The organism is Nonomuraea sp. NPDC000554 (assembly GCF_040300065.1).
GTDB lineage: Bacteria > Actinomycetota > Actinomycetes > Streptosporangiales > Streptosporangiaceae > Nonomuraea.
Genome location: NZ_JBEPDC010000004.1, coordinates 1 through 56,949, shown reverse-complemented (window position 1 = coordinate 56,949; position 56,949 = coordinate 1). Strand labels below are relative to the sequence as shown.

The window sequence follows — 56,949 nt, the reverse complement described above, 5'->3', positions numbered from 1 at the left end:
TGCTGCGCGACGAGCTGGCCGGCGACGACCGGTTCGCGAAGGAGATCGCCGCCGCGCGCCGGGTGGAGCCGTTCTGCATCGCCCAGGTGCTGGACGCGTCCCTGACGGGCAGGCCGTACATCGTCACCGAGTACGTCGAGGGCCCCTCACTCCAGCAGGCGGGGCGGCACGCCAACGCGGACCTGCAACGGCTCGCCGTCGCCACCGCCACCGCGCTGGCCGCCATCCACCAGGCGGGCGTGGTGCACCGGGACTTCAAACCGGCGAACGTCCTGCTCGGGCGGGGCGGGCCGCGCGTGATCGACTTCGGCATCGCCCGCACGACCGACGCCGCTGTCACGGTCACCAGCTCCGTCGTCGGCACCCCCGCGTACATGGCGCCCGAGCAGATCGCCGGGCAGCCGGTCGGGCCGCCCGCCGACGTGTTCGCCTGGGCGTCGGTCATCGTGTACGCGGCGACGGGGCAGCCGCCCTTCGGCAACGACACGGTCCCCGCGATCATCAACCGCATCCTGAACAACGAGCCCCAGCTCGGCGACGTGCCGCACCCGCTGCGCTCGGTCCTGTACAGCTGCCTGGCCAAGGACCCGCGCGCGCGTCCGGCCATGCGGGACGTGGTCCTGCGGCTGCTCGGCGGTCAGGAACCGCTGGGGCCGCCCGGGGTTCCGGCCCACGCACCAGGCCCCGCCCACACACCAGGCCCGGCCCACGCACCAGGCCCGGCCCACGCGCAGGGGCCGGGTTCCGCGCACGGGGCGGGTTCCGCGCATGGGGCGGGGGTCGGTGCGCAGGGGCGTACGCGTCCCAGCTCCCGCCGCCGGGTCAATGTGCCGCTGGTCGCCGGTGCCACCTCCGTCGTGGCGGCGGTGGCCCTGCTCGCCGGCGTCGGGTGGGTCGCGTCCACCACGACGCCCCTGACCGCCCTGCGCGCGCTCGGACTGGGCCCCCAGCCGATCGCCGGGCCCTCCACGGGCCTCGCAGTCCCGCCCAAGAGCACCACGAAGCGGCCGGAAACGCCCCCCAAATCGACGAAGAAGGCGACCCAGAAGCCAACGCAGAAACCCACCCAGAAACCGACCCAGCAGCCGACCAGGAAAACGGATCAGCCCAAGCCGAAGACCACACCCACGACCGCACGGCCGACCCCCACCCGGACCCGCACCAAGGCCCCCGTCTCCGGCGCCGGGCTGCGGCTCCTGTCCGTATACGTGCAGGGATGGCCGGAACGGGAGGGCTGCTGGAAGGAGAACGTGGCCATGGCCGCCAAGGTGAAGTCGGACTCGAAGGTGACCTTCGCCTACACCTTCATCGTGGACGGGAAGGCCGGCGGAAGCCGCACGTCCATCTCCACAGGCGACGCGTACGCCTTCGTGCCCTCGGCGGGATACCTGCTGAAGCCCGGCAGGCACACGGTGACCTTCCGGGTGACCTCGCCGGTCGTCAGGACCAAGTCCACCTCTTTCACCATCTGTCCTCTGGACCCGTAGCGGCCCCGCACCCGGACGACCCACGGGATCCGCGTGCTCGCCCCCCGTCCCCGTCGAGCGACGCGTCACGGTGAACGTCTGCGACTTCGACAAGTACGGCTGAGACTCGGGAAAGTCCCGACGGCGCCGCACCATGCCGGACCCATCAACCTGCCACCCGGTGCCTAAACCCGCGTACGCATACCCCAGAGGTGATTGAGCGGGTGGGCCGGCCTGCCTAGATTCCCCTCTGCAAGGGATGATCCAAGTCTGGCGGTCCTAACTCGTGAAGCGCACCCGTACCAATCTCACCCATCAAGCCCACTACGCGATCCGGCGCCCGTGGAGGATTCCGTCGCATCTGCGGCGGTTGACCCGCGACTCCTGGCTCCGCCTGCGGCACGCCGATCACGTCTCGTACTACCGGGCTGTCATGAAGTCCGACATCATCCGGGGCGCGGAGGGCGCGGTGGGCTCGCACAGCCACAAGCGCTGGCTGGCGCTCGGGCGCCTGCAGTTCGACTACATGGTCGAGCACGGGCTCAAGCCCGAGTTCCGGATGCTGGAGATCGGCTGCGGCAACCTGCGCGCCGGCCACCTGTTCATCGACTACCTGAACAGGGGCAACTACTACGGCATCGACATCTCGCCCGACATCCTCATCTCCGCGCTGGACAAGGTCGCCGAGCACGACCTGCAGGACAAGGTGCCGCACCTGACGTCGGTGCGCGACCTCCGGTTCGCGTTCCTGCCCGACGAGTACTTCGACGTGGTGCACGCGCACAGCGTCTTCTCCCACTCGCCGCTGTACGTGATCGAGGAGTGCTTCGCCAACGTCGGCCGGATCCTGAGGCGCGACGGGTGGTTCGACTTCACCTTCGGCCGCACCGACGGCAAGGAGCACCAGGTGCTGCGCGAGGACTTCTACTACCGCACCGAGACCCTCGTGGCCCTCGCCGACCGGCACCACCTGAACGCCACCTTCATGGACGACTGGGCGAACCTGCACAAGCAGTCGAAGATCCGCATCACCAGGAGGAGCTGACCCGGCACCTCACCAGCGGCCGGACGGGCTCGTCGTAGACGCGGCGAACCCGTGCCGGCTCACGTCCTGGTGACGAGGATCCCGTCGTCGTCGCTGAAGAGTTCGGCGCCGGGGGAGAAGGTGACGCCGCCGAACGTCACCGGGACGTCTCGCTCGCCCGTCCCCTCCTTGGCGCTCTTGCGCGGGTTGGAACCGAGGGCCTTGACGCCCAGGTCGAGCGCGCCCAGGGCGGCGACGTCGCGTACCGCGCCGTTGATGACCACCCCCGACCAGCCGCTGCCGACCGCGAGGCCCGCGATCATGTCGCCCATGAGAGCAGCGTGCAGGGAGCCGCCGCCGTCGACGACCAGCACCCGCCCCTCGCCCGGCTCGGACAGCGCGGCTTTGAGCAGGACGTTGTCCTCGTGGCAGCGGACGGTCGCGATGACGCCGTGGAAGGCGCGGCGCCCGCCGTACTGACGGAACTGCAGGTCGCAGGAGCCGAGCTCGTCGCCGCGCTCGTCGTAGAGGTCCGCGGTCGCGATGGTCATAGGGGCCCTTCCCGGAACGCAGGTGCCGGCGGGCGGCACAGGATCTCCATGGGGGACGGTAGCGCATAGTTGCCCGGATTCCGGCCGGATGTGGGGAATGCCCGCCAAGATGGACGGTGTGCCGGTTCCGACGGCCGGCTCGTGCCTGACGACGCGACCGGTGCTGCCCAAGGAGGCGAGCCGATGCAGTGGTGGCCCACGGGAACGCTGATGGCGGTCCTGGACGAACGCGCCCGGGCTGAGTTCCTGGCTCTGGGGGAGCCGCAGCGCTTCGACACGGGCGAGGTGATCATCCGTCAGGGCGACCCCAGCCCGGATCGCGTCTATCTCCTGCGCTCGGCCCGGACGGGAACCTGCGCGTGCGCGAAGGTGACCGCCAACCTCGGCACCGGGGTCGAGACGCTGCTCGGCATCCGGGTCAGCGGTGACCTGGTTGGGGAGATGGGCGTCCTGCGCGGGGTCGAACGCTCAGCCACGGTGACAGCGTGCTCGCCGACCGTGGCCTTCCGCATCGCCGGGAAGGCCTTCCTGGACTTCCTCGACCGCAACCCGCACATCGGCACGGCGGTCGCCGCCATGATCGCGGATCGGCTGCAGTGGGCCAACCAGCGGCGCCTCGACTTCGCCGCCTTCGACGTCCCGGTGCGGCTCGCGCGGGTCATCGGCGAGCTCGCCGGGCGGCATGGGATCGAGCGGGCCGACGGCACCGACCTCGGCGTCAGCCTCTCGCAGCAGGAGCTGGGGCGGCTGATCGGCGCGCGGGACGCCGCGGTCGGCAAGGCGATGCGCGCGCTCAGGGAGGGCGGCGTGCTGAGGACGAGCTATCGGAGGCTCGTCATCACAGACCCGGACCGGCTCCGCATCCTCCAGTCGGCCGACTGACCTGGACCTGGGCCGGCCTCAGCGTACGACCGCGATGAGCACGGTCCAGGCGAGGGCGGAGACCAGGGTCAGCCCCACCCAGGGGACGGCCTGCGCCACGTGCCGGTGCTTGCGCTCGGCGATCTCGCCGAGCAGCCGGGCCATGGCCCACGCCTCCGCCAACCGCTCCGCGTCGTCGTCCGCCGACGGCGCGGGGGCCGCGACGCCGGTGATGCCGTACCGGCTGGGACGGTCGGGCGCCTTCAGGGACGGCCGGATCGTCTGGAGCAGGTGATAGCCCGACACGAGCGAGCCGAGCAGGAACAGGCCGAGCAGGCAGTACCCGAGGAACGCGGCGAGCCCGCCGACCCCGGCGGCGACGCCCGCGGCCGTCTGGGCGGCCACGCCCGCCGCCGCTCCCGCGTGCAGCACGAGCAGGGCGTTCACCTTCCCCTCCGCGTGCTGGACGTAGTTCTGGAAACCGGTCACGATCGCGGCGGCGTCCGAGGCGCCGCCCTCGCCGCGCGGTCTTCTGCCCATCCACGGCTTCATTTCTCACCCTCCAGTTGGACTAGTCCAACTGGACAGGCTGCGCGTCCTCCGGAGTAGTTATAAATACCGTTTCACAACCAGAATGCAAGCTCATGGGCCTACAACCCGTATTAGTAGTGAATTTGGTACTGTTCCAACCTTCATACTGGTAGTGCCGGAAGCAAGGGCCGTGCCAGAAGGAGGCGGGTTCTAAGCAATGGAAACACGTGATTTCGGGCGAGCCCTTGTTGTATCGAGCGATCTCAGGGGATACGGGCGCGGCAACGACAAGCGCCACGAGACCATGCAGGCCGAGTTCGTCGCCCTCCATCAGCAGGCCGCCGAGGAAGCCGGTCTCAACCGTGACGCGTGGGTGCGCCAGCCGGGGGGTGACGGGGAACTCGCGGTGCTGCCCGCCGGGGAGCCTGAAGCGCTGGTCGTCGACCAGTACGTCAGGGCGCTCGACGAGCGGCTGCGGGGCCGCAACGGAGACCTGCCCGCCGAGGAGCGGCTTCGGCTTCGAATGGCCGCCGCCTTCGGCTCCGCGTACCCGGCTGCCAACGGGTACGCGGGGCAGGCCGTGGTCGAGGCGAGCCGCCTGCTCGCATGGCAGCCGCTCAAGCGGATCCTGGACGAGAAACCGGACGTCAATCTCGTTCTGATCCTTTCCCAGCGGGTCTTCGACGACACGGTACGACAGGGGCACACCTCCCACTCGACGCGGACATTTCTGGAGGTAAAGGTCCAGGAGAAGGAGTACGAGGCGCCCGCGTGGATCTGGGTGCCGGGTATGAATCCCGAAGAACTGGACTTTCTTCATAAATCCACAGATACCGGGGCGACGGTAAGTCCGGTGAATGGTCTGGTCGGCACGATTTCCCAGGACGCGGAGGTCATCACCAACCTCTACGGCCCGGTCGACGCTCGCCAGTCGGTGTTCGGCGTGAGCAGGAAGTGATAATGCCCGAAACGCCACAACCCGAAGAGCAGCCCCCCGACGAGGCAGCAACTCCTCAGGACGACCCCCAACCCGAGGAGGCCGAGCAAGGGGACGAGCCGCCCGGCGAGGAGAAGGACTTCGACGAGAAGGCGCTCGGCCAGAGCGCCACCGTCATCAACAACTTCTTCGACCAGGTCGACGGGTCGCATTCGATCTTCGGGATCGGCGCGCCCCGCTCCACCCGCTCCATGACGGGCACGCTCGACCTCGCCGACATCGAGCGCGCCCTCGGCTGCTTCGTCGCGCCGCAGGGCTTCGGGGAGGCCGTGCGGGTGCTGCGCGAACGCCGGGTGCTCGTCCTCGTCGGCCGTGAGGAGACCGGCAAGTGGACGGGCGCCGTCGCACTGTTGGACCGCGTGAGACAGACCACCGGACAGATCAGGGTCATCTCTCCGGCCCGACGGCTCGACGAGCTGGCCGCGAAGACGCCCTTCAAAAAGGGCTGGGGCCACCTCGTCCACGGCTGGATCGCCGACGACGGCGCGCAGGACCTGCAACGCTTCGAGTTCGACACGCTCAGCCGCAAGCTGGAGCAGGCCGAGGCCCACCTGGTGATCACGCTCAACGGCGACAGGGCGCGAGCCGGCCTGGAAGGCGTCCATATCTCCTGGCAGACGCCGGACCCGCTGGAACTGTTCGACGCCCACCTCGGTGACACGGCCATCACCGACGAGATCGCCGAGGTCCGCAGGCGCGCGGGCGAGCTGCGGTCACCCCGCCGGATCGCGGCGCTGGCCAGGCAGATCGCCGGAGGCGAGCGGTCGCCGTCCGAGGTGCTCGCCGACCTGTCGGGCAGCGAGGTGGTCACGTGGTTCGACGGCAAGCCCAAGCGCTCCGAGGTGCTCGTGGTCGCCGCCCTGGCCTTCGCGTACGGCGTGCCGGAGCGCGTGTTCGAGCGCCTGCTCGTCGAGCTCGAACAGGTGGCGGACGAGGTCAAGCTGCGCGGGAGGGAACCGGAGAAGCGCGCCGACGACGACGACCTTCCCCAGCACAGGGCGCTGTGGGGTGGCGACCACCCGCTGATCACCGTCGAACGGTCCACCGGCCAGACGGTCGGCGAGCGCCGGATCGTCTTCCGCGGCTCCCAGCAACGGGAGCAGGTCATCAACGAGCTGATGGACCGCTACGGCTACGACCTCTGGGAGCCGCTCCGCCTGTGGATCCGTGACCTCGCTGACGACCTGCCCGCGGTCCAGACGCAGGTGGCGGCGGGACTCTCCCTGCTGGCCGCCGCGAACCCGCAGGAGGTCAGGGAGTCGTTCCTCGAACCGTGGGCGGCGGGCGGGTGGGCCGAGCGGCTCACCGCGTCCATGCTGCTGTCGATGATGTGCGCGGACGACGCGCTCGCGCCGCTCGCCCTCAGCACCGCGCTGTGCTGGGTCGTCGACGCCGGGCAGGCGCCCGCCATGACCGCCGCGCTGGCGTTCGCCGGCGGCCTGTCGATTCGCTACCCGGCTGACAGCGTCGACTGGCTGTGGTTCCTGTCGCAGCGCGCCACCCGCATCCGGGACGTCGCGCGACGCGCCCTCGTCCTGCTCTTCCAGGGCGCCGCCGAGCGGGACGAAGGCGTCCTGCCGGTGCTGCGGCTGCTCGCCCGGCACGTCGACCTGGACCTGCGCGGCGACTTCGAACCCGGTCGCGCGCGCACGGCCCTCGAAGCGGTGCTGGCCGTCCTCGCCTGCGGCCGACTCGAAGCCGGCGACGAGCCGCTGGCCGCGTGGCTGCTGCTCTCCGAGCCGGACAGCGCCCGGCCGCTCGGCGTCCTGTGGGCCTGGACCCTGCACAGCGCCCACCACCGGGGGGCCGCGATCCGGGCCCTCTACTCCACCCTGCGAGCTCTGGAAGGCCGGGAAGGCGCGGTGCCGGCCGCCGGCGCGCTGGGCGAGGCCGTGTGGTCGGCCCTGCCTGCCGACGCCGCGAGGCTGGTCAAACGGGCGATCGAGGGAGCCGGAGCCGCACACGAGAACCGCCAGGGTTCCCGGCGAACCCGGGAACTCGTCCTGGCCATGCTCAGGGCCGGCGCGGGCGGTCCTCGTTCCGACATCAGACGCCAAGGAGGCAGCAGCGCCGATGGCCAGTACGTATCCGATCATTGACGAGCAACCCCTGAAGCCGGCGCATCGGCGCCTCGGGCTCTTCGCCCGCAGGGACCCTCGCGAGCTGCCCGGGACGCCTGCGGGGGCCGTCCTGGTGTTCGAGGTGCACGGCGGCTACCACGCGTTCACCGAGCGCCGGCACCTGAAGGGCTCCGAGGACGCGGTCGTCGAGGCGGTATCGGTGGCCGTCGTCGACGTCCGGAGCCGCACGGTGCCCGTCGAGGTCCTCATCCCCTCTGGCGACCTCGGCTACCGGTTCGTCGTCAGGTCGAACTTCAAGTGCCGGGTGACCAACCCGGAGGCGGTCGTGGCCGCGCACGTCCGGGACGTCGCCGAGAACCTGGCCAACCACCTGCGCACGGACGCGCAGCTCATGCGGCTCGGCCTGACGAGGCCGATCGAGCAGACGAACGTCCTCGCGCCCGAGGTCGCCGCCAGGGTGCAGGCGTACCTCGAGTTCCAGCCGCCGGAGATCGACGGCGTGGACGTGGTGCTGACGAACGTCGAGCTGCTCATGCCCGACGACGTCGTCGTCCACGGCCAGGGGTTGAAGAAGCTCCAGTGGGCGCGAGAGAGCAAGGAACTGCTGTGGGCCATCGAGAACCGTGACGTGGCGCGGATCGAGGAGATCTTCCAGCGCGGGGTGGAGGCGGTCACGGCCCTGGGTGTCAGCCGGGACCAGGTGCTGATGAACGACGCCGTCGGCGTCGTCCATCAGGCCCAGGAACAGCGGATGAAGCACCTGTCCGGCCTGATGAGCCAACTCCCGGAGGGCTCACTGGACTTCCTCCCCATCGACTCCCACAAGCTCATCAACCGGATCATGCAGTCGGTGGCCGGCGTCGAGCCGTACGTCGAAGTGCCCGCGCCGGACGAGCTGCCGGTGCTCACCGAGGGAAAGCACGCGCGTGCGGAGGACGGCCCGCGGTCCATCGGGCTGGAGGATTTGGATGACTGAGCCGTCACAGCCGGGCGCGTCGCCGCGCTGGGCGTCGCTGCTCAGACGGCTGTTGCGGCGCGCCGACCCGGGGCGCCGGCTGAGGGTGCTGGCCGGCGTCGACGAGCGCGTCCTGGCGCAGGTGCCGCTGGAGCGCACCCGCTACACCGGCCTGGGCGGCGTGGTGCTGGGGACGGCCGCGATGGCGGGCATGTCCATGTGGTTCGCGCTCAGCCAGGTGCTCGGCGGCGCCCACCCGGCCATGCTCGTGCCGGTGCTGATCTGGGCCCTGATCGTGCTCAATCTCGACCGGTGGCTGGTCTCCACGGTCACGGGCATGTGGCAGCGCCGGCTCCTCATGCTGATCCCCCGGCTGCTCGTCGCCGTCGTGCTCGGCGCCATCATCGCCGAGCCCATCGTGCTGCGGGTGTTCGAGACGGCGGTCGTCCAGCACGTCAAGGACCAGCGTTCGGACGCGCGCGACAAGCTCAAGGCCCGGCTGGTGGAGTGCAACCCGCGGCCGCCCGCCACCCCGAAGCGGCAGGACTGCGGCGACAGCCGCCTGCTCGCCGCCACGACCGAGGCGAACGCGGCCGAGCTCGCCAACCTGCAGAAGGACGCCGCGGCGCTGCAGAAGCAGATCGACGCGGCGAACCGGCGCCACAACAAGCTCGTCGACCAGACGAGCGGCGAATGCGCGGGAGACAAGGGGCGCGGGCTGAGCGGCAGGGAAGGAGAGGGACCGCGCTGCCGCCGGCTGCAGGAGGAGGCGCGGCGGGTCTTCGCCAGCAGCCGCATCGCCGGGAACACGGCACGGCTGGAGGCGCTGACGGAGCGGATCTCGCAGCTCCGCGGGCCGCTCGCCGTCAAGGAGGCGGCCTACCAGAAGGAGCTCGATGCCAGGATCCAGGAGCGGGTCGCGCAGCTGCCCGCGCCGAACGACCCGGTCGGGCTGCTCGAACGGATGAAGGCCCTGCACGAGCTGACAACGGACAACACCTACCTGGCGACGGCGAGCTGGTTGTTCCGGCTGTTCCTGATCATGGTCGACTGCCTTCCCGTGCTCGTCAAGCTCATGGGCGGAACGACCGTGTACGACCGGATGGTCGGCGAGGAGAACCGCCGCCGGGAGGCGATCCACACCAGCCGGGTCCGCTTCGAGGCGGACGAGGAGATCGGCGAGCTCGAACTGAACGCCTACGCGCGGACGGAGGGGCGTCGCAAGCGCCGCCAGGACATCGACGTGGACCGCAAGGCGACGGACGTCGCCGCACGCAAGCGGATCGAGGAGATGATCGACACGCGGACCCGGGAGCTGCGGCGGGGGACGCCAGGGGAGCAGCGCAACGGAGTTCATCCGCGGCTCGATCCGTTCAGGGGCGGTTGACGCCTGGCTGTCGGTGAGGTGAACTCGACATACCGCAGTACCGCCGCGAAGCGCGGGTGCTGCGGTATTCGAGTTTCTCGGCCCGGAATTCAGATCGGCGAATTCCCGGCTGCCGGATTCTGCGGGAAAGCCCCTTTATCGGCCATGGCAAAGCCTGCTGTCAAGAGCGGGCGGCGCCGGTCCGCGGACGTGACAGAACCCTTTGCACAGTCGTGCGGATCATGTTAGATGGAGGTGCTAGCTGTCCCATGGCCGTCGCGACCACGTGTCCGAGCGCTCGCGCTGAGCGTTGACGACACGGTATTCGATCATGCTCCGGCAGAGAGGACCGGGCTCGGTGACGCTGATACTTGATGGCATCTGCGTTCGGTGGCGCGGAGAGATCTGGCTCGACGACATCAGCCTCGAATTATCGAGCGGAATGACGACGCTCATCGGGCCGATGGCGGCAGGAAAGACGACGCTAATGCGCGTCGCCGCCGGGCTGCTACCGCCCGCCGGCGGACGCGTCGTGGTCAACGGAAAAGACGTCACGGCCATTTCGGTACGAAAGCGGTCCGTCGCCTTCGTCTATCAGCAATTCATCAACTATCCGTCCCTCACGGTCTACGAGAACATCGCGTCCCCGCTGCGCCTGGCGTCCTCCTTCCCGAAGGACGGGATCGACCGGCGGGTGCGCGAGGTCGCCGAGCTCATGCGCATCGGCGAACTGCTCGACCGCAGGCCCGCCGAGCTGTCCGGAGGCCAGCAACAACGCACCGCCATCGCCAGGGCGCTGGCCCGGCCGGTGGACGTGCTGCTGCTCGACGAGCCGCTCGCGAACCTCGACTACAAGCTCAGGGAGCAGTTGCGGGCCGACCTGAAGAGCATGTTCCGCGACTCGCCCGGCGTCGTCCTCTACTCCACCGCCGACCCGGCCGAGGCGCTGACCTTCGCGGCGCCGACGGTGGTGCTGAGCGAGGGCCGGGTCGAGCAGGTCGGCGACGTCGCGGAGATGTACCACCAGCCGCCGACGCTCACGGTCGCCGCGACCCTCAGCGACCCGCCGCTGAACCTGCTGCCGGGCGTGGTCCGCGACGGCCGGATCGAGTGCCTCGGCGTCTCGTTCCCGGCCCCGGGCGCGCACGCCTCCGGCGAGGGGCGGCCGGTCGTCCTGGCGGTGCGCCCGCACCAGGTGTCCATCGAACGCCGGCCGGGCGCGCTGGAGTTCCCGGCGGAGATCCGGCTCGCGGAGGTGACGGGGAGCGCCACCTTCGTCCATCTCCTGGTGGCGGGCCAGCGGCACCTCGTCGCGGAGCTGTCGGGAACGCAGCTCTTCGATCCGGGGGAGCCGGCGGTGGCCTCCGTCGACCCGGCCGACATCTTCGTGTTCGACGAGATCGGCGGGCGGCTGCTCGCCACGTCGGCGGCGGAGGTCGATCTGCATGGCTGACGTCCGTCTGGAGGGCGTCGGGCACAGCTACGACGGCGGCCGCACCTGGGCGCTCAAGCCGATGACCTGGACGTGGCGCAGCGGCCGGGCCTACGCCCTGCTCGGCCCGAGCGGCTGCGGCAAGACCACGCTGCTGAACATCATCTCGGGCCTGCTCACCCCCACCGAAGGGCGGATCTGGCTCGACGACCGCGAGGTCACCGCGGTCCCGACCGCGGCGCGCAACATCGCGCAGGTCTTCCAGTTCCCGGTGCTCTACGAGGAGATGTCGGTGTACGACAACCTCGCCTTCCCGCTGCGCAACCGCAGGTATCCCAAGGCGGAGATCGACCAGCGGGTGCGCAGGGTGTCGCGGTTGCTGGGCCTGGACGACCACCTCGGCCGCAGGTCACGGCGGCTTGACCCGGGACGGCAGCAGATCGTCAGCCTGGGCCGCGGGCTCGTCCGTTCCGACGTCGCGGCCGTCCTGCTCGATGAGCCGCTCACCGTCGTGGACCCGGCCCTGAAGTGGACGTTGCGCAGCAAGCTGAAGGAGATCCACCGCGACACCGGGCACACCCTCATCTACGTCACCCACGACCAGACGGAGGCGCTGACCTTCGCCGACGAGGTGGTCGTCCTCAAGGACGGGGCGATCGTGCAGGCGGGCGAGCCGGCCGAGCTGTTCCTGTCGCCCGCGCACGAGTTCGTCGGCCACTTCATCGGCTCGCCCGGCATGAACGTGTTACCCGCCGAGATCGCCGCCGACGGGGTGGTGCGGGTCGGGCAGGCGGCCGTCGGGCGCGCCGTGGGCGACCTGCCGCCGGGGCCCGTGCGCGTCGGCGTCCGTCCCGAGTTCGTGACGGTCGGCGGCGGGCGGGCGACGCCGGGCCTGAGCACCGAGGTGACCGGGATGGACCGGATGGGGGCCTACAACCTCGTGCACGCCCGACCGGACGGTCACGCCCTCGTCGCCAAGGTCGACGCCGCCTCGTCGTACGCGCCGGGCGCCGTGGAGTTCTTCCGGTTCGCCACCGATCGAGCGTTCCTGTTCCGCGACGCGGTCAGGTGCGGGTCGCTCGCTCCCCTGGAAGGAGGTGGCGCAGCGTGACCGTCACCAGGATCGAGGAGCCCGTCGCGGACGCCGCCGCGCCCCCCGAGACGTCCGACAAGCAGCCGGACGTCAAGCCGAAGAACAACCGGGCCTGGCTGCTCGTCCTGCCGGTTGTCGTGTCCGTCGCGTTCACGGCGGTGATCCCGCTGATGACGGTCGTCAACTTCTCCGTTCAGGACATCTTCAGCCCGAGCGACCGGATCTTCGTCGGGCTGGAGTGGTTCCGTTCCGTCTCCCGCGACCCCGAGGTCAGGTCCGCCTTCCTGCGGACCCTGATGTTCTCCGCCCAGGTGCTGCTGGTGGAGATCCCGCTCGGGGTGGCGATCGCGGTGTCGATGCCGCGCCGCGGGGTGTGGGTGTCGGCGGCGCTGGTCGTCGTCGCGCTGCCGCTGCTCATCCCGTGGAACGTGGTCGGCACCATCTGGCAGATCTTCGCCCGCGCCGACATCGGGCTGGGCGGCTGGACGGTCAACAACGTGCTGGGCGTGGACTTCAACTACACCCTGGACTCCACCGACGCCTGGATCACGGTCCTGGTCATGGACGTCTGGCACTGGACCCCGCTGGTGGCGCTGCTGGCCTACGCGGGCCTGCGGTCGATCCCCGACCCCTACTTCCAGGCCGCGCAGATCGACGGCGCGTCGGGCTGGGCGACCTTCCGCCACATCCAGCTGCCGCGGCTGCGCGGGGTGCTGACCATCGCGATCCTCCTCCGGTTCATGGACAGCTTCATGATCTACACCGAGCCGTTCGTGGTGACCGGAGGCGGGCCGGGAAACGCCACCTCGTTCCTCAGCATCCTGCTGTCGAAGATCGCCGTCGGCCAGTTCGACCTGGGGCCGGCGGGCGCGTTCTCGCTGCTCTACTTCCTCATCGTGCAGATCGTCTCGTACGTCTTCTTCACCGTGCTGACGAGGAGCGGGAGGTGAATCCGGTGGCTGGCAGACGGCGCGGAGCTCGGCTTCCGTGGGCGCGCACGGTGTTCTGGCTGTACGCGGCCACGCTCATGCTTCCGCTGCTGTGGATGCTGGGCATGTCCATCAGGCCCAACGAGGACATCCTCGGCAGTTTCTCGCTGCTCCCGCAGCGGGTGACGTTCGACAACTACCGGACGTTCTTCACGGACTCCGCGTGGTACTCGAGCTATCTCAACTCCATCGTGTACACGTCCATCAACGCGGTGCTGTCGCTGGTGGTGGCGCTGCCCGCCGCGTACGCCTTCTCCCGGTTCCGGTTCGCCGGCGACAGGCACCTGTTCTTCTGGCTGCTCACAAACCGCATGGCGCCGCCCGCGGTCTTCCTGCTGCCGTTCTTCCAGATCTACCAGAGCGTGGGGCTGTTCGACACCCACCTCGGCGTCGCCATCGCGCACATGCTGTTCAACGTCCCGCTGGCCGTGTGGATCCTGGAAGGGTTCATGTCGGGCATACCCCGCGAGATCGACGAGACGGCGGCGATCGACGGGTACTCGCTGCCGCGGTTCTTCGTCCGGATCTTCCTGCCGATGATCCGCTCCGCGATCGGGGTGACCGCCTTCTTCTGCTTCATGTTCAGCTGGGTCGAGCTGCTCATCGCCCGGACCATCACCTCGGTCAACGCCAAACCGATCGCTGCCACCATGACCAGGACCGTGAGCGCGGCGGGCGTCGACTGGGGGCTGCTCGCGACGGCCGGCGTGCTGACGATCATTCCCGGAGCGATCGTCATCTGGTTCGTCCGCAACTACATCGCCAAAGGCTTCGCGCTCGGGAGGGTCTGACCATGCTCGAGTGGATGGTGTGGACTCCGCCCACGGCCTTCGTGTTCATCGGCCTGGGACTCCTGCTCTGCGGGATGGCGGTGTGGGCCAGGCTCTCGCCGCCGGTCGCGCGGCGCGGCTTCCTGCGCATCGAGACCGACCGGGGAGACCGGTTGTACATCGGCCTGATCAGCGCCGCCGTCGTGCTGGCCGGCTGGATCGCCGTCACCGACCTGTCGATGTGGCTCGCGCTGGCGTGCGCGCTGCTCGTGGCGTCGGTGATCGGGAAATGGGGATGACAGAGGAGGAGTCAGGCCATGCTCGACTATCGAAGATGCAGGCCCGCGGCGGTTGGTCTGGCGGTGCTCGTCCTGCTGGTGGCGGGCTGCACGGGAAACGGCGACGACAGCCGCAAGAGCGACTTCAAGGAGGCCGACGGGAAGGCGGCGGCCCAGCGATGGGTGGCCTCCGAGTTCACGCCGAGCACCCTGTCGAAGGAGCAGCAACTCGCGGAGCTCGACTGGTTCATCAAGGCGGCCGCGCCGTACCGGGGCATGGACATCAACGTCGTCTCCGAGACGATCACCACGCACCAGTACGAGTCGCAGAAGCTCGCCAAGGCGTTCACCGAGATCACCGGGATCAAGGTCAAGCACGACCTGATCCAGGAAGGTGACGTCATCGAGAAGCTCCAGACCCAGATCCAGGGCAACCAGAACATCTACGACGCCTACGTCAACGACTCCGACCTCATCGGCACCCACTCCCGCGGCGACTACGTCTTCCCGCTCTCCGACTACATGGCCGGAGAGGGCAAGGCGGTCACGTCCCCCACCCTCGACCTCAACGACTTCATCGGCACCAGCTTCACGACCGGCCCGGACAAGAAGCTGTACCAGCTCCCCGACCAGCAGTTCGCGAACCTCTACTGGTTCCGCTACGACTGGTTCACCGACCCGGCCATCAAGAAGCAGTTCAAGAGCGCGTACGGCTACGACCTGGGCGTCCCGGTCAACTGGGCCGCGTACGAGGACATCGCCGACTTCTTCACCAACAAGGTGAACGGCAACGGCACCATCGACGGCAAGAAGGTCTACGGCCACATGGACTACGGCCGCAAGGACCCGTCCCTGGGCTGGCGCTTCACCGACGCGTGGCTGTCCATGGCCGGCAACGGCGACCCCGGCATCCCCAACGGCCTGCCGGTGGACGACTGGGGCATCAGGGTGGAGAACTGCCGCCCCGTCGGGTCGTCGGTGACCCGTGGCGGCGACACCAACGGCCCCGCCGCGGTGTACGCCCTGAACAAGTACGTCGAGTGGCTGAAGAAGTACGCGCCCAAGGAAGCGGCCGGGATGAACTTCAGCGAGTCCGGCCCGGTGCCCGCGCAGGGCCACATTGCGCAGCAGGTCTTCTGGTACACCGGGTTCACCGCCGACATGACCAAGGAAGGGCTGCCGGTCGTCAACGCCGACGGCACGCCGAAGTGGCGGATGGCGCCGAGCCCCCACGGCGTCTACTGGAAGAACGGCAACAAGCTCGGCTACCAGGACGCCGGTTCCTGGACCCTGCTGAAGAACACCCCCAAGGACCGCAGGGCCGCCGCCTGGTTGTACGCGCAGTTCGTCACGTCCAAGACGGTTTCGCTGAAGAAGTCGATCACTGGGTTGACCTTCATCCGCGACTCCGACATCAGGAGCGACTACTTCGCCAAGAACGCCCGCAAGTACGGCGGCCTGATCGAGTTCTACCGGTCGCCCGCCCGCAAGCAGTGGACCCCGACCGGGACGAACGTCCCCGACTACCCCAAGCTCGCCCAGCTGTGGTGGCAGAACGTCGCCACCGCCGTCACGGGAGAGACGACGGCCCAGCAGTCGATGGACAACCTCGCCAAGCAGCAGGACGACATCCTCGCCCGGCTGGAACGCCGCGGCTACGGCGGGAACTGCGCGCCGAAGCTGAACCCCGAACGCGACGCCCAGTACTGGCTGGACCAGCCCGGCGCCCCGGTGCCGAAGCTCGCGGACGAGCGAGGCAAGCCCGAGACCCTCGACTACGACAAGCTCCTCGCCCAGTGGGGCTGACCCGCTGAACACCTGCGGCCCAGCCCGATCCAGGCTGGGCCGTCTCGTGTGTTCGGCGGGCCGCCGGGCGTGCGCGGGCCTAGCCTGTGCACGTCCAGTTCCGGCAGAGAGGTCGTCATGAAGCACATCGAGGTGGAGCAGAAGTACGCACTCGCCGACCGGAGCCGCCTGAAGTCCGCGCTGGAGGCGCTCGGCGCGCAGCCCCGTCCGGCCGTCCGCCAGGTCGACACGTACTACAACGGCGCCGAGCGGGACTTCCTCGCCTCCGAGGTCGTCTCGGAGTGGCTTCGCCTCCGCCAGTCGGGCCAGGGAGACTCGATCAACTTCAAGCGGTGGCACCCGCTCGACGCCGTCCGCAAGTCCCACGCCGACGAGTACGAGAGCGGCGTCGCGGACATCGAGGCGATGCGCCTGATGCTGGACGCGCTCGGTCACACCGTCATGGTCGTCGTGGCCAAGACGCGGGAGGAGTGGACCGTCCCCGGCACGGTCGAGGTCGCCTTCGACACCGTCGAAGGAGCCGGGCAGTTCGTCGAGTTCGAGTTCAAGGGCGACGCCGTCGACGCCGACGACGCCAACGCCCAGCTCGACGCCTTCGTCACCGCGCTCGGCGTCGAACTCGGGGAGCGCGTCCACCGCGGATACCCGCACATGCTGCTCGGCCGCGACCACTGACCTTCGTCAGGGGTTCTGGAAGGCGACCCCCGGGTTGGCCGGTGCCGGTCCGTCGAGCAACGGCTGCTTCTCGCCCTTCAGGTGCAGGTCGAAGAAGGCGCCGACGTAGGCGCGGGTGAGCTCCAGCGCGCGTTGCGCGGAGAGCTCGCCGGGGCTGGACACGCCCAGCTGCTTCCGCAGGAGGGACAGGTCGGTGAAGCTGTCATGGACGGCCCCGGCCAAGGTCAGCCAGCGCTTCCAGCCGTCCAGGCGCGCCCAGTCGCGATCCCAGGTGTGATCCTTGCCGGGGCTGTGGTCGGACTGGCTGCCGAGCAGCAGGAAGGGGCGCTTGCCGAGGCCGGTGGCGGGAACCGGCGCGTGGAAGGTGCCGTCCAGGTTCGCCCCGGCTCGTACCCGCTTGTCGGCGGCCATCGTCGCGGCGCCGGCCTCGCCGCCGATGGAGTGCCCGGCCATGCCGATCCGCTTGGGGGCGATCATGCGGGCGTGCCGCCACGCCGGATGGCGACCGGTCAGCTGATCGATCACGAAGGAGACGTCCTTGGTCCGGCTCCTGGTGATGGCCCCCAGCCCGCCTTCGGGCGGCTTGGGCTGGTCGCAGATGGGAGCGCAGGTGAGCATGCGCCCGTCGGGGAAGGACGTCCCGGAGGACTCGTAGGTGTGGTCGACCAGCGCGACGACGTAGTCGCGGCTGGCCAGGTCCTCGGCGAGGCCGGTCAGGCTGGCCCGCGGCAGCCCGAGGCCGGGCGAGAGCACCACCAGCGGGAAGCGTCCGCCTATCGGGCGGGCGTTGGTGTGCGCGTAGGTGCGGGTGCCGCTGACCGTCTCGGCCGGGACGTCGGCGCCCTGAGCCTTCCTCTGCAGCAGCGACCGGGCCTCCTCGACGGTCATGTAGGGGGCGGGGCCGCCGGTCCCGGATCGGGCGGGGTAGTACATCGACACCATCAGCTGCCGCGCGCCCGCCTCTGGCACCCACGGGTCCTTGCGGTGCTTGTCCACGAGGTGCAGGATGTCGCGACCGACCGCGTGCGGCCCCGTCGGGCGGGGCAGCCGCAACTGGACGCCGGACACGGTCGAGGCGGCAGCGGGGGAGGCCGCCCGCGTGGCGCCTGCCGTCACGGTTACGGTGAGGCCCGCCAGCAGCGGAGCGGCCAGCAGCCGCGCCAGGCGGGCCCGGCCGCGCCTGCCTGTCAGCGCCTGGCGGGCAGAGGTTTCTCGTCTCATCGGCTTCCTTTCTCTGGGGGACGTCGGCGGGAGTGCCGCGTCCCGCGTTCACACGTCGCGGCGGTACAGGACGATCAGGGTGAGCAGGGCCCCGGCGAGTGGCCAGAGCGCGAACACGATCCACGAGCCGGTGACCGTGGGCAGGGCGGGATCGACGCGGGGGTGCGTCAGCGACAGGCAGTTACGCCACACGTAGAACGGGAACAGGGCGTACAGCTCGTTCGCCCACTGGTGGACGGTCGGCTTGAAGGCGGTCGGCAGGACGACCAGCACGGCGATGACCGTGACGATGGTGGCCGCGGTGTGCCGCAGCAGCGCGCCGATGCCCATGCCGACGAGCGCCGACACGGGTGCGAGCAGCGCGTTCGCGGTGAGGGCGCGCAGGACGCCCGGGTCGCCGATCGAGACGCCGGCGTCGCGGCCTGACAGGATGGCCTGGCTCACGCCGAACGTGGCCACCGCGATGACCGCGCCGGTGGCGAGCATGACGCCCGCCACGACGCACACCTTGGCGACCACGACGCGGTGCCGGGCCGGGACGGCGGCGAACGTCGTGCGGATCAGGCCGCTCGCGTACTCGCCGGCGATCGCCAGGGCGCCCACGCTGCCCGCGCCCATCACGAGGAAGGCGGCCGTCAGACCGCTGAGGGCGTCGGTCATCGGGTTGTACATGGCCTTCTCCCTCGGGGGGAAGGTCGGCCAGCTGTTGTAGGTGTCGATGCTCTTCTGCGCGGCGAGCCCGATCATGACCAGCGTGCCGACCCCGAGCAGCCAGGCGGTCGAGCGCAACGACCACAACTTGATCCACTCGGCGGCGAGGAGGTCGCGGAACCGGGCGTGCGGCGTGGCGGTGAGGGCGGTCATCGGCGAGCCTCCGCGAGGTGGTCGGCCTGATCGTCGGCCCGGTAGTCGGCGCTGTCGGCGGTGAGTTCCATGAACGCCTCCTCCAGCGACGCGGTGCGCGGGGCGAGCTCGTGCAGCATGATCCGCCGCTCGTGGGCGAGCGCGCCGATGCGGGCCGCGCTCAGCCCGGTCACCGTGAGCGCGTCACTGCCGTCCGGACGTACGGACGCGCCCGCCAGGGTCAGCACGGACGCCAGCTCGGCGGTGTCGGGAGTGCGGACCGTGACGCGGGCGCGGGCGCCGCGGGCCGCGAACTCGGCGACGCTCTCGTCCGCGATGAGCTCGCCGCGGCCGATGACGACGAGGCGATCGGCGGTGTTCTCCATCTCGCTCATCAGATGGCTGGAGACCAGCACCGTCCTGCCCTCGGCGGCCAGCCGCTGGAACAGGCCGCGCACCCAGCGCACGCCTTCGGGGTCCAGGCCGTTGACCGGCTCGTCGAACAGCAGCACGGGCGGGTCGCCCAGCAGGGCGGTCGCGATGCCGAGCCGCTGGCGCATGCCGAGTGAGAACCCGCCGACGCGGCGCCGTGCCACGCCGGCCAGCCCGACCTCCCGCAGGACCTCGTCCACCCGGCGGCGGGGCAGGCCGTTGCTCCGCGCCAACGCGGTCAGATGCGCCGCGGCGCTGCGGCCGCCGTGCACGTCGTCGGCGTCGAGCAGCGCGCCGACGTGGCGCAGCCCGGCACTGCGGCGCCTGAACGGCTGCCCGTCGACGGTGGCGCACCCGCTGGTGGGCTCGTTCAGGCCGAGGATCATGCGCAGCGTGGTGCTCTTGCCGGCGCCGTTCGGGCCGAGGAACCCCGTGACGTGCCCGGGTCGCACCGTGAACGTCAGGTCGTTCACGGCCAGGACGTCGCCGTAGCGCTTGGTCAGTCCGTTGACTTCGATCACCCGGCCAACGATTTCGCAGGCCAGGCCCGTCCGGCATCTGGCTGTCGGCCGGATTCCGAGGCCCGGGGGTGGCCTGCGGGCGTACGCCTGTGGGCCGATGCCCGGCGGGGAAACGGCTGGCTACCATCGACCCGTGCACGAGAACACGCCCCGGCCTCCCCTGCTGCAACGGCTGCCGCCGGGCGCGTGGACGGTGCTCACGTGGTGCGCCGTGGCCGGGTTCGCGCTGGTGCTGTACGCCACGATGGCGCACGGTCCGGCGCCGGTCCGGCCGCATGCGCGCCCTCCCCTGGAGGGCATGGCGCGCGCGGTGGTGGCCGTCGCGATGGCGGCGCCTCTCGGGTGGGCGCGGCTGTGGCCGTCGCCGGTTCTGGCGGTGCTGCTGGCCGAAGTGGCCGCGGTCATCGTGCTGCGAGGGAGCGCCGAGCAGATCTGGCCGGTCTACCTGGCGGCGGACGTCCTGGTCTGCTTCGTCACGGCCACGCGGTCCCGCCGCGCCGGCATCGTCGCGGCGGCCGTCACGCTGGCCGTCCAGGAGACGGCCGGGCAGGTGGGCCTCTACCTCAGCGGGGGCAACGCGCTGGCTCCGGGGTTCATCGCCCTGGCGGTCCTGCTCGGCCTGACCGTCCTGGTCGCCTGGATGGCCGGGACGTCGATCCGCCAGCGGCGCGAGTACGACGAGGCCCTGCGCGCGCAGGCGGCCGTCCAGGCGGTCACGGCCGAGCGGCTGCGCATCGCCCGCGAACTGCACGACATGGTCGCCCACAGCATCGGCATCATCGCGATCCAGGCTGGCGCGGGCCGCCGGGTGATCGACGCCCAACCGGCGCAGGCGCGCGACGCGCTCAGCGCCATCGAGTCCACCAGCCGGGAGACGCTCAAGGGGCTGCGGCAGGTGCTCGGGGTGCTCCGCCAGACCGAATCCGGGCCGGTGGAGCCGGGGCTGGCCGGCCTCGACCGGCTGGCCGCGACGACGACGGCCGCCGGTGTCCGCGTTGACGTGCGCCGACGGGGAGAACGGTGCTCGCTGCCCGCCGCCATCGACCAGTCCGCCTTCCGCATCATCCAGGAGTCGGTGACCAACGTGGTGCGCCACGCGGGCACCCGCCACTGCCAGGTGTCGCTCGACTACCGAGCCGACGAACTACGCATCGAGGTCCTCGACGACGGGCGAGGTGGTACCGCAGAGGGGGCAGGGCGCGGCGGAACCGCAGAAGGGGTCGGGCGCGGCGGTGGCGGTGGTGCGGATGGGGGCGGGTACGGCATTTCCGGCATGCGGGAACGGGTCGCCCTGCTGGACGGCGACTTCACCGCTGGGCCGCGGCCCGAAGGCGGCTTCCGCGTCGCCGCGCGGCTGCCGGTGCCGGCGGAGGCACGATGACCGTCCGCGTCGTCCTCGCCGACGACCAGCCGCTGGTACGCGCCGGGCTGCGCATGGTCATCGCCGGCAGCCCGGACGTCGACGTCGTCGGCGAGGCCGGAACCGGCACCCAGGCGATCCAGCTGGCCAGAGAGCTCCGCCCCGACGTGGTGCTGATGGACATCCGCATGCCCGGCATGGACGGCATCGAGGCCACCCAGGTGATCACAGCCGGCTCCCCGGCGGCCCGCGTCGTCATCCTCACCACCTTCGACGACGACGACAACGTCTACGCCGCACTGCGCGCCGGCGCGAGCGGGTTCCTCGTCAAGGACATGGCGCTCGACGACATCCTCGCGGCCGTCCACGTGGTCGCCGCCGGTGACGCCCTGATCGCGCCGAGCGTCACCCGCCGCCTCATCGAGGAGTTCGCCGGCCGTCCCGAGCCCGTCCCGCAGCGGCGGGAGCTCGCCGGCGTCACCGGACGGGAACGCGAGGTGCTGACCCTCGTCGGGCGCGGCCTGTCCAACGGCGAGATCGCGGCCCAGCTGCACATCAGCGCGGGCACCGCCAAGGCGCACGTGGGGAGCCTGCTCACCAAGCTCGGCGCCCGCGACCGGGTCCAGCTCGTCATCGTCGCCTACGAGTCGGGCCTGGTGTCCCCGTCCCGCTGACGGATCGTCGGGTGCACACCTCACGCCCCCGCGCGCGCGGTGCGGCCACTGCTTGGGAACTTGCCGATGACCAGCTTCTGGGGGAGCACGTTATGGGTCTCGAACGCCCGGAAACAGGCGATCAGCCTGGTCGCGGCGGGGGCGGGCCGGGAGACTCCGGATGGCCCACGTCGGGTGCGGGCTCGGAAGGCTGCTCGGGGTTGGCGGGGAGGCGCTGGGCGGCGGCGAGGCCGATCAGGGCGAAGGCGGCCAGGGCGATCATCGCGAGGGCGTAGGACCGGTTTCCCGTGGCCAGATTGGAGACGAGAATCGTCCCGGCGATCGCCGTGCCGAACGACGAGCCGAGATTGGAGATGCTGCGCGACAGCCCGGATATCTCGCCCTGCAGTTTCTCGGGGAAGCTCGACTGCACGATGTTGACCGAGGGGGTCAGCATCACTCCCAGGCCCAGGCCGATCAGCAACAGCCCGGGGGTGAAGGCGACGACCCTCGACGACGCCTTGACCAGGGCGAGCAGCACTCCGATCCCGGCCAGGGTCACGATGAAGCCCCCCAGGATCAGGGTTTTCTGGGAACGCCTCTTGGCGAGTCGTCCCGCGGCCAGCGACGACACCAGGACGCCGACGGTCGCCGCGGTGAAGATGAGCCCCGTCTCGATCGCGTTGTATCCGCGAGCGGTCTGGAGGAAGACGGCGACGACGAACGACGTCCCCATGAGCAGCAGCCACTGGATGTTCTGAGTGACCAGGCCCAGGTTGGACGTGCGGTTCCTGAACAGTCCGGTCGACAGCAGCGGCTCCTTCCCCGCGCGCTCCCGGGCGCGGATGTACAGGAGGAACCAGACCAGGAAAATGGCTCCGATCGCGAGGAACGCCGCCATCAGGACGGCGTGGTGACCGGCCTGCAGGATCCCGAAGACCACGCAGAACATGCCGACCGCCGACAGGATCGCCCCGACCGTGTCGAAGGGCCGCGTCGGATCCGGTGGCACGGGATCGACGAGCCGACGGCTGAGAAAGATGATCGTCGCGACGATCACGGCCTGGAAGACGAACGCGGCCCGCCAGCTGATCGCCGTCGTGATCAGGCCCCCGAGCAGCGGGCCCGCCGCGGCGCCGACGCCTCCCATCCCGCTGATCATGCCGAAGGCGCGGGCGCGCGACGGGAGATCGCTGAACGCCATCGTCGTGAGGATGTAGACGGGCGGAATCAGCAGCGCCGTGCCCACGCCCTCCAGCACCGAGTTGCCGAGGATCAGCACTCCTAGACCGGGTGAAACCGTGCTGACCAGGGCGCCGATTCCGTACAGCGTGAGGCCTGCCAGAAAGCACCGCTTGCGACCCCATCGGTCGGTCAGCTTGCTGCCGGGAATCATGAGGATCGCCATGATCAGCAAGAACAGGGTGATCGTGATCTGCACGCCCTTCACGGTCGTGTCCAGGTCTCTGCTGATGTCGTTGATCATCACGTTCATGTTCGAGCCCGCGAAGCTGCAGATGAACTGGGCAAGGGCGAGCGGCGCCAGGAGTCTCCGTGACGCGGCGGCCGAGCCTGTGGTTGTCGGAGTGCTGGTCATCTGCCCGGCCTACCTTCCGGCGCGGTCGAGCTCCTCGTCGAGGGCGAGGGCCGCGCCGATGAGCGCCAGGTGGGTGAAAGCCTGCGGGAAGTTGCCGAGCTGCTCACCCGACGGGCCGATCTCCTCGGCGAACAGGCCGACGTGGTTGGCGTAGGTGAGCATCTTGTCGAAGGCGTACCGGGCCTGGTGCAGCCGTCCGGCGCGGGCCAGGGCCTCGACGTAGAAGAAGCTGCACAGGTTGAAGGTGCCCTCGGAGCCGCGGAGCCCGTCCGGAGAGGCGGTGGGGTTGTAGCGGTAGACGAGGCTGTCGCTGACCAGCTCCCGGTCCATGGCGTCGAGGGTGCTCAGCCAGGCGGGGTCCCGCGGGGCGACGAACCCGACGCGGGGCATGAGCAGGAGCGAGGCGTCCAGGACGTCGGTGTCGTAGTGCTGGACGAACGCCTCCTGCTTCGGGTTCCAGCCGCGCTCGATGATCTGGTTGAAGACGGCGTCGCGGGCTCCCATCCAGCGGGCGTGGTCGGCGGGGCGCGAGTACGCGGTGGCCATGCGGATGCCGCGGTCGAAGGCGACCCAGGTCATCAGGCGGCTGTAGGTGAAGTCCTGGCGTCCGCCGCGGGTCTCCCAGACGCCCTCGTCGGGACGGTCCCAGCTGCCCGCCAGCCAGTCGAGGACGCCGGCGAAGGACTGCCAGCCACGGACGCCCCCGATGTCCTGGGCCTGGGCCAGGGCGTCGGCGGCCTCGCCGTAGATGTCGAGCTGGATCTGGTCGGCGGCGGCGTTGCCGACCCGGACCGGCGCGGACTTCTGGTATCCCTCCAGGTGGTCGAGGACCTCCTCGGTCAGGTGGGGGTCTCCGTCGACCCGGTACATGATCTGCAGCGGCTCGCCCGACTCGCTGCTGCCGGCGTCGAGGCGATCGCGCAGCCAGAGCCGGAAGGCCTGGGCCTCCTCGACGAAGCCGAGGTCGATCAGGACCCTCACGGACAGGGAGGCGTCGCGGATCCACGTGTATCGGTAGTCCCAGTTGCGCTCGCCGCCGATCTGCTCGGGCAGGCCCATGGTGGCGGCGGCGATCGGCGCGCCGGTGGGCGCGTACGTGAGCAGTTTGAGGGTGATCGCGGAGCGGTGCACCATCTCGTACCAGCGGCCGCGGTAGCTGGACGTTCGCACCCAGTTGTGCCAGAAGGAGCGGCAGGCTTCGATGCTGTCGCGCACCTCGTCGCGGGTCAGCGGGCGGGTGCTGTGGTGGTCGCTGATGTCGCTGGTCAGCGTGACGGCGGCTACCTCGCCGGCCTGGAGGGTGAAGCGGGCGGTGACGTCGCCACCGTCCGGATGCAGGGTGAGCGGGGCGCTGGCCTGCACATGGAGGTCCGTGCCGGGGCCGTGGAAGAGGGCTGATCCGTCGTCGAGGAGGGTGAGGGTGTGCGGCGCCCGTCCGTAGTCGAAACGGGGACGGCAGACGAGGGTGAAGGGCAGGCTGCCGCGGACCACGCGGGCGACCCGCACCAGGCGATGCCGGCTGGAGGGCGTGGCGGAGGGGGCCGGCTCCATGAAGTCGGCGACCTCACCCACCCCGCCCGGAGCCATGAACCGGGTGACGAGGACGGCGGTGTCAGCCAGGTAGAGCTGCCGGATGGTCGCTCCGGCGGTGCCGTCCAGGTCGGCGGCCAACCGGCAGTATCCGCCGCGCTCGCTGTCGAGGATGGAGGCGAAGAGGCTCGGAGAGTCGAACCGGGGCGTGCACCACCAGTCGATCGTGCCCGTGTCGGAGACGAGTGCGGCCGTCTGAAGGTCCCCGACCATGCCGTGGTCCGCGATCTGCGGGTAGTCGTACATGGCTTCCTCCGTCGTCTGTCGGACACACCGAACGTCAGTCGCCGGGAGGCTATGTACCACGCTAACCCTTGGTGTGCCGCTAAATCACCTATGTGGTATTTCGCGCGCTTCGCTGGATCTGGCCCGGACATGAGCGCCACCGGCCCCAGGCCACGCCACCGGCCGGGGTTCGCGGCCCGCTCTTGGGCCGTGCTTTGGGGGGCGTATGCGAACTATGGCCCAAAAGATGACGCACGTTCACCAGGGGATTCGGGACCCGTCCCGAGAACCCGACGCGACACTGCTCCTGACTTCGCTGAGAGGACCTCGCTGAGAGGACCCTGTTGAGAGGACACGGAGAAGACGTGCCAGGTGAACCAGGCAAGAGGGTGTCTCTGGTGGGCGCGGTGGCCCTGTGCGCGCTGCTCACCGGCTGCGGTTCCGGGACTGAGGGGACGGCCGCCCCGAAGACGGCTCCAGCCGCGGTCTCTCCAGAGGCGACGCCCTCACCGTCGGAGACTTCCTCTCCGCGGGCGACGCCCTCACCGTCGGTGACCGCTTCTCCGCAGGCGACGCACCTGCCGCGAGCGAAGGACGGCGGGAGGCTCCGGGCGTGCCGCGACGCGACCTGCGAGGTCCTCGTCTCCGACGGGCAGAGCATCACGCTGGACGGCACGTGGGGCCTGGCGCCGGTCGAGGTCACCGTCGAGGACGGATCGGTCACCTTCAACAGCGTCACCGGCAGCGGTATGCGGCTGACCCTGTCAGAGCAGACACCGGACCAAGGAGGGCCCAGCTCCATCGACGACATCACCTTCGAAGTGGTGGCAGTCCAGGGGAGGAAGGCCGTCATCAAGATCGGCCACTAGGCACACGTGATCCATCACAGCGATTCCAGGCCGCGCATCGCGATGTCCACGGCCCGCCGGGTCGAGGCCAGATAGTCCTGCTCCGACTCGCCGTACGTCTCCAGGCTGGCCATCCCGGCCGCCTGCACCGCGCCCATGAACGCGCCGGTCGCCGACGCGGCGCTGATGGGGTCCAGCCTGTCGGGGAAGGCCTCCAGCAACGCGCCGGTGATCCGGCGCTGCGCGTCGAACGTTATGAGCAAGGCCTTGGCCTGCACCGCGGGAACGGTCGCGAGCAACCTCTGGTAGACCTCCGCCAGCTCCGGGTCCTCGGCCCCCGGCCCTTGGCGGAAGTAGTCGGCGATGACCCGGTCGTAGGTCCTGCGCAGCACCTGCGGCACCGTGTCGTCCGGCGCGCGGTCGGCGATCACCTCCAGCGCCAGCCCGTAGTACTGCTCGACCTCGGCGAACAGCACGTCCTCCTTGCTCGGGAAGTAGTTGAAGAACGTCTTGGTGGACACGTCCGCCGCGGCGGCGATCTGCGCGCCGGTGGTCTCCTCGTAGCCCTGCTCGGCGAACAGCCGGACGGCCGCGCGGATGAGCAGTTGCCTGGTCTGCCGCTTCTTGCGTTCGCGCCGTGTCTCCTCCATAGGGTGTGACCTTACACCAGAATATTTTTACACGGTTGTAAGTTTGCACCGAGTGGTGATATCCAAGAGCCATGACCCAAGGAGCCTTACTTCCTCGCCTGGCACCCGCCATCTGGCTGCTCTTCCTGGCACCGCTGACGGGCGAATACCTGATGGGCAACATGCCGATCACCGACCTCGGCAACCTGCTCGCCCTGATCCCCCTGTACGGCTGCGGCGCCCTCCTCATCCGCGAGTTCGCCCGCCGCACCGGACGCGGCTGGCCCACCATGATGATCTTCGCGCTGGCCTACGGCATGATCGAGGAGGCCTTCGTCACCCAGACACTCTGGAACCCGAACTGGTCCGGCTTCCGTATCCTCGACTACGGCTTCATCCCCGCGCTCGGCCTGGCCGGGCCGTGGACGATGTTCATGGTGGGCGTACACACGGTGTTCAGCATCAGCGTCCCGATCGCGGTCGCGGAGACCCTCGCCGGCTCGCGGCGCACCGCACCGTGGCTGGGCAAGATCGGCTTCACGGTCACAAGCGTGCTGTACGGGGTCATGGTCCTGGGCGGCGCCATCTCCGCCATCGTCCTCACCGACTTCGCCTCCGCGCCCCAGCTCATCGGCGCCGGAGTCGCCATCGCCGCGATCATCGTCGTCGGCCTCCGCCTCCCCAGGCGCAGCACCGACGCCACTCCCCTGCCCGGCCGCGCCCCCGGCCCGTGGGTCGCCGGCACCTTCGCCCTGATCGCCGGCACCGTCTTCGTCCTGCTGTACGCGGTCGACCCCACTGGCCTGTCGCCCTGGCTGGGGGAGGCGATCCCCCTCCCGGCGTGGCTCAGCGTGCTCCTCTATCTGGCGCTGTTCGTCACCGCCGCCACCGTGCTGGTCCGCTGGTCACGCCGCGCCGGCTGGTCGCAGGCCCACCGGCTGGCGCTCGCCGGCGGCGCCATGCTGACCTTCGCCTGGCACTCCTTCCCGTGGAGAGCCATCCCGCTCCCTGGAAACCCGCCGCCCAGCCTTCCGGTAGACCTGGCCAGCAACGCCATCTTCACCGTAGGCGCGGTGGTCCTGCTGGTGGTCGCGGCCCTGCGGCTCCGTCGAGCATCGGTCAGCGGTACGGCGGGCGTTCAGCGGCCATGAGAGCCACGCCGGCCGCAGTGACTAGCTGGGGAGTTCGACGGCGGGCGGCGCGAGCGCTCCGGGCGGGACCGTCCCGCTGACGGTGGTCCCCGCGCCGGGCACGCCGTTGACCGTGAGGGCCCCGCCGATTCCGGCGAAGTACTCCTTCATCGCGCTCAGTCCCCGACCGGTCGTTCCTGAGGGGAAGCCGCGTCCGTCATCGCTGACCGTCAGCCGCAGGCCGCTCTCTCCCACCGTGACGGCGATCGCGACCGTACGGGCACGGCTGTGCCGCTCGATGTTGGCCAGTGCCTCGGACACCGTCGCGTCCAGGCTGCGGGCGACGAGGTCGGGAAGCTCGCCCCTGGGTAGGGCCCACACCTCCACGACAATCCCCGCACGCGCTGACCACTGCGCCAATCGGCGCTCCAGTCTCTGCTGCAGAGTCTCGGCCTCCAGCAGACGAAGATCGTCGTGCAACTGCTGTCCTCCCCGGTCCCCCCGCCAGCGTCTCGCCGCCCGCGGACGAGAGGTGAGCATGTCAGGACGAACCGTCAATATGCTTACAAGTCACTGTCCTATCCCTCCGATTCGATGCGCGTGAACCAGCAAAGGTTGCAACATCCCGTCCAGACCGGCCGATCCGCCGGCACAGCGTTTCTCAGCGGACGGCACGCCGATCAGCTCTCAGACACTGCGCGCGCGAGCGGGTCAGCCCTTGAGGCCGCTGGAGAAGCCCTTGATCACGTAGCGCTGGAGCAGCAGGAAGGCGAGGACGATCGGCAGCGACCCGAGCACCAGCCCGGCGAAGACGAGGCCGTGGTCGGAGACGTACTGGCCGACGAAGGCGAAGACGCTGACCGGGATCGTCTCGTACCCGGACCCGCCCAGGTAGAGCAGGGGCGTGAAGAAGTCGTTCCAGATGAACACGGCGTTGAGGATCAGGACCGTGCCGGTGATCGGCCGCAGCAGCGGGAAGACGACCTTGGTGAAGGCGACGAGGTGGGAGGCGCCGTCGATCTGCGCGGCGCTGGCGTACTCGCGGGGCAGCGCGCGGATGAACCCGGTGTAGAGGAAGACGGTGAACGGCAGCTGGATCCCCGTGTAGAAGATGATCATTCCGGCGTGGGAGCCGATCAGGCCGAGGTCGGTCACCAGCTGGTAGAGCGGGATCATGCCGAGCTGGAAGGGCAGCACGATGCCGAGCAGGAACAGCACGTAGAGCCCGTAGCCGAGCCGGCTCTTGGCCCTGGCCAGGTAGTAGGCCGCGAAGGAGCCGAGGGCGATCAGCGCGACGAGGCTGACCACGGTGATCACCGTGCTGTTCACCAGCGACGGCCCGAGCGACGCGGCAGTCCACGCCTTGGCGTAGTTGTCGAGCGAGGGCGGCGCCGGCAGCGCGAGCGGGGTCTGCGAGATCTGCGCCGGGTCCTTCAGCGAGAGCGTGATCAGCGCGTATACCGGGAAGAGGAACGCCACGGCGACCGCGATCATGACGATCTCCAGCAGGAACGTCCGTTTCACTGGGCGACCTCCCGCCTGCGGAGATAGTAGACCTGCACGAGCGACACCGCCGCCACGAACAGGGCGAGCACCAGCGCGATGGCCGTGCTGTAACCGAACTTGCCGAACACGAACGCCTGCTTGTACAGCACGGTCGAGAGGGTCTCGGTGGCGTAGCCGGGGCCGCCGTTGGTCGCCGCGAAGACCTGGTCGAACAGCTTGAGCCCGCCGATCGTGGAGAGCATCAGGTTGATCGTCAGGGCCGGGGCGAGCAGCGGCCAGGTGACGTACCTGAAGCGCTGCAACGTTCCCGCGCCGTCGATCATCGCGGCCTCGTGCAGTTCGCGCGGCACGCCCTCCAGGCCCGCCAGGAAGATGACCATGGAGTAGCCGGCGTACTGCCAGACCACCATGCCCGCGATCGACCACAGGGCGACCGAGGGGTTGCCGAGCCAGTCGACGTTCAGCCCGAGCAGCCCGTTGAGCCCCGCGGACGGGTCGGGGGTGTAGACGTACTTCCACAGGAAGGCGACCATGACGGGGCTGACGACGACGGGCGCGAAGAAGACGGCCCGCAGCACCGCCCTGCTCTTCAGCCTGGCGTGCACGCCGAGCGCGAGCAGCAGCCCCACGCCGTTCTGCACGACGACGATCGCCACGGTCAGCAGCAGCGTGTTGCCGATCGAGCCCATCGCCTGCTCGTCGTCGAGGAGCGCGGCCAGGTTCGACAGGCCGACGAAGGACCTGTCCTCGCCGATGCCGCTCCAGTCGGTGAACGCGTACAGCATGCCGGCGACGCTCGGGTAGAGCACGACCGCCGCGTAGACCAGCAGGGCGGGAAGCGCGAAGAGCCATGAGGGCGACAGCGAGCTGAATCGCCTCAAGGTGGTGGATGCGGTCACTTGGCGTAGGCCTCGTCCATCTTCTTCAGGGCCTCGTCCACCTTGATCTTGCCGGCGAGCAGCTCCTGGACGACGGCGAAGTGGACCGGCTGCACCTCGGCGTTCGGCCAGCGCTGGTCCATGAACGGCACCGCCCGGTCCTTGGTGAACGGCAGGAACGACTGCACCGCGGGGTCGATGGTGGAGGCGCTGTCCTGGGTGAGCGGGATGGCCGAGATCGCCTTGGCCCAGCGGTTGATGTTCTCCTGCTTGCCCAGGAAGTCGATGAACGCCTTGGCCTCGCCCACGTTCCTGCCCTTGGCGCCGGCCCCGAGGCCGACCACCACCCCGGCGGGGATCCAGACCTGGTCGGCGCTGTCGGCGCCGGGCACGGGGAACATCGACAGGTCGTCGGGGCTGGACGCCGCCTTGCGGAAGTCCGGCAGGACCGCCGACACCTGGATCGCCATGGCCGCCTTCCCGGTGGCCACCATGGAGGTCTGCTGCTCGAACGTGGTGCCGTTCGGGTTGTCGTTGAAGAAGCCGCGCTTCTGCAGTTCCAGGTACATCTCCATGGCCTGCCGCCAGCCCGACTGGGCGAAGCTCGCCTGCCCGGCGAGCTGCTTGTCGTCGAAGGACGGGTCCTTGGCGTAGACGGTGGAGGGCACGAGCGCGTACGTGATGAGCTGGGTGACCCACGGGGTCTGCGCGCCCAGCGCGATCGGTGTGACACCGGCCTTCTTCAGCTTGTCGCAGAGCGCCAGGAACTCGGTCCAGGTGGTCGGCGGCGCGTCGACGCCCGCCTTCTCGAACGCCTTCTTGTTGTAGACGGCGCCGATGACCGACGAGCCCGCCGAGTAGATGTAGGTCTTGCCCTCGGACTGGAAGGCCGGCTTGAAACCGGTCGGGATCGTCTTCGTCCACGCCTGGTCGGAGAGGTCGGCGAGCAGCCCGGCCTTGGCGATCTGGTTCATCGACATGGCGCTGCCGTTGCCCGGGTAGACCACGTGCAGGTCGGGCGCGTTGCCCGCGCCGAGCTGGGTGCGCACGGAGGTCTGCACCTGGTCGGTCGGCGCGAAGCTGGTGTTGACCGTGACGCCCGGCTTGACCTGCTTGTAGGCGGCCACGATCTCGTCCATCGGCGTCTTCTGGTCGGCCACGCCCACGAACCTCAGCTCGGTCGCGGACGCCTGCCCCTGCGCGGTGGTGGACGACGGCTTGGTGGAACACGCGGTGGCCGCGGCGGCCGCGGCGAGTCCGCCCATCATGCGGAAGAACTGGACACGGCTCATCTTGGCGTCGCGCAGGTCAGACATGGGCTGTCTCCTTGGTGAGGCTCCAACGGGCGGCGGGGAATGCGAACGTTTTAATCAGGGACGGGCGGAAGCCGGTCGGACAGTCGTCAGGGAGAGCGGCGCGGCGAGAGTCGGGGGATGTCAGCACAGCGGTGCCTCTTGGGGGTACGTTAAATCTAACGTTGAAACGTGTGAAGTTGTGAATGTTGCGTGGAGACTATGAGCCGCTCCCTGGGGTGTCAAGGGTGTGAGAGATTATGAGCGTTCACAGACGGTGCGCCGTCATCGATGCATGGGAGTGCCGCAGGTGAAGTCGCGTCCGCGCGCGGCCAGTGGAGCCACCAGGCGCCAGGCGATGGCCGAGCACGTCCTGCGGCAGGGCTCCGTCTCGATGGCCGAGCTCGCCGAGACGTTCGGTGTGAGCGTGATGACCGTCCACCGCGACCTGGACCAGCTGGAGAGCCAGGGCATGGTGCGCAAGTACCGCGGCGGGGCCAGCGCGCAGGCGTCCAGCATCTTCGAGAGCAACATCGCCTACCGCAAGACCGCCCAGACCGCGGAGAAGGAGGCGATCGCCCGGCACGTGGTGAGCCTGATCGAGCCGGGCAGCTCGGTCATCCTCGACGACTCCACGACCGCGCTCGCCGTCGCGCATCACCTCGGCGAGGTGGCGCCGCTGACCGTGGTGACCAACTTCCTGGAGGCGATCAAGCTGCTCGCCCCGATGCCGGGCATCCGGCTGATGGCGCTCGGCGGCGAGTACTACCCCACGCACGACTCGTTCCTCGGGGTCGCCTGCGTCGACGCGGTCGAGGCGATGAACACCGACACGGTGGTGGTCTCCACCTCGGCGATCTCCGACCGGCACGCCTTCCACCAGGAGCAGGAGATCGTGCTGGTGAAGCGGGCCATGCTGGCCGCGGGCACGCGCTGCATCCTCGCGGTCGACCACACCAAGCTCGACCGGGTCGCCCTGCACAGGGTCGCACCGCTCGACGCCTTCGACGTCATCGTGGTCGACTCGCACGCCTCGTCCGAGGCGATCCAGCGGCTGCGCGACCGGCACCACCACGTCGACGTCGCCGAGGTGGGCGAAGCCTAGACCGGCCGGCGCCGGGAGTCGGCTCCGGCTGTCTCCTGCGGGGCCGGCGCGGTGAAGCGGTAGTCGCCCGAGGCCAGCTCCACGGCCAGGACGCCCTGCCCGTCGCCGATGACCCGCACGCCGTCGGCCGCCGTCACCGGACCGTCGCCCTCGCGTACGGCGGCGCCGTCGGCGGCCGGGAGGTGCAGGACGGCCGTCGCGCCCGGAGGCACGGACACGTCCACCCGGACGTCGCCCTCCCCGAGCCGCCACCCGGAGGCGACCCGGCCGTAGGGCGTCTCCTGGTACGCCCGCGCCCAGCTCAGCCGCCCGCCGACGGCCGGGCGCAGCAGCAGGCGGCGGTAGGCGACCGAGCCGGGTTCCTGGTCGATGCCGGCGACCCGCCCGTAGAGCCAGTCGCCGACCGAGCCGAGGGCGTAGTGGTTGAAGGAGTTCATGGCGGCGGACTGGAACCCGCGCTCCTCGGTCCAGCCGTCCCAGCGCTCCCAGATGGTGGTGGCGCCGTGCCGGATCGAGTAGCACCACGACGGGAACCCGTCCTGGTGCAGCAGCGCGTAGGCGAGGTCCGCGCGGCCGTGCTCGGTGAGCACCGGGCACAGCAGCGAGACGCCGACGAAGCCGGTCGTCAGGTGCCGCCCGCGGGCCTCCACGTCCGCCGCCAGGTGCTCGACGGCGGCGGGGACGAGCTGCTCCGGCAGCAGGTCGAAGGCCAGGGCCAGCAGGTAGGCGGTCTGCGTGCCACCGGCGACGCGGCCGTCCGGTTCGACGAACGCCGCGACGAACGCCTCCCGGATCGAGCGGTGCAGCTCCTCGTACGCGGTCGCGTCGTCCTTGCGGCCGAGCACGCCCGCGGCCAGGCCGGTCAGCTGGGCGCTGCGGGCGAAGTAGGCGGTGGCGAGCAGGTCCCTGGGCGTCTCCACGCCCACCTGCAGCCAGTCGCCGTAGTGCTTGCCGACCCTCGCCCGCCAGACCAGGTCCGGATTGTGCCGCCTGATGTGCTCCACCCAGGCGGCCATCGCCTCGTAGGACCGTTCGAGCACGCGGACGTCCCCGTACAGCCGGTACAGCTGCCAGGGGATGATGACCCCCGCGTCGCCCCAGGCCGGCGCGCCCTGGTTCGTCACGCACACCTGCGGAGCCACGTCCGGGAAGGCCCCTTCGGCGTCCTGGCCGCTCACGACGTCGCGCATCCAGCGGGCGAAGAACGCCGACACGTCGGCGTTGCGCGCGGCGGTCGGCAGGAAGACCTGGGCGTCGGCGAGCCAGCCGAGCCGCTCGTCCCGTTGAGGGCAGTCGGTGGGCACCGAGACGAAGTTGCCCCGTTGGCCCCACTGGATGTTCGACTGCAGGCGGGTCACCATCTCGTCGGAGCAGTGGAACTCGCCCGCGGGCGGGGTGGCGCTCTGCAGCACCCGGCCGGTCACGTCCTCGGGCAGGAGCGGCCCTGGATGGCCCGACACCTCCACGTACCGGAACCCGTGGACGGAGAAGCGCGGCTCGAACACCTCGACCGGCCCGCCGGCCGACACGTACTGGTCGGTGGCCTCGGCGGTGCGCAGGTTGGCGAGGTACAGCTCCCCGCCGTCCAGCATCTCCGCGTGCCGCAGCCGGAGGCGGGCGCCCCGCTCGGCCCCGCGGACGGTCAGCCTGACCCGTCCCACCATGTTCTGGCCGAGGTCCACGATGTGGCGGCCGTCGCCGCGCGGCTCGACCGACACGGCGGGCAGCTCCGCCACCACGCGCACGGGCTGGTCCGCGGTGGCCGTAAGCGACGTGACGTCGCCGTCTAGGACGGCGGCAGGCGCCCAGCCCCGGTCGTCGAAGCCGGGCGCGTTCCAGCCGGGAACGTCCTCGCGGGCGTCGACCAGCTCGCCCATGAGCAGGTCGCTGTAGACGATCGGTCCCCGTCCCGTCCGCCACGTTCCGTCGGTGGTCACCAGGCGCCGGGAGCCGTCGGCGAAGTCGACGGCCAGCTGCGCGATGAACTGCGGGGCGGGCCCGTAGTGCAGCGCCTGGTGCCGGACGTCGAAGCCCACGTAGCCGCTCCACCAGCCGTCGGCCAGGACGGCGCCGATGACGTTCTCGCCCTCGCGGAGCAGGCCGGTGACGTCGTGGACCTGGTACTGGACGCGCTCGCGGTAGTCGGTCCAGCCGGGGGCCAGCTCGTCGTCGCCGACCCGGTGGCCGTTGACCGACAGCTCGTACAGGCCGCGCGCGCTCACGTAGACCCGGGCGCGCACGGGGCGGCCGTCGAGCCGGAAGGCGCGGCGCAGGTGCGGGCAGGGACGCAGCGGGCGGGTCCGGTCGGTGCGGTCGTCGTCGCGCGGCGGATCGGCGACCGGCTCGCACGCGGGATCGAGGCCGATCCAGGCGGCCAGCCAGTCGTCGGTGTGCAGCAGGCCCGTCTCGAACCAGGACGTCGCCTCGCCCGCCTGGGAGCCGTCCGCGTCCCACACCGAGACCCGCCAGTGGTAGCGGGTGCCCGACTGCAGGGGCGGGCCGTCGTAGCGCACGTGCGGGAGCTCGGGCTGCCGCACGCCGCTGTCCCACAGCAGCCGGGCGGGGTCGTCCAGGTCTTCGGGACGTGCCGCCACCCGCAGCCGGTAGGCCGTCGGCGCGTCGCCCCGGCGGGACGAGGAGAGCTTCCAGGACAGACGCGGTCGGCGCTCGTCGATCCCGAGGGGCTGTTCCAGGAGTTCGCAGGTGAGACCGTACGGAGTCAGGCTGGACACGATCATCCTTTCGGGCCGCCCGTGTGCGGGGCTACGGAGGGAATCATCCGAGCCCACTCGGCCCAACAGATAGCACTAAATACGCTTAAGTCGGACAAAATTGACCTCATGTGGACCACTAGGGCTGCGGCGTGACGGGGACTCCGCTGGGGTCGTCCCGCGGGCTGCTCTACTTCGCCGACGGCTCGCCCGCCTACGCCCGGCGTTACCCGCACGAAGGCGAGGAGCCCGTGCACACGCACAGCTTCGTCGAGATCGCCGTCGTCGTCGCCGGCTCCGCCGTGCATCACTCCCTGTCGGGACGGCGGAGACTACAGGTAGGGGACGTCGTCCTGCTGCGTCCGGGAGTGTGGCACGGGTACGAGGAGTGCGCGGGGCTCGTCCTCTACAACTGCTGCGTCGGCACCGACCTGCTCCGCAACGAACTCTCCTGGACGCGCGAGGACCCGCAGCTCGGCTACCTCCTCTGGACCGGGCCTCACTCGTTGCAGCGCCGCGGCCTGCTGACCACTCACTTGGACGATGGTGAGCTGGCCAGGTGCGTCGGCTACCTGGAGGCGCTCGACCGGTTGCGCGCCCGCCACCTCGACAAGCACCGTGCCGACGTCATCGGCTGGCTCTCCCTCTTCCTCGGCCAGCTCTCCCGCACCGCCACCGCCGGGCAGGACGAGGTGGCGAACGGCACGGTGACCCACCCGACGGTCATGCGGGTGATGGCCATGCTGGAAGGCGACCCCGCCCACGACTGGACGCTCGCCGAACTCGCCAGAGTTGTCGCGCTCAGCCCTGCCTACCTGGTGCGGCTGTTCAAGTCGGCGACCGGGCTGCCCCCGATGGCCTACCTCGCCCGGTTGCGCGTCGAAACCGCGTCCGACCTGCTGCTGCGCACCGACGATCCCGTCACGGCGATCGCCCGCGCGGTGGGCTGGCCCGACCAGAGCTACTTCGCCCGCCGCTTCAAGAGCTACTTCGGCCTCAGCGCCACCGTCTACCGCAACCGCTTCCGCACCTAGCGCCGCGCAGCGTCGACCCGGGCATGCCGCGCCCGCATGCCGCGCCCGCATGCCGCGCCCGCAGGTCTCGCCTAGAAGCGGCCGACACAAACGTAAAAAGGACTCGCCGCCTTTCTCGGGCGAAATGGCTTTCGGCCTCCGCGTCTCTGACGAAAAGATTGCGAGCTGAACTATTCGGCATGACTATGATCAAGAAACATGTCAAGATTTCGAATGAGTCGGCAGGTCGTCGCCGGGCTTGTCGCGGGGGTGGCGCTGCTGGGATTCGCCGTCGAGCCGGCGCGGGCCGAGCCGTCCGGCAGCGCCGGCGAGGTCGCCCACTTCTTACAGCGCACCATGGACGGGCTTACCTTCGAGAACGTCCTCGACCTGGCGCCGCCGGGGTCGTCGCAGGCGCGCTCGCTCGCCGCTTCGGTCGACAAGGAAGCGAAGACGGCGAACGACTACGCGCGGCTACTCGCGGGGGTGGACCCCAAACCGATCGTCCAGCAACCGCAGCTTGATGTGACGGTGCTGGAACTGGATCGGTACGGGCGGCCCATCTCCTCAGGCACAGTGCTGATGAGCCCGCAGTATCCGCATGGGGTCGTCGTGCCGGTGGATCGCGACTTCCACACCACCCAGGTGCGGTGGCGGCAGTGGGACGACGCCGGCTGGTACGCCAACCAGGGCAAGGGCACCATCGACGTGGTTCCCGGCCGGGAGAACGCGCCCATCGACTTCATGTCGCCGTATCCGGCGTCCGTCCTGAAGCTGATGGTCAATTTCGGGGTGCTGCGGCTGGTGGACAAGGGCCAGATCAAGCTGGACGACACCTACGACTACCAGCCCACGGCGGTCAGCTCGTTGTGCGGCGGCGCGTCCAGCAACACCATCCGGGCCTACATGGAAGCCTCGATCACCTCGTCGTCCAACAGCGCGTCCTGCGCCCTGGTCAAGCTGCTGCACGATCGCGGCGCCATCGACGAACTCAACCAGACGTTCCAGGACCTGGGGCTTGAGACGTTGCAAGTGAAGGGCACCAATCCCGCCAACGGCGGACGCTGGTCCAATCCGGTCACGATGAGTTCGCTGGACACGGCCAAGCTGCTCGCACTGGTCAACGGGATGCCGGGAAGGGCGTGGTCCGCTCCCGATGGCACGCCGGTGACCAAGGCGGTGCTGAGCCCCGCCTCCCGTCAGGTGTTCAAGAGCCTGCTCGGCGAGCAGGGGTTCAACGACATGCTCTCCACCACCAACCGGTGCGGCAGCGACTACCCGGCGGCAGGCATTCCGCAGCGCGTCGCGTCCCGCTGGATCGGGGACGACGGCGCGGTGACCGTCGCCGGTAACAAGTTCGGCCAGGACGTGCGCCCGTGCAACGAAAGTGCCCAGGTCACCTTCGCGCACAAGACCGGATGGGTCGGCAATTCCGGCGCGGACGCGGGCATCGTCAGGTCGCTGCCCGGCAAGGCGGGCCGCCACTACATCGTCGTCGCGTTCACCAACCTCGGCACCCAGTACGTCGACGCGAACCGGCCGGCCACGAAGCCCGGTGTCTACCCGGTCGCCTACACCGAGAAGCTGGCGAAGCTGGGACACGCGATCGACCAGTACGAGGCGGGCAGGACCACCAGGTGACCGCCGGTCAGTAGTGCTTCTTGAGCGGGGCCCAGGCGCGGGCCCCGCCTGTGAGCTGGGTCAGCGTTCGCCGGGTCGCTCGGCGGGCTCCTCGGCGGGCTCCTCGGTGGGCAGGGTGCGCCGTTCGGCGCGGCGGTTGGCGTACAGGCTGGTGAGCGTGACGGTGATCAGCACCGCGATGATCACTCCGAGCGAGACGAGGGTGGGGATCTGCGGGACCCACGCCCAGACGCCGTGCGCCCAGTGCAGGATGAGCTTGACGCCGATGAAGGCCAGGATGACGGCGAGCCCGTGGTTGAGATGTCCCAGCTTGGTCAGTGCGCCCTGCAGCACGAAGTACAGCGCGCGCAGGCCCAGCAGGGCGAAGGCGTTGGTGGCGAAGACGAGGAACGGATCTTCGGTCACTCCGTAGACCGCGGGGACCGAGTCGACGGCGAAGACGATGTCGGTGGCGAAGACGGCCACCACGGCCAGGGCCAGCGGGGTGACGGCCAGAGCGCCCTGCTCGCGCACGATCAGGCGCGCGCCACGGTAGCCGTCGGTAACCGGGATCAGCCGCCGCAGCAGCCGGACCGAGCGCATGGTGGAGATGTCGACCTCCTGGTCGTGGCCGCCCAGCGCGTCCTTCAGCACCTTGCCGGCGGTGACGATCAGGACCGCGCCGAACAGCAGGAACGCCCAGGTGCCGCTGCTCAGCGCGGCGGCGCCGAGCGCGATGAAGATCGCGCGCAGGACGAGGGCGCCGATGATGCCGTACAGCAGAACCTGCCGGGCCAGCGCGGCCGGAACCGCGAACGCCGACAGCAGCAGCATGAACACGAACAGGTTGTCGACCGACAGCGACTTCTCCACCACGAAACCGGTGAAGAACTCCGTCGCCACGGTGGACCCGAACGCGCTCCACAGCCAGGCGCCGAACCCCACAGGCAGCAGCAGGTAGAAGACCGACCAGCTCACTGCCTCGCGCATGCGCACCTCGTGCGGTCGCCGCGTCAGCAGCAGGTCCAGCGCCAGCAGCGCCACCAGTACGGCCACGGTGGCCGCCCATAGTGTCGGCGAGGCGATGGACGTGGTTGCGGAAAGCTGTGTCGCCGCAGGCATGGAACCTCCTCGAACGCGCTCAACTCGTTCGAGGTCTCCTTCACCCGCTGGACGCGGGCGGCCGTCCGAGGACACATCGAGATGTCCGTATTGACCGGAGCGACGCTTTGGGAAGTACTCCCCTCTGCGGTTCAGGCTAGGTCACCACGGGGGTGCCGTTCAAATCCACACCAGCCCGTGGACCTTACGCCGTGGTCCCGAAGAGGAGCCTTGCCGGGCCGTGACGTTCCCAGGCCGGGTATGCGTACCGACCGTCCAAATACACTTGTCCGCCGCTCCGGTCCGGCATTACCGTGCCGCAGTGGATCTCTTCTCACGCTCTTGGACGGCGTTGCGCACGGCGGTCGCCGAACTCCCGGACGAGGACTTCGAGCGGCCCTCCGGCTGTACCGGCTGGCTCGTGCGAGACCTGGTGTGCCACCTGGTCATCGACGCCCAGGACGTCCTGATCACCCTGGTCACGCCCGCCGAAACCGAACCGACCCGCGACGCGGTCACCTACTGGGAGGTCGCCGAAACGCCGCCGACCGGCGACGACCCGCTCGACGCGCTGATCCCCAGGCTGGCCGCCGCCTACGGCGAGCCGCGGTGGCTCAAGTTCCACCTCGACGACGTCGGTTCCGCCGCGGGCCGCGCCGCCGAACTCGCCGATCCCGCCGTCCGCGTCAGCACCCGCGACGAGGTGCTGACCGTCGGTGACTACCTGTCCGTGTACGTGCTCGAATGGACCTTGCACCACCTCGACCTGATCGCGCATCTGCCGTCGGCCGCCGAGCCGCCCGCCGAGACCCTCGCGGCGGCACGCGCGTCGCTGGAGAAGATCGCCGGGGCCCCGTTTCCCACCTCGTTCTCCGACAAGGACGCGCTGCTGATCGGCACCGGACGTCGCACGCCGACCGACGCGGAGAAGGCCGCACTGGGCGACCTGGCGGCAAAGCTCCCGCTCATCCTCGGCTGAGCAGCCCATCGTGGATGATCCCGACGAGGTGAGGCAGGGGTTAAGCCTCCCTCACTTCCATAAGGACCTAAGCCGAAGTGCGGCGGGGGATGCGGAGACGCGGGGACAGCCCGTGATGACGTGCGGAAACGGCGCTACACCACGTCGAACTCGTTCCCCTCGGGATCCACCATCGCCACCGCATAGTGATCAACCCCGGGCTGCGACAGCACCCGTACAACGGACGCCCCCGCCTGGACTAGCCGCTCCACCTCGGCATCCACCCGCGCTTTCCGGGTCTCCAGCGGTACGTCCTCCCGCTTGCCGCCCACCTTCACATCCAGGTGGAACCGGTTCTTGACCGCCTTGCCCTCAGGCACCTGCTGAAACCAGATCCTCGGCCCGTACCCCTCGGGATCGACGATGCTGTCGCTGCCGTCCCCCTCGCCCAGCTCGTCCTCCGGCACTCCGAGACTGCGCCAGTAATCCCGCCACGTGTCGAATCCACCCGGCGGCGGCTCCACCGTGTACCGCAGCGCGCCCGCCCAGAACCGGGCCATCCGCTCGGGTGCCGCACAGTCAATGACCAGCTGATAGGAAACCATGGCAGCCATCCTGTCGAACCCATCCGACAATTGTTGGCTCACGGCCCGGACGGCTCACGGCCCGGACGGCTCACGGCCCGGACGGCTCACGGCCCGGACGGGTCACGGCTCGGACGGCTCCTGGGCCAGTCAGTCGGTTGGCCACCAACCCGGCGATCTTCAAACAACCTCACGCGCGGAAAACGGGGCTAGCCGAGGAGGAGCCTCGCCGGGCCTGACAGGCCGGTGACGCGCTGGCCAGGGAAGACGAAGTGGGTGGGGCTGGTCGCGTCCAGGTAGGGCGCGAGGGTGCCGTACACCTCGACCTCGACGACGTTCTCGCCGGGCCGCAGCGCCGCGCCGACGTCGAACCGGTACGGCGAGCACACCCTGACGCCGCAGGGCACGCCGTTGACCCGCACCCCCGCCGTACCACGCACCCGTCCGAGGTCCAGCAGACCGCTTCCTGGGCGTTCGCCGGGGTCCGGGAGGCTGCTTCCTGGGCGTTCGCCGGGGTCCGGGAGGCTGCTTTCCGGACGTTCGCTGAGGTGCACGATCCTGCGATAGCGGACGCCGCCGCTGTACTCCGGCAGCCCCGACCGCTCCCAGTCACCCAGCTCGATCGGGCCCGGACCGGTCTCGAACTCGATCGGCCCGGTGAGGATGGCACCGCCGCTGTGCCCCGCCTCGGTCTCCACCCGAAGCACCGCCTCCCAGGGGCCGGCCCGCCCGTCGAGGGGGACGCGCAGGAGCCCGGAGCCCTCCGCCAGAGCCGTCCCGTCTGCCAGCAACCTGGCCGTCCCGCGCAGGGGCACCCGAAGGGCGGTCGCGCCGGGCGGAACCTCGAACCGCAGCCACTCGACCCGCCCTGCCGTCCCCTCCTCAGCCAGCACGATAGGCAGCACCACGGAGCCGGTCGGTCCGCCTTCTCGCAGGGTGCCGGGTGAGGTGGTGCTGGTCGGTTCGTCTCCTGGTGGGGCGGTGGCGGTCGGTGTGGATTCCGGCAGCGTGGTCGGTGACAGCCAAGAGGTGTCGGGCAGGGGGTGCGGGCGGCGCGGCAGGTGGAGGGCGGCGGGGTCGTGGTGCTGCGTCCTGCGCACCTCTGCCGGGACGCGCTCGCCGTCACGAACCGCCCACCAACCGGGGCCGGAGGTGACGCAGCCGTCGACCAGGACCGGTTCGGCGGCGTCCGCCACCTGGACGGTCACCTCGTTCTCGCCGGGACGCAGCACCCCGGCCAGGTCGTAGCGGCGCACCCGGGGTTTGCGCTGGTCGGCGTACGGGTCGAAGCCGCCCTGCCGTCCCAGGTCCACGCCGTTGACCGCCACCTGGTACGCCGTCGTCGAGGCGACCTGGAGCACCGTGCCCTTCGGCGTGAACGTGGCGCTCAGCTCGGCCGTTCCCGCCGGGGCGGTGGTCGGCTCGGCCGTTCCCGCCGGGGTGGTGGTCAGGTCGGTCGGTTCTGCGGGGGCGGCGATCCATTCCGGGCGTAGGTACCGTCCGGGGTCTGTCACGACGGCGACGTGGGCGCGCAGCCGGCCGTCCGTCTCGGGCGCCAGGCGGAGCTCCAGCAGGTACGTGCCGGGACGGAGGGGGCGGCGTGCCAGCGCCAGGTAGCCCCGGTCGTCCAGCTCGACCTCGCGTCCGTCCACCCGCACCGTCTTGGCCGCCGCGGCGCCGACCGCGAGGAACCCTTCGTCGGGGACGGTCAGCGCGGCTCTGAACCACGCGGCCTGCCCCGCGCGGACCTGGCCGAAGTCGAGGAACTCCTCGGGCACGTGCCCCTTGGGGCCGAGGAACAGGCGGTGGATCGGGTCCTTGCGGATGCCGCGCGAGGTGGAGAACACCGCGGGCCGCCACGCACCCGCGCCCGTTGGGCCTTCACCCGCGCGCACCGGGCCTTCGCCTGGGGTGACGCGCCAGGTGCCATGGGGGCCGAATGTCGCGTGTGCGGGCTGCCATTGCGGGTGGCCGTCCACGCGGTGCTGGACCTCCCAGCGCTGGAGCACCGGCCCGGAGTGGCCGAGGTCGCCCCAGGTGTCGTCCAGAGTGGGGATCAGTTCCATGTCCCAGCCGGTGCTGAGGCCGAGCTCCCGGGTCGGCGGGGACGGCGGACTCGCGGGGGGCGTCTGCTCGCCCGTGAAGACGAGCAGGGCGGCGGGGCCCGCGTCGAACGGTACGACGACCTCGGTGTACTCGCCGTCCACCGTGGACGCCAGGGCACGGACGCCGCCACCGAACGGGTCCACCAGCAGCGGGCTTCCCGCGACGCCGCGCACCCTTACCGGCATCTCGGCGGCGTACCGGGCGGGGTCGAAGTCGATGGTGGCCGAGTCCCAGCCCTGGTCGGCGCCGCGTTCGTCCGGACGTTCCACCGATACGCGGCTCGCGGTGGGGAAGGCGGCCTGGAGGTAGACGAGGGTGGCCCCGTCGACCTCCCGTACCAGCGGGGGGACGGGCGCCTCGACCCGGCGCAGCGGCGACAGGAGCGGGCCGAGGTCCGCTGGAGTCGCGGCGAAGCGGACGTGCTCGCGCAGCGGCCCCTCGGGGAGCGCGCCGACGGCGACGACCAGCCCGCCCGCGGCGGCGAACTCTGCGAGCGCCCGCTCGGTCGCCGGGTCGAGCGTCGTACACGCAGGCAACACGATCGCGGCATAGGACTCTCCGGCGACCTCCAGCCGTGCCAGGGCCCCGAGCGCGTGCGCGGCCTGCCTGCTTGTGACAGAGGCGTCCGTGGTTTCCGGGCGCGCCTGAACGTCGGAGGCGTCCGTGGATTCCGTGCGCGCCCGGATGTCGTTCGCGGTCGGACCGCTGGCGCCGGCCTCCTGCCGGGGGTCCCCGACAACGGGCGGGGAGGGCCGGACGGTGGCGCGTTGGATGGAGTCGTCGTCGATGACGTCGGCGTCGAGGCCGAGGAGGTCCAGGGTGCCGGGGATCATGCGGAACCATGCCATCTCGCCCACGATCTCCCGGTAGACCTGCTGCGCCCGCGAAGCCTCCTCGTCCACGCCGTCGAGCCGGGTGCCGGACTGGACGGTCGCCGTGGGTATGAGGACCGCGATGTCGCAGTCGTGGCGTCCCAGCGAGAGCGCCGCGCACAGGCGGGTGACGGCGTCGGCGAAGACGCGGTGGTGCCGCCAGTACGGCTGACGCCAGTCCGTGGACGGCGGCGCCCACTCCCACCACCCGGCCTTGGTCGTGTAGTACACGGCGTGCGGGTTGTACAGGGTGGCTCCGGCGCGCAGCCAGGGGAGCAGCCAGTCGAACGTCTCCTCCAGCGTGCCGCCCCATCCGCTGGAGTGGAACGCCTCGATCCAGGTGCGCGGTCTGTCGTACAGGTGGGCGAGCGAGGAGTGCACGCGGGCGTCGCCGTGGTGGTCGGAGCCGGGCGCGCTGAACCAGCGGTGGGTGCGCGCGTAGTCGGCGTACAGCTGGACGCCTTCGACCGGGTGCCCGGCGCGGGCCGGGTCCTGCTGGTCGCAGCCGCTGAGGAGGCCGTGGCGGTCGTGCCACGCGGCGAGCGGCCGGAAGAACGCCTCCTCCGCGAGCTCGGCCCGGGTGCGCTGGTAGTCGCGGCGGACACGGCCCGCCTCGCCGCCGTCCCGCCACAGCAGCGGCAGGTGGGGGACGAGGTCGTAGCCGCGGCGCCGCTCGAACTCCGCGGCGAAGCCGGCCGACCAGGTGGGGATCGTGGGCAGCTCGTCCTGGAAGGAGCCGGCGATGACGCCGCCGAGCCGGTGCCCGAGCCTGCGTTCGAACTCGCCGTGGACGCGGTCGATCAGCGCCGCGCACGCCTCGGCGGACAGGTAGTCGAAGCCGCGGGTGGTCACCGACCCGTCGGGGGCCAGCCACCGGCCGGCGAAGCGGGGCTCCTCGTCGACGAGGCGGGCCTGGATGTCGGCGCCCGAGAAGCCGAGCTGGTCGTAGAACCACAGGGAGATCCCGAGCTCCTCGGCGTCGGCGCACACCTGCTCCAGCAGGGCCCACCAGGCTTCGGAGAAGAACGGCGGGTCGTCGGCGTCGGAGCCGAACATCGGCCCCGACGGCGCCAGGTTGAGGATCACCAGGTTCCACACGCCGCCCTCGGCGAACCGTTCGAGCTGCCAGCGCAGCCGGTCGCGCCGCAGCGGCTCGCCGCTCCACCACCAGATGGCCGCGGGGGAGTGCGTGTGGGGCGGTTCGCGCAGGATCTCGGCGAGTTCCGGCGGCAGGGGCATGACGGCTCCAGTAGGGGTGATGACCTCCGCCGTGGCGGGATGGCAGGGGTCCGGAGGGGGAGCGTGTCGTTGACGCGGCCTTCACATTGGCATGTGATCCTCACGCTGTCCAGCGTTAAGAATCCCGGCGCAAAACCTCCCATGCAGGGGTGCACAGCAAGCGACTTCCGCCGTCATACGGGTGATCCTCCCGGTCAGAGCTAGACGCTGAGCGTGTTATCATGCCTGTTACTTTCACATCAAGTTTGCTAAGTTCCGTGACAAGGGCTTCGGGATCACTCCCACGGGGGCGTGACGGCCTGACCTGGGCGGATGGCTGGTCTGCGGTCGCCGGGGCCGCCGGCGCGGGACGCGCGGGGGAATCGGTCCGGGCGTAATCTGGATTATGTCGGCTCAGTCCTGACGACCTGGTGACCCGAGGGCTGAGCGGGTGGAGCATCCATGACTGAGGTGGCATCGAACAGCGCTAGGACGTGCAGACTGCCCGCCGAGCTGACCAGCTTCGTGGGGCGTCGGCACGAAACAGCCGAGGTCAAGCGGTTGCTGGCCGATTCCAGGCTGGTGACGCTCGTCGGCGTGGGGGGCGTCGGCAAGACCCGGCTGGCCCTGCGCGTCGCGGTCGACCTGCGGCGCGCGTTCCGCGACGGCGTGTGGCTGGTCGAGCTCGCGGCCCTGGAGAACCCCGAGCTGCTTCCCCAGGTGGTGGCCGAAACTCTGGACATGCATGATCGCTCCGCACGGCCCACCATGGAGGTTCTCACCGACCACCTGCGCGACAAGCAGCTGCTCCTGGTCCTCGACAACTGCGAGCACCTGCTCGACGCGTGCGCCGTCCTGGCGGAGATACTGGTCCGCGCCGCGCCCGAGCTCCGGATCCTGACGACCAGCCGGCAGGCGCTCGGCGTGCCGGGCGAGCAGACGATGCCCGTGCCCACACTGCCGATGCCGGACCGCGAGAGCGCCATGCTCTCCACCGATGCGCTCGCGCAACTGGACGCGGTACGACTGCTCGCCGAGCGCGCCAAGGCCGTGCTGCCCGGCTTCGCCGTCACCGACGCCAACAGGGAGACCGTGGCGCGGCTCTGCCGGGGCCTCGACGGCATCCCGCTCGCGATCGAGCTGGCGGCCGTCCGGTTGCGGGCCATCTCCGTCGACCAGCTGCTGACCCGGCTGGAGGACCGGTTCCGGCTGCTCACGGTGGGGTCACGGGCCGCGCTGCCCCGCCAGCAGACGCTGCGGGCGCTGATCGACTGGAGCTACACCCTGTGCACCGAGCACGAGCGCCTGCTCTGGGAGCGGCTGTCCGTGTTCTCCGGCGGTCTGGACCTGGAAGCGGCCGAGCAGGTGTGCGCCGGCGACGGCATCACCCCCGAGGAGATCGCCGGCCTGGTGATCGGCTTGGTGGACAAGTCCGTCCTCGTCCGGGAAGAGCATGACTCGTCGGTGCGGTACCGGCTGATGGAGACCATCCGCCAGTACGGACGCGACCGGCTGCGCGAGTCCGGCAGGGAGACCGAGGTGCGGCGCCGGCACCGCGACTGGTGCAAGGACCTCGTGCTCCGCGCGCAGCACGGCTGGTACGGGCCCGACCAGGTGGCCTGGTTCGCGCGGCTGCGCGCCGAGCACGGCAACCTCCGCACGGCCCTGGACTTCTGCCTGTCCACCCCCGGCGAGATCGAGCCCGGCCTGGTCATCGCGACGGCGCTGCGGTACTACTGGATCGCCGCCGGCTCCCTGCACGAGGGACGCAACCGGCTCGGCCACCTGCTCGCCATCGACGCCGAGCCGACCCTCACCCGCGCCAGGGCCCTGTGCCTCAACGCGCGGCTCGCCGTCCTGCAGAGCGACTTCGCGGTGGCGGCGGCCATGCTGGACGAGAGCCGCGAGCTGGGCCGCAGGTTCGACGACCCGGCGGTCATGGCGGGAGCCGCGTACGTGTCCGGCCTCGCGGCCCTGGTCAGGCGGGACCTCACAGGTTCGCTGACCCTCCTCGGCGAGGCGCTCGAGGGTCACCGCCGGACCGACGACCCGATGGGCATCGTGAACTCGCTGATCTACCTCGCCACCGCGCACTCGCTCCTCGGCAACTCCGAGGAGGCCGTCGCGCTGTTCGAGGAGTGCCTGACCATCTGCGAGGCGCAACGCGAGCACTGGTTCAGGTCGTACGCGCTGTGGATGTTCGGCATCGAGGTGTGGAGGCAGGGCGACACGCGGCGAGGCGTCGAGATGGAGCGGCAGGCCATGCGGCTCAAGGAGCCCTTCGACGACCGCCTGGGCCAGGCCCTGTGCACCGAGGCGCTGGCCTGGATGGCCGCCGGAAGTGGCGACTGCGAGCGCGCCGCCGTCCTGTTGGGAGCCCTGCGGGAGATCTGGCGCTCCTTCGGCGGCCCGCTGTTCGGCTACCTCGGCGGGTACCACGACGAGTGCGAGACGGCGGCACGGGAGATGCTCGGCGACAGGAAGTTCGAGGCCTCCATCCAGCGGGGCACCGGGCTCAGCCACGAGGAGGCGTTCGAGTGCGCCATGGTCGACAGGATGTCGGATCAGCGGCGCTCGCGGGAGCCCTCGCAGCTGACCCGCAGGGAGCTGGAGATCGCCAGGCTCGTCGCCCAGGGGATGAGCAACAAGGAGATCGCGGCCGCGCTGGTGATCGCCCAGCGGACCGCCGAGGGGCACGTCGAGCACATCCTGTCCAAGCTCGGGTTCAACTCGCGCGTCCAGATCGCCGCCTGGGTCAGCGGCCAGGACTAGCACCGGTGGCCCTCCCCGTGGGTATGGCGGCCAGGCTGCGCGGAACCCCGCCCCCGAGTTGATCGTTTAGGCGTGCGGCTGACACAACAACCTTCGACAGGGAGAACAAGCCGTGGTCTTCAAACGGATGCTGGGTGCTTTCGGCGTCGGCGCCCCCTCGGTGGACACCGTCCTGGCCACCTCGCGGATCCAGCCGGGCGGGCTGCTGTCCGGCGAGGTCCGGCTCTCCGGCGGGGACTTCGACGCCGAGATCGAGCACATCACCCTCGGCCTGGTCGCACGGGTGGAGATCGAGCACGGCGACGGCGAGCACGGCGGGCTCGGCGAGTTCTCCCGCGTCCAGGTCTCCGGCCCGTTCACGCTGCGCAAGGGCGAGAACCGCACCGTCGACTTCCAGGTACCGGTGCCGTGGGAGACGCCGATCAGCGAGATCGGCGGCCGGCCGCTGGCGGGCATGGCGCTGGGCGTCCGCACCGAGCTGGCCATCGCCAAGGCCGTCGACAAGGGCGATCTCGACATGGTCGCGGTCGAGCCGCTGCCGTCGCAGCTGCGCATCCTGGACGCGTTCCTGCAGCTCGGCTTCCACTTCAAGTCCGCCGACCTGGAGGCCGGGCACCTGTACGGGGTTCACCAGGAGCTGCCGTTCTACCAGGAGATCGAGTTCTACCCGCCCAGCCGGCACGCCGGGGTCGTGGGCGAGGTCGAGCTCACCTTCGTGGCGAGCCCGTCGGGCCTGGAGGTCGTCCTGGAGGCCGACAAGCGCGCGGGCCGCTACTCCTCCGGCGACGCCATCGGCCGCTTCCACGTCAGCCACGAGGACGCCCTGCGCACCGACTGGCCCAGCGAGATCGACCGGTGGCTGGCCGGGCTGAGCCAGTACGCCCACGGCGGCTACGGCCACCCCGGATACGGCCACGGCGACCACCACGGCGACCACCACGGCGACCACCACGGCGACCACCACGGCGACTACGGCCACCACGAGCCGCACTACGAGCAGCACCGCAGCGGACCTGGCTGGGGGACGGTGGCCGCGGCCGGCGCCGCCGGCGTGGTGGGCGGTCTCGTGGCGGGCGAGATCGTCGAGGAGATCTTCGAAGGCGACGAGGACGAGGGCGGAGACAGCGACTGGTAGCCCGCAGGGGCCTGTGAGTCGGCAGCCCGTCACCGGTTCGGTGGCGGGCTGTTTCACGTGCCTCCGTCGCCCCGGGGGTCGGCCTCGCCGCTTCACTCTCCGTGAGTGATCGACACATCGTATTGACGTTTTCTTGACGCCCTCACCAGGCAAAACGCCCCTTTGCCGTGAGTAGTGTGCAATCCGGCTTTACGTGCTCTTGATGTGGGGGTGGCCGGAATGGTGCTGGCGGAGCGGCCAGGGCCGACGGAAAGGACGCTGCGATCGTGGCTGTTGGAGGGCCTGCAGACCGACCGTAAGCAGATCGAGCACGGCCCGCACGTGAAGCACCCATGGTGGCGGGTGATGTGCCTGACCGGTGTGGACTACTTCTCCACGCTGGGCTACCAGCCGGGGATCGCCGCGCTGGCGGCCGGGCTGCTGTCGCCGCTGGCCACGCTGCTCCTGGTGGCGCTGACGTTGCTGGGGGCGCTGCCGGTCTACCGGCGGGTGGCCGCGGAGAGCCCGTACGGGCAGGGCTCGATCGCGATGCTGGAGAAGCTCGCGCCGCAGTGGTGGGGCAAGTTCTTCGTGCTGGCCCTGCTCGGGTTCGCGGCCACCGACTTCGTCATCACGATGACGCTGTCGGCGGCCGACGCGACCGCGCACATCCTGGAGAACCCGTTCGTCCCCGATTTCCTGCAGGGGCAGCGGGTGCTGGTCACGCTCGTCCTGCTCGCGCTGCTCGGCGGGGTGTTCCTGATGGGGTTCACCGAGGCGATCGGCATCGCGGTCGTGCTCGTCTTCGTCTACCTCGGGCTGAACGCGGTGGTCGTGGCCGCCGCGATCGTCCACCTGCTGGAAGCCCCCCACCTGGTCGTCGACTGGAAACAGGCGCTGACCGTGAACTACAGCAGCCCGCTGGCGATGATCGGGCTGTCGCTCCTCGTGATGCCCAAGCTCGCGCTGGGCATGTCCGGGTTCGAGACCGGCGTGGCGGTGATGCCGGTGGTCAAGGGCGACGTCCAGCAGCGGATCCAGGGCACGAGACGGCTGCTCACCACGGCCGCGGTGATCATGAGCGTCTTTCTGATCTTCACCAGCTTCCTGACCACCGTGCTCATCCCCCACCAGGAGTTCCTGGAGGACGGCAAGGCCAACGGGCGCGCCCTGGCCTACCTGGCCCACGGCTACCTCGGCGACTGGTTCGGCACGGCCTACGACGTCAGCACGATCGCGATCCTCTGGTTCGCCGGTGCCTCGGCGATGGCGGGGCTGATCAACCTGGTGCCGCGCTACCTGCCCCGGTACGGCATGGCGCCGGAGTGGACAGGCGCGGTGCGCCCGCTCGTGCTGGTCTTCTCGGTCATCGGGTTCGCCATCACGATCATCTTCGACGCGGACGTGGACGCGCAGGGCGGCGCGTACGCCACCGGTGTGCTGGTGCTGATGCTGTCGGCGGCGGTCGCGGTGACGCTGTCGGCGTACCGGAAGCGTCAGCGCGGGGCGACGGCCGGGTTCGGCCTGATCGCGGCGGTCCTGGCGTACACGCTGGTGGACAACGTCTTCGAGCGTCCCGACGGGGTCAAGATCGCCTCGTTCTTCATCGCGGCCATCATCGTCACGTCGCTGATCTCACGGGCGACCCGCTCGACGGAGTTGCGCGTCACCGAGGTACGTCTTGATCCGCTGGCGGAGGAGTTCGTCAACGGGGCGGCCGGCGAGATCCACCTGATCGCCAACGAGCCGCACGAGCGCGACCAGCGCGAGTACAACGACAAGCTGCGCGAGCAGTGGATCAACCATCGGCTGCGCAGCTCCGAGCCGGTCATGTTCGTCGAGGTCTCCGTGCCCGACGCCTCGGAGTTCGAGACCGAGCTGCACGTCATGGGCGAGGAGCGGTACGGGCACAAGATCCTGCGCATCGAGAGCTCGGCCGTGCCGAACTCGCTCGCGGCGCTGCTGCTCTACCTGCGCGACCGCACCGGTCGCCCGCCGCACATCTACTTCCACTGGGCCGAGGGCAACCCGATCGTGGCCATGCTGCGCTACCTCGTCTTCGGTGGCGGCGACGTGCCTCCTCTCACCCGCGAGGTGCTCCGCAAGGCGGAGCCCGACCTCGAGCGCAGGCCGCACGTCCACGTCGGGTGAGGCTCGCTAGTCGGTGAAGCGCAGGTCCTCGCGGTCCAGGACGCGTTGGAGCCGACGGCGGGTGCGCTCGCCGATCTCGCCCTCGGCGTACATCCGTGCCAGGGCCTCGCGTTGCGTCCTCAGCACGTCCCGGCGGATCTGGTTGTACGGGTCGGCTCGGTCGTGCGGCTCCCCGTCACGCTCCTGCTCCAGCTCCAGGCGGGTCTGGAGGGAGTGGTGCACGCGTTCGAGCACGATGGGGGATGCGGCTTCGACGTCGGCCAGTTCGTCGAGGTAGGCCACCGCGTGCTCGGCGAGCCGTCGCCGCCCGAACGCGTACTCGGCCCGGGAGTCTCCGTCCGGAACGGCCAGGCCGGACAGGCGGACCAGCGGTGCCAGGGTGAACCCCTGCACCACCAGGGAGATGACGATGACCCCGGTGGCCAGCACCATGAGCAGCCCACGATGGGGGAGCGGCTGCCCGGCCGCGTCGGTGAGCGGGATCGACAGCGTAGCCGCCAGCGGCACCACGCCGCGTGCTCCGGCCCACGACACCACCACGGGCACCTGCCAGGACGGCCGCCGCCGGCCGCCCCGCCACTGTGCGATGACCGAGAGCGGGAACATCCAGGCGATGCGGCGCCGACGGCGATGCGGAACAGGATGAGGCTGGTGGCGTCGTTGAAGAGGCTCTCGGCCTGCACCAGGGTCTGCAGCCGAGGCGGCAGGGCGAGCCTGCGGCCGAGCGCGGTTACGGCGACCGGGTCGGTGCTCGCCAGCACCGCGCCGAGCACGAAGCCCAGAGCGAGGGGGAGTGGCGTCAGCAGACTGACGACCAACCCCACGGCAGCGGCTGAGACCATGACGAGCCCGACGGCCAGGAGGGACACCGGTCGCCCCACCTGCTTGAGCTCGTGCCAGGACAGTTCCTCGCCAGCCGCGTAGATCAGCGGGGGGAGTACCACGAGGCTGACGATCTCGGGGGTGACGTGGATGCCCGTCGCGAACGGGAACAGACCGACCAGCACCCCGGCGACGACCAGGAGGGAGGGCGCGGGCACGCTGACGCGGTCGGCGAAGGTGGCGACCACCGTGGCCAGCGCCACAAGGAACAGCACGACCTGCACGCTCTGCATCGGAGTCTCCTTGATCAGCTGTGAGCACACATGCCGACCAGACTTCCCGACGCACCGGACAATACGGTACAGGACGGTTCGTAAACCCTCATGTGCATTTTGCCCGTCAAGAACGTGCAAGGGTTCGGGGCATTCGCGTAGTGGCTTCGTCAGGAAGATCACGGCCGGTGCCGTGATGGGGCAGAGTCGATGGACAAATGCGCAAAAAGGGGATTTGTTCATGGAGCAGGACCAGTACGGCTGGCCGCCCTTCCCGGTGCCCGAGCCCGCGAGCCCGTACGAGATCGAGATCGAGCGCGACCGGCTCCGCGAGATCAGGTCCGGGCTCGCGGACGCGGCCGCGCCGCTCGACGACGCGCTCGCTGCCCTCGTCGGCCTGACCGTGGCGGAGTCGGCGTTCACCTCCTTCACCTACTCACTGGCCCTCGCCTACAACGAGGTCGAGGCGTGCACCGCCCAGGAGCTCAGGCACAAGGCTGAGGACACGGTCCAGGTGCACGACGGGCTCGGCGCGTCCCTCGCCACCTGGGTGGCCGCGGAGCACGCCAGCACGCTGAGAACGGTGTGACGCTCGACGGCGGAGCCCGGCTGGCGAAGCTGAGCCTCGAGGTCGGGGCGGGTGCGGCGCTGACGCTGTCGGCGCTGGGCGTGCCCCTTGGCTGGCCGTTCGTCGGCAGGATGTACATCCACCAGTACGACCCCAAGGCGTTCTTCGACGCCGCCGGAACCTGGCTCAAGATCGCGGACGACGTGGGCGAGGCCAGGCGTCGCATCGGGGAACTCGTCGGCGGGGTCTCCGGAAAGGGCTGGCGGAGCGAGGACGGCAGGGCCTTCCAGCACCGGATGGACCGCTATCTCGGGGACCTGGCGAGCATCCATATCCGGGCCCGCGTCACCGCCGCCGTGCTCTACGTGGTGGCTGCCGCCCTGCTCGCGATGGTCATGTTCCAGTGGCTGGTGGCCACGGCGATGGCGGCCATCGCCGCCTGGGTGCTCCTCGCGGCCGTCACCCCCATCAGCCTCGTGGGCGCCCGCGTCCTGGCGCACAACGTGCTGGCGGACATGTACGCCGTCTACCAGATGGTGGAGTCCGGGGTGGACACCGTGCTCCACGTCGCCGCCGGGGCGCTGGGCGTCACGATCGCGGGAGACATCCTGGTCGAGGCGATCGACGGGGGCTTCAGCACGGTAGGCGACCTCGCCGCGGGCACCCTCGCGCAGGGCCCCCTTCTCGTCTGGGGCTCCGCGAACCGGTTCGAGCGTGACCTGACCGCCCAGGGCCTGGGCGGTGAGATGCCGCTGCGCGCGGGCTTCGCGCAGGCGGCGGGTGCCAAGGCCGTCAACGACGTCGCGAGCGGCCGGCAGACCGTGACGGGCCGGTACGTCCCCGAACAGGATGACGACGGCTCCTATGCCTTTCCGTGGGAGTGAGATGAACGAGTTCAAGCAGATTCTCGGGTTGGACCCGGACAAGCTGGCCGCCGATGCGGACCGCCTCTTTGCCCGCATGCGTGACCTGCGTGCCGAGGAGGTCACCGTCGAGGTCGAGTCGCCCGACAGGCGCGTCACGGTGCGGTATTCGGGCCTGTCGGGCGTCCAGGGCCTCGACCTCGACCCCCGGGCACTGCGGATGAGCGCGGCCGAGTTGGCCGAGACCATCCTCAGCCTCATCCACCGGGCCAGGGACGAGGCCGAGGCGCGGCAGCGCGAGAGCGCGGCCGCCGTCTTGGACGCGGGCAACGCGCTGATCGCCGAGCGGCAGGACATCGCGGACCGGCTCCGCCAGGCAGGCGGAACGCTCCAGGAGAACCTGCGCGACGCCGCCGAGCTCATCGCGAGGCTGCACGGTTCCATGCGCCGCTGAGCTGCTGCGATCTCTGTGTGTAGGGATCGTGTCAACAATCCGCCTCATGGCGTATGAAAGCCGTCAAGAAGTGCAAAATCCCCCAAATTCCGGGCTTTGCTTTCCTTGTGACCACCTGTCCCGGTGGTCCTTTCCGGAACTGAGGAGTGGGGATGGCAGACGTCATCTTCGTCGCCCTGACGATCGCGGTCTTCGTGATCCTCGGGCTGGTCGTCAACGCGGTGGAACGGCTGTGAGTGCCGTCAACGCCGTCGGTCTCGCCGTGGTCGTCGGCTTGGTGATCTTCATCGTCGTGGCCCTGCTCTTCCCGGAGCGCTTCTGATGCCCCCGGCCCTGGCCGGGATCCTGTTCATGGGATCCCTCGTCGTCGCCCTGGCCCTGTGCTACCGGCCGCTGGGCGACTACATGTACCGCGTCTACACCGGCACCTGGCACAGCGCCGTCGAGCGGGTGATCTACCGGCTGCTCGGCGTCAAACCCGACACCGAGCAGCGCTGGGGCGTCTACGCGCGCGGCGTGCTGGCGTTCTCGGTGCTGTCGATCCTGTTCCTGTACGGCCTGCAACGGATCCAGGACCACCTGTTCCTGAGCCTCGGCATGAAGCCCGTCGAGCCCGCGCTGGCCTGGAACACCGCCGTCAGCTTCGTCACCAACACCAACTGGCAGGCGTACTCGGGTGAGTCCGCCATGGGGCACGTGGTGCAGACCGCGGGCCTGGCCGTGCAGAACTTCGTGTCGGCGGCCGTCGGCATGTCGGTGGCCATGGCGCTGGTGCGCGGCTTCGCCCGCAAGAAGTCCGACACCCTGGGCAACTTCTGGGTCGACCTGGTCCGCGGCACGCTCCGCATCCTGCTGCCGATCGCGTTCGTCGGCGCGCTCCTGCTGGTGGCCGGCGGTGCCATCCAGAACTTCGGCGACCACTTCACCTGGGCCACGCTGACCGGCGGCGAGCAGACGTTCACCCCGGCCGCCGCGGCCAGCCAGGAGGCCATCAAGGACCTGGGCACCAACGGCGGCGGCATCTTCAACGCCAACTCCGCCCACCCGTTCGAGAACCCGACGTCCTGGACCAACTGGCTGACCATCTTCCTGCTGCTGGTGATCGCGTTCTGCATGCCGCGCACGTTCGGCCGGATGGTCGGCGACAACCGCCAGGGGTACGCGATCGTCTCGGTCATGGCGATCATCGCCCTCATCAGCCTCGGCGTGACGAACTGGTCGGAGCTGAACGCGAACGGCACCGTGCCACAGGCCATCGGCCAGGCCATGGAGGGCAGGGAGGCCCGCTTCGGGGTGTCGAACTCCGGCACGTTCGCCACCGCCACCACGTTGACGTCCACAGGCGCCGTCGACTCCTTCCATGACTCCTACACGGCCATCGGCGGCGGCATGCTGATCTTCAACATGCTGCTCGGCGAGGTCGCGCCGGGCGGCGTCGGCGCGGGTCTGTACGGCATGCTGATCCTGGCCGTGATCACGGTGTTCGTGGCGGGCCTGATGGTCGGTCGCACGCCGGAGTACCTGGGCAAGAAGATCGGCTCCCGCGAGATCAAGCTGGCCTCGCTGTACTTCCTGGTCACCCCGATGCTGGTGCTGGTCGGCACCGCCGTGGCGATGGCCACGCAGGCGGGCCGCTCGGCGATCCTGAACGCCGGGCCGCACGGGCTGTCGGAGATCCTCTACGCCTACACGAGCGCGTCGAACAACAACGGCTCCGCGTTCGCGGGTGTCAGCGTGAACACCCCCTTCCACAACACCACGCTCGGCCTGTGCATGGCGTTCGGCCGGTTCCTGCCGATCGTGCTCGTCCTGGCGCTGGCCGGGTCGCTGGCCCGGCAGTCGCCGGTTCCGGTCTCCGCGGGCACGCTGCCCACCCACCGACCGCAGTTCGTCGGCATGGTCGTCGGCGTGACGCTCATCCTGGTCGCCCTGACGTTCCTCCCGGCGCTCGCGCTCGGCCCTCTCGCAGAAGGACTGCTCTGACATGTCATCCCCAGTGCTCGAAGCGCCGGGCAGGGCGTCCGCGCCGAAGAACGGCAGGGTCGGCGGCGGCCTGCTCGACCCCAGGCAGATGGTCAGGTCGCTGCCGGACGCGCTGAAGAAGCTGAACCCGGTCACGCTGTGGCGCAACCCGGTCATGTTCATCGTGGAGGTCGGCGCGGTCTTCACCACCGTCCTCGCGATTCTGCAGCCGTCGTTCTTCGCCTGGACCATCGTGGTGTGGCTGTGGCTGACCGTGGTCTTCGCCAACCTGGCCGAGGCGGTGGCCGAGGGACGCGGCAAGGCGCAGGCCGCCACGCTGCGCAAGGCCAAGACCGACACCCAGGCCAGGCGACTGAAGAACCGGGACAAGCCCGACGCGTGGGACCTGGTCGGCGCGCCCGAACTGCGGCAGGGCGACTACGTGATCGTCGAAGCAGGGGAGATCATCCCCGGCGACGGTGACGTGGTGGAGGGCATCGCCTCCGTGGACGAGTCGGCCATCACGGGCGAGTCCGCGCCGGTGATCCGCGAGTCCGGCGGCGACCGGTCCGCGGTGACCGGCGGCACCAAGGTGCTGTCGGACCGGATCATCGTCCAGATCACCCAGAAGCCCGGCGAGAGCTTCATCGACCGGATGATCGCCCTGGTCGAGGGTGCCAACCGGCAGAAGACGCCGAACGAGATCGCGCTCAACATCCTGCTCGCCGCGCTGACGATCATCTTCCTGGTCGCCACCGCGACGATGCAGCCGCTGGCGATCTTCTCCAAGTCGATCAATCCGGGCGTGCCGGACTCGATCGCGCTCACCTCCGACGGCGTCACCGGGATCGTGCTGGTCTCGCTGATCGTCTGCCTGATCCCGACCACGATCGGCGCGCTGCTGTCGGCCATCGGCATCGCCGGGATGGACCGGCTCGTCCAGCGCAACGTCCTGGCCATGTCGGGGCGGGCAGTGGAGGCGGCAGGCGACGTGTCCACGCTGCTGCTGGACAAGACCGGCACCATCACGCTGGGCAACCGGCAGGCGTCGGAGTTCGTCCCGGTCGACGGCGTCACCGAGGA

At 70.1% G+C, this 56,949-nt stretch carries 48 protein-coding genes and 1 pseudogene (1 of these 49 only partly in view); 31 read left to right on the top strand and 18 right to left on the bottom strand.

Annotated features, from left to right (window positions below):
* Together ABT294_RS09145 and ABT294_RS09140 are read left to right on the top strand one after the other, a co-directional pair.
* On the top strand, window positions 1-1,487 hold the 3' portion of the coding sequence (locus ABT294_RS09145) for a serine/threonine protein kinase (RefSeq protein ID WP_350804653.1). Its footprint begins 139 nt before the window's first position; only the last 1,487 of its 1,626 coding nucleotides appear in the window; its start codon lies off the left edge, out of view; its stop codon occupies window positions 1,485-1,487.
* Between the two features lie 265 nt (window positions 1,488-1,752).
* The gene (locus tag ABT294_RS09140) at window positions 1,753-2,511 is read left to right on the top strand and encodes a class I SAM-dependent methyltransferase (protein WP_350804651.1); all 759 of its coding nucleotides are present in this window, start codon (window positions 1,753-1,755) and stop codon (window positions 2,509-2,511) included.
* 59 nt (window positions 2,512-2,570) lie between these two features.
* On the opposite strand, the gene rraA is transcribed toward ABT294_RS09140, so the two are convergent.
* Entirely contained in the window at window positions 2,571-3,041 is a 471-nt protein-coding gene (gene rraA, locus ABT294_RS09135) for a ribonuclease E activity regulator RraA (RefSeq protein ID WP_350804650.1), read from the bottom strand.
* 183 nt (window positions 3,042-3,224) lie between these two features.
* Between rraA and ABT294_RS09130 the strand changes: the two genes are divergently transcribed.
* Window positions 3,225-3,923 carry a Crp/Fnr family transcriptional regulator gene (locus ABT294_RS09130; protein WP_350804649.1) on the top strand — a complete coding sequence of 233 codons (699 nt, stop codon included), beginning with the start codon at window positions 3,225-3,227 and terminating at the stop codon, window positions 3,921-3,923.
* A gap of 18 nt (window positions 3,924-3,941) precedes the next feature.
* On the opposite strand, the gene ABT294_RS09125 is transcribed toward ABT294_RS09130, so the two are convergent.
* Window positions 3,942-4,442, bottom strand: coding sequence for a Pycsar system effector family protein (locus tag ABT294_RS09125; RefSeq protein WP_350804648.1), 501 nt, complete (start codon window positions 4,440-4,442; stop codon window positions 3,942-3,944).
* A 208-nt stretch (window positions 4,443-4,650) separates the two neighbouring features.
* Here ABT294_RS09125 and ABT294_RS09120 point away from each other — a divergent pair, with 208 nt between their 5' ends.
* The 11 genes from ABT294_RS09120 (at window position 4,651) to cyaB (ending at window position 16,875) form a co-directional block, all read left to right on the top strand.
* The gene (locus ABT294_RS09120; RefSeq protein WP_350804647.1) at window positions 4,651-5,391 is read left to right on the top strand and encodes a hypothetical protein; all 741 of its coding nucleotides are present in this window, start codon (window positions 4,651-4,653) and stop codon (window positions 5,389-5,391) included.
* 2 nt (window positions 5,392-5,393) lie between these two features.
* On the top strand, window positions 5,394-7,529 hold the full coding sequence (locus tag ABT294_RS09115) for a hypothetical protein (RefSeq protein ID WP_350804646.1): 2,136 nt from the start codon (window positions 5,394-5,396) through the stop codon (window positions 7,527-7,529).
* Window positions 7,504-8,487 carry a hypothetical protein gene (locus tag ABT294_RS09110; protein WP_350804645.1) on the top strand — a complete coding sequence of 328 codons (984 nt, stop codon included), beginning with the start codon at window positions 7,504-7,506 and terminating at the stop codon, window positions 8,485-8,487. Before ABT294_RS09115 ends, ABT294_RS09110 begins: the two co-directional genes overlap by 26 nt.
* Window positions 8,480-9,853 (top strand): DUF4407 domain-containing protein, encoded by a 1,374-nt coding sequence (locus tag ABT294_RS09105; protein WP_350804643.1) that lies wholly within the window; start codon window positions 8,480-8,482, stop codon window positions 9,851-9,853. Before ABT294_RS09110 ends, ABT294_RS09105 begins: the two co-directional genes overlap by 8 nt.
* 310 nt (window positions 9,854-10,163) lie before the next feature.
* Window positions 10,164-11,285 carry an ABC transporter ATP-binding protein gene (locus ABT294_RS09100; protein ID WP_350804642.1) on the top strand — a complete coding sequence of 374 codons (1,122 nt, stop codon included), beginning with the start codon at window positions 10,164-10,166 and terminating at the stop codon, window positions 11,283-11,285.
* Window positions 11,278-12,375 carry an ABC transporter ATP-binding protein gene (locus ABT294_RS09095; protein ID WP_350804641.1) on the top strand — a complete coding sequence of 366 codons (1,098 nt, stop codon included), beginning with the start codon at window positions 11,278-11,280 and terminating at the stop codon, window positions 12,373-12,375. The genes ABT294_RS09100 and ABT294_RS09095 overlap by 8 nt, the downstream gene beginning before the upstream one ends.
* A complete protein-coding gene (locus tag ABT294_RS09090) occupies window positions 12,372-13,307 on the top strand; it encodes a carbohydrate ABC transporter permease (RefSeq protein ID WP_350804640.1) in 936 nt (311 codons plus the stop codon). Before ABT294_RS09095 ends, ABT294_RS09090 begins: the two co-directional genes overlap by 4 nt.
* Window positions 13,308-13,312: 5 nt before the next feature.
* Window positions 13,313-14,137, top strand: a complete 825-nt coding sequence (locus tag ABT294_RS09085; protein ID WP_502911996.1) for a carbohydrate ABC transporter permease — start codon at window positions 13,313-13,315, stop codon at window positions 14,135-14,137.
* 2 nt (window positions 14,138-14,139) lie between these two features.
* Window positions 14,140-14,415: a DUF2160 domain-containing protein gene (locus ABT294_RS09080; protein ID WP_350804639.1), complete on the top strand. Its 276-nt coding sequence runs from the start codon at window positions 14,140-14,142 to the stop codon at window positions 14,413-14,415.
* A gap of 18 nt (window positions 14,416-14,433) precedes the next feature.
* Window positions 14,434-16,200 carry an ABC transporter substrate-binding protein gene (locus tag ABT294_RS09075; RefSeq protein WP_350804637.1) on the top strand — a complete coding sequence of 589 codons (1,767 nt, stop codon included), beginning with the start codon at window positions 14,434-14,436 and terminating at the stop codon, window positions 16,198-16,200.
* Window positions 16,201-16,317: 117 nt separating this feature from the next.
* Complete coding sequence (gene cyaB / locus ABT294_RS09070; RefSeq protein ID WP_350804635.1) at window positions 16,318-16,875, top strand: class IV adenylate cyclase; 558 nt, start codon at window positions 16,318-16,320, stop codon at window positions 16,873-16,875.
* A 6-nt stretch (window positions 16,876-16,881) separates the two neighbouring features.
* Here cyaB and ABT294_RS09065 read toward each other — a convergent pair whose 3' ends face one another.
* The 3 genes from ABT294_RS09065 to ABT294_RS09055 are packed head-to-tail and all read right to left on the bottom strand — an operon-like array spanning window position 16,882 to window position 19,892.
* Window positions 16,882-18,096, bottom strand: a complete 1,215-nt coding sequence (locus ABT294_RS09065) for an alpha/beta hydrolase family protein (protein WP_350804633.1) — start codon at window positions 18,094-18,096, stop codon at window positions 16,882-16,884.
* A gap of 48 nt (window positions 18,097-18,144) precedes the next feature.
* Window positions 18,145-18,960: an ABC-2 transporter permease gene (locus tag ABT294_RS09060; protein WP_350804631.1), complete on the bottom strand. Its 816-nt coding sequence runs from the start codon at window positions 18,958-18,960 to the stop codon at window positions 18,145-18,147.
* Complete coding sequence (locus tag ABT294_RS09055; RefSeq protein WP_350804630.1) at window positions 18,957-19,892, bottom strand: ABC transporter ATP-binding protein; 936 nt, start codon at window positions 19,890-19,892, stop codon at window positions 18,957-18,959. Before ABT294_RS09055 ends, ABT294_RS09060 begins: the two co-directional genes overlap by 4 nt.
* Before the next feature lie 133 nt (window positions 19,893-20,025).
* Here ABT294_RS09055 and ABT294_RS09050 point away from each other — a divergent pair, with 133 nt between their 5' ends.
* Together ABT294_RS09050 and ABT294_RS09045 are read left to right on the top strand one after the other, a co-directional pair.
* Window positions 20,026-21,273 carry a sensor histidine kinase gene (locus tag ABT294_RS09050; RefSeq protein WP_350804629.1) on the top strand — a complete coding sequence of 416 codons (1,248 nt, stop codon included), beginning with the start codon at window positions 20,026-20,028 and terminating at the stop codon, window positions 21,271-21,273.
* The gene (locus ABT294_RS09045) at window positions 21,270-21,926 is read left to right on the top strand and encodes a response regulator (RefSeq protein ID WP_350804628.1); all 657 of its coding nucleotides are present in this window, start codon (window positions 21,270-21,272) and stop codon (window positions 21,924-21,926) included. The genes ABT294_RS09050 and ABT294_RS09045 overlap by 4 nt, the downstream gene beginning before the upstream one ends.
* A 121-nt stretch (window positions 21,927-22,047) precedes the next feature.
* Here ABT294_RS09045 and ABT294_RS09040 read toward each other — a convergent pair whose 3' ends face one another.
* Together ABT294_RS09040 and ABT294_RS09035 are read right to left on the bottom strand one after the other, a co-directional pair.
* Window positions 22,048-23,502, bottom strand: coding sequence for an MFS transporter (locus tag ABT294_RS09040; RefSeq protein ID WP_350804626.1), 1,455 nt, complete (start codon window positions 23,500-23,502; stop codon window positions 22,048-22,050).
* Window positions 23,503-23,511: 9 nt separating this feature from the next.
* Entirely contained in the window at window positions 23,512-25,338 is a 1,827-nt protein-coding gene (locus ABT294_RS09035; protein ID WP_350804625.1) for a glycoside hydrolase family 15 protein, read from the bottom strand.
* Between the two features lie 344 nt (window positions 25,339-25,682).
* Between ABT294_RS09035 and ABT294_RS09030 the strand changes: the two genes are divergently transcribed.
* Window positions 25,683-26,186 carry a hypothetical protein gene (locus tag ABT294_RS09030; RefSeq protein ID WP_350804624.1) on the top strand — a complete coding sequence of 168 codons (504 nt, stop codon included), beginning with the start codon at window positions 25,683-25,685 and terminating at the stop codon, window positions 26,184-26,186.
* A 14-nt stretch (window positions 26,187-26,200) separates the two neighbouring features.
* Here the strand turns inward: ABT294_RS09030 and ABT294_RS09025 are convergent, their stop codons facing one another.
* Window positions 26,201-26,815, bottom strand: a complete 615-nt coding sequence (locus ABT294_RS09025; protein ID WP_350804622.1) for a TetR/AcrR family transcriptional regulator — start codon at window positions 26,813-26,815, stop codon at window positions 26,201-26,203.
* Window positions 26,816-26,886: 71 nt separating this feature from the next.
* Here ABT294_RS09025 and ABT294_RS09020 point away from each other — a divergent pair, with 71 nt between their 5' ends.
* The gene (locus ABT294_RS09020) at window positions 26,887-27,945 is read left to right on the top strand and encodes an AF_0692 family protein (RefSeq protein ID WP_350804621.1); all 1,059 of its coding nucleotides are present in this window, start codon (window positions 26,887-26,889) and stop codon (window positions 27,943-27,945) included.
* 21 nt (window positions 27,946-27,966) lie between these two features.
* Here the strand turns inward: ABT294_RS09020 and ABT294_RS09015 are convergent, their stop codons facing one another.
* From ABT294_RS09015 to ABT294_RS09000, 4 genes are all read right to left on the bottom strand, one after another.
* Window positions 27,967-28,305 (bottom strand): sensor histidine kinase, encoded by a 339-nt coding sequence (locus ABT294_RS09015; protein WP_350804620.1) that lies wholly within the window; start codon window positions 28,303-28,305, stop codon window positions 27,967-27,969.
* Window positions 28,306-28,635: 330 nt separating this feature from the next.
* Entirely contained in the window at window positions 28,636-29,448 is an 813-nt protein-coding gene (locus tag ABT294_RS09010) for a carbohydrate ABC transporter permease (protein ID WP_350804619.1), read from the bottom strand.
* The gene (locus ABT294_RS09005; RefSeq protein ID WP_350804618.1) at window positions 29,445-30,311 is read right to left on the bottom strand and encodes a carbohydrate ABC transporter permease; all 867 of its coding nucleotides are present in this window, start codon (window positions 30,309-30,311) and stop codon (window positions 29,445-29,447) included. Before ABT294_RS09005 ends, ABT294_RS09010 begins: the two co-directional genes overlap by 4 nt.
* Window positions 30,312-30,325: 14 nt before the next feature.
* Window positions 30,326-31,624 carry an extracellular solute-binding protein gene (locus tag ABT294_RS09000; RefSeq protein ID WP_350804617.1) on the bottom strand — a complete coding sequence of 433 codons (1,299 nt, stop codon included), beginning with the start codon at window positions 31,622-31,624 and terminating at the stop codon, window positions 30,326-30,328.
* Window positions 31,625-31,895: 271 nt separating this feature from the next.
* Between ABT294_RS09000 and ABT294_RS08995 the strand changes: the two genes are divergently transcribed.
* Window positions 31,896-32,705, top strand: a complete 810-nt coding sequence (locus ABT294_RS08995; RefSeq protein WP_350804616.1) for a DeoR/GlpR family DNA-binding transcription regulator — start codon at window positions 31,896-31,898, stop codon at window positions 32,703-32,705.
* On the opposite strand, the gene ABT294_RS08990 is transcribed toward ABT294_RS08995, so the two are convergent.
* Complete coding sequence (locus tag ABT294_RS08990) at window positions 32,702-35,437, bottom strand: alpha-L-rhamnosidase (RefSeq protein ID WP_350804614.1); 2,736 nt, start codon at window positions 35,435-35,437, stop codon at window positions 32,702-32,704. The two genes, ABT294_RS08995 and ABT294_RS08990, sit on opposite strands and share 4 nt — an antisense overlap.
* Before the next feature lie 131 nt (window positions 35,438-35,568).
* On the opposite strand from ABT294_RS08990, the gene ABT294_RS08985 reads away from it, so the two are divergent.
* A complete protein-coding gene (locus tag ABT294_RS08985) occupies window positions 35,569-36,450 on the top strand; it encodes a helix-turn-helix domain-containing protein (RefSeq protein WP_350804613.1) in 882 nt (293 codons plus the stop codon).
* A gap of 198 nt (window positions 36,451-36,648) precedes the next feature.
* Entirely contained in the window at window positions 36,649-38,070 is a 1,422-nt protein-coding gene (locus ABT294_RS08980; protein WP_350804612.1) for a serine hydrolase, read from the top strand.
* 60 nt (window positions 38,071-38,130) lie between these two features.
* Here ABT294_RS08980 and ABT294_RS08975 read toward each other — a convergent pair whose 3' ends face one another.
* On the bottom strand, window positions 38,131-39,171 hold the full coding sequence (locus ABT294_RS08975) for a TerC/Alx family metal homeostasis membrane protein (protein WP_350804610.1): 1,041 nt from the start codon (window positions 39,169-39,171) through the stop codon (window positions 38,131-38,133).
* A 301-nt stretch (window positions 39,172-39,472) separates the two neighbouring features.
* Here ABT294_RS08975 and ABT294_RS08970 point away from each other — a divergent pair, with 301 nt between their 5' ends.
* A complete protein-coding gene (locus tag ABT294_RS08970) occupies window positions 39,473-40,129 on the top strand; it encodes a maleylpyruvate isomerase N-terminal domain-containing protein (RefSeq protein ID WP_350804608.1) in 657 nt (218 codons plus the stop codon).
* A 134-nt stretch (window positions 40,130-40,263) separates the two neighbouring features.
* Here the strand turns inward: ABT294_RS08970 and ABT294_RS08965 are convergent, their stop codons facing one another.
* Together ABT294_RS08965 and ABT294_RS08960 are read right to left on the bottom strand one after the other, a co-directional pair.
* The gene (locus tag ABT294_RS08965; RefSeq protein ID WP_350804606.1) at window positions 40,264-40,713 is read right to left on the bottom strand and encodes a VOC family protein; all 450 of its coding nucleotides are present in this window, start codon (window positions 40,711-40,713) and stop codon (window positions 40,264-40,266) included.
* A 188-nt stretch (window positions 40,714-40,901) separates the two neighbouring features.
* Window positions 40,902-44,909, bottom strand: a complete 4,008-nt coding sequence (locus tag ABT294_RS08960) for a glycosyl hydrolase (RefSeq protein ID WP_350804605.1) — start codon at window positions 44,907-44,909, stop codon at window positions 40,902-40,904.
* Window positions 44,910-45,350: 441 nt separating this feature from the next.
* Between ABT294_RS08960 and ABT294_RS08955 the strand changes: the two genes are divergently transcribed.
* From ABT294_RS08955 to ABT294_RS08945, 3 genes are all read left to right on the top strand, one after another.
* Window positions 45,351-47,660: an ATP-binding protein gene (locus ABT294_RS08955; protein ID WP_350804604.1), complete on the top strand. Its 2,310-nt coding sequence runs from the start codon at window positions 45,351-45,353 to the stop codon at window positions 47,658-47,660.
* Between the two features lie 112 nt (window positions 47,661-47,772).
* On the top strand, window positions 47,773-48,795 hold the full coding sequence (locus ABT294_RS08950) for a sporulation protein (RefSeq protein ID WP_350804603.1): 1,023 nt from the start codon (window positions 47,773-47,775) through the stop codon (window positions 48,793-48,795).
* A 219-nt stretch (window positions 48,796-49,014) separates the two neighbouring features.
* Window positions 49,015-50,925: an APC family permease gene (locus ABT294_RS08945; protein ID WP_350804602.1), complete on the top strand. Its 1,911-nt coding sequence runs from the start codon at window positions 49,015-49,017 to the stop codon at window positions 50,923-50,925.
* A 6-nt stretch (window positions 50,926-50,931) separates the two neighbouring features.
* Here the strand turns inward: ABT294_RS08945 and ABT294_RS08940 are convergent, their stop codons facing one another.
* Both ABT294_RS08940 and ABT294_RS08935 read right to left on the bottom strand, forming a co-directional pair.
* The gene (locus ABT294_RS08940) at window positions 50,932-51,531 is read right to left on the bottom strand and encodes a cation:proton antiporter domain-containing protein (protein WP_350804601.1); all 600 of its coding nucleotides are present in this window, start codon (window positions 51,529-51,531) and stop codon (window positions 50,932-50,934) included.
* Between the two features lie 20 nt (window positions 51,532-51,551).
* Window positions 51,552-52,040 (bottom strand): annotated as a pseudogene (locus tag ABT294_RS08935) (cation:proton antiporter domain-containing protein); the annotation flags it as partial.
* A 220-nt stretch (window positions 52,041-52,260) separates the two neighbouring features.
* Here ABT294_RS08935 and ABT294_RS08930 point away from each other — a divergent pair.
* The 6 genes from ABT294_RS08930 to ABT294_RS08905 form a co-directional block, all read left to right on the top strand.
* On the top strand, window positions 52,261-52,608 hold the full coding sequence (locus ABT294_RS08930) for a hypothetical protein (RefSeq protein WP_350804600.1): 348 nt from the start codon (window positions 52,261-52,263) through the stop codon (window positions 52,606-52,608).
* Window positions 52,605-53,471: a hypothetical protein gene (locus ABT294_RS08925; RefSeq protein ID WP_350804599.1), complete on the top strand. Its 867-nt coding sequence runs from the start codon at window positions 52,605-52,607 to the stop codon at window positions 53,469-53,471. Before ABT294_RS08930 ends, ABT294_RS08925 begins: the two co-directional genes overlap by 4 nt.
* A 1-nt stretch (window position 53,472) precedes the next feature.
* Window positions 53,473-53,904 (top strand): YbaB/EbfC family nucleoid-associated protein, encoded by a 432-nt coding sequence (locus ABT294_RS08920; RefSeq protein WP_350804597.1) that lies wholly within the window; start codon window positions 53,473-53,475, stop codon window positions 53,902-53,904.
* Window positions 53,905-54,136: 232 nt separating this feature from the next.
* A complete protein-coding gene (kdpF, locus tag ABT294_RS08915; protein WP_350804596.1) occupies window positions 54,137-54,226 on the top strand; it encodes a K(+)-transporting ATPase subunit F in 90 nt (29 codons plus the stop codon).
* Entirely contained in the window at window positions 54,226-55,887 is a 1,662-nt protein-coding gene (gene kdpA, locus ABT294_RS08910; protein ID WP_350804595.1) for a potassium-transporting ATPase subunit KdpA, read from the top strand. The genes kdpF and kdpA overlap by 1 nt, the downstream gene beginning before the upstream one ends.
* Before the next feature lies 1 nt (window position 55,888).
* Window positions 55,889-56,949, top strand: a 1,061-nt coding sequence (locus ABT294_RS08905; protein WP_502911995.1) for a P-type ATPase actuator domain-containing protein, incomplete at its 3' end; no start/stop codon positions are given.

What these genes read in the sequence shown, in the direction of transcription:
- rraA (WP_350804650.1), bottom strand. Translation starts at nt 3,041, where the DNA reads ATGACCATCGCGACCGCGGACCTCTACGACGAGCGCGGCGACGAGCTC.
- ABT294_RS09130 (WP_350804649.1), top strand. Translation starts at nt 3,225, where the DNA reads ATGCAGTGGTGGCCCACGGGAACGCTGATGGCGGTCCTGGACGAACGC.
- ABT294_RS09125 (WP_350804648.1), bottom strand. Translation starts at nt 4,442, where the DNA reads ATGGGCAGAAGACCGCGCGGCGAGGGCGGCGCCTCGGACGCCGCCGCG.
- ABT294_RS09120 (WP_350804647.1), top strand. Translation starts at nt 4,651, where the DNA reads ATGGAAACACGTGATTTCGGGCGAGCCCTTGTTGTATCGAGCGATCTC.
- ABT294_RS09115 (WP_350804646.1), top strand. Translation starts at nt 5,394, where the DNA reads ATGCCCGAAACGCCACAACCCGAAGAGCAGCCCCCCGACGAGGCAGCA.
- ABT294_RS09110 (WP_350804645.1), top strand. Translation starts at nt 7,504, where the DNA reads ATGGCCAGTACGTATCCGATCATTGACGAGCAACCCCTGAAGCCGGCG.
- ABT294_RS09105 (WP_350804643.1), top strand. Translation starts at nt 8,480, where the DNA reads ATGACTGAGCCGTCACAGCCGGGCGCGTCGCCGCGCTGGGCGTCGCTG.
- ABT294_RS09100 (WP_350804642.1), top strand. Translation starts at nt 10,164, where the DNA reads ATGCTCCGGCAGAGAGGACCGGGCTCGGTGACGCTGATACTTGATGGC.
- ABT294_RS09095 (WP_350804641.1), top strand. Translation starts at nt 11,278, where the DNA reads ATGGCTGACGTCCGTCTGGAGGGCGTCGGGCACAGCTACGACGGCGGC.
- ABT294_RS09080 (WP_350804639.1), top strand. Translation starts at nt 14,140, where the DNA reads ATGCTCGAGTGGATGGTGTGGACTCCGCCCACGGCCTTCGTGTTCATC.
- ABT294_RS09075 (WP_350804637.1), top strand. Translation starts at nt 14,434, where the DNA reads ATGCTCGACTATCGAAGATGCAGGCCCGCGGCGGTTGGTCTGGCGGTG.
- cyaB (WP_350804635.1), top strand. Translation starts at nt 16,318, where the DNA reads ATGAAGCACATCGAGGTGGAGCAGAAGTACGCACTCGCCGACCGGAGC.
- ABT294_RS09065 (WP_350804633.1), bottom strand. Translation starts at nt 18,096, where the DNA reads ATGAGACGAGAAACCTCTGCCCGCCAGGCGCTGACAGGCAGGCGCGGC.
- ABT294_RS09060 (WP_350804631.1), bottom strand. Translation starts at nt 18,960, where the DNA reads ATGACCGCCCTCACCGCCACGCCGCACGCCCGGTTCCGCGACCTCCTC.
- ABT294_RS09045 (WP_350804628.1), top strand. Translation starts at nt 21,270, where the DNA reads ATGACCGTCCGCGTCGTCCTCGCCGACGACCAGCCGCTGGTACGCGCC.
- ABT294_RS09040 (WP_350804626.1), bottom strand. Translation starts at nt 23,502, where the DNA reads ATGACCAGCACTCCGACAACCACAGGCTCGGCCGCCGCGTCACGGAGA.
- ABT294_RS09035 (WP_350804625.1), bottom strand. Translation starts at nt 25,338, where the DNA reads ATGTACGACTACCCGCAGATCGCGGACCACGGCATGGTCGGGGACCTT.
- ABT294_RS09025 (WP_350804622.1), bottom strand. Translation starts at nt 26,815, where the DNA reads ATGGAGGAGACACGGCGCGAACGCAAGAAGCGGCAGACCAGGCAACTG.
- ABT294_RS09020 (WP_350804621.1), top strand. Translation starts at nt 26,887, where the DNA reads ATGACCCAAGGAGCCTTACTTCCTCGCCTGGCACCCGCCATCTGGCTG.
- ABT294_RS09000 (WP_350804617.1), bottom strand. Translation starts at nt 31,624, where the DNA reads ATGTCTGACCTGCGCGACGCCAAGATGAGCCGTGTCCAGTTCTTCCGC.
- ABT294_RS08995 (WP_350804616.1), top strand. Translation starts at nt 31,896, where the DNA reads ATGGGAGTGCCGCAGGTGAAGTCGCGTCCGCGCGCGGCCAGTGGAGCC.
- ABT294_RS08980 (WP_350804612.1), top strand. Translation starts at nt 36,649, where the DNA reads ATGTCAAGATTTCGAATGAGTCGGCAGGTCGTCGCCGGGCTTGTCGCG.
- ABT294_RS08975 (WP_350804610.1), bottom strand. Translation starts at nt 39,171, where the DNA reads ATGCCTGCGGCGACACAGCTTTCCGCAACCACGTCCATCGCCTCGCCG.
- ABT294_RS08965 (WP_350804606.1), bottom strand. Translation starts at nt 40,713, where the DNA reads ATGGTTTCCTATCAGCTGGTCATTGACTGTGCGGCACCCGAGCGGATG.
- ABT294_RS08960 (WP_350804605.1), bottom strand. Translation starts at nt 44,909, where the DNA reads ATGCCCCTGCCGCCGGAACTCGCCGAGATCCTGCGCGAACCGCCCCAC.
- ABT294_RS08955 (WP_350804604.1), top strand. Translation starts at nt 45,351, where the DNA reads ATGACTGAGGTGGCATCGAACAGCGCTAGGACGTGCAGACTGCCCGCC.
- ABT294_RS08945 (WP_350804602.1), top strand. Translation starts at nt 49,015, where the DNA reads ATGGTGCTGGCGGAGCGGCCAGGGCCGACGGAAAGGACGCTGCGATCG.
- ABT294_RS08940 (WP_350804601.1), bottom strand. Translation starts at nt 51,531, where the DNA reads ATGTTCCCGCTCTCGGTCATCGCACAGTGGCGGGGCGGCCGGCGGCGG.
- ABT294_RS08930 (WP_350804600.1), top strand. Translation starts at nt 52,261, where the DNA reads ATGGAGCAGGACCAGTACGGCTGGCCGCCCTTCCCGGTGCCCGAGCCC.
- ABT294_RS08920 (WP_350804597.1), top strand. Translation starts at nt 53,473, where the DNA reads ATGAACGAGTTCAAGCAGATTCTCGGGTTGGACCCGGACAAGCTGGCC.
- kdpA (WP_350804595.1), top strand. Translation starts at nt 54,226, where the DNA reads ATGCCCCCGGCCCTGGCCGGGATCCTGTTCATGGGATCCCTCGTCGTC.